This window comes from Paeniglutamicibacter sp. MACA_103, from assembly GCF_045798555.1.
Taxonomy (GTDB): domain Bacteria; phylum Actinomycetota; class Actinomycetes; order Actinomycetales; family Micrococcaceae; genus Paeniglutamicibacter.
The window spans coordinates 1-47,457 of the sequence record NZ_JBIXLN010000039.1 but is presented as its reverse complement, the minus strand read 5'-3'; the positions used below and the strand labels follow the sequence as shown (position 1 = coordinate 47,457).

Below are 47,457 nucleotides of genomic sequence, written 5' to 3'. Positions count from 1 at the left end.
CTGTCGATGCAGGAACACAAGACCGCCGATTTCCTGGCCAAGCGGCTCGGGGACCTGGGGCTCGAAGTGTTCCGCTGCGGCGGCACCGGCGTGGTGGGCGTGCTGCGCAACGGCGAGGGACCGGTCATCGGCATGCGTGCCGACACCGACGGGCTGCCCGTCCTGGAGGACACCGGGCTGGACTACGCCAGCACCGCCAAAGGATTCCTGGAGGACGGCACCGAGGTCCCGACCATGCATGCCTGCGGCCACGACACCCACATGGCCACCGCGCTGAAGACCGCCGAGCTCTACGCCGCGGCCAAGGACGCGTGGGCCGGCACCATCGTGTTCGTGCTGCAGCCGGGCGAGGAAACAGGCGCCGGCGCCCGCGCCATGGTCGAGGACGGCCTCTGGGACAAGGCGCCCAAGCCGGAAATCATGTTCGGCCAGCACGTGATGAACGGACTCACCGGAACGGTCTCGCTCATGGGCGGCGCGGCGATGACCACGGCCGACTCGTTCAAGGTCACGGTCTTCGGCCAGGGCTCCCACGGGTCCATGCCCGAGCACTCCATCGACCCCATCGTGCTGGGTGCCTCCATGGTGCTGCGCCTGCAGACCATCGTCTCGCGCCAGGTGGCCCCGCAGTCCGCCGCGGTGGTGACCATCGGGTCGTTCCATGCCGGGCTGAAGGAAAACGTCATTCCGGACCGCGCGGTGTTCACCCTCAACGTGCGCACCTTCGAGGCCGAGGTCCGGGACACCGTGCTCTCCTCGATCCGCCGCATCATTGCCGCCGAGGCCGAGGCCTCCGGCGCGCCGGAGCCGCTGATCGAGGACATCTCCGCGTTCCCGCCGCTTTTCAACGACCCGACCGAGACCGAAAAGCTCGCCGAGGAATTCCGCACGGAGTTCGGCGAAGAGCGGGTGCTCCAGGGATCGCCGGTCATGGGCAGCGAGGACTTCGGCGCACTCGCCGCGGCGATCGACGTGCCCAGCGTGTTCTGGTTCTTTGGCGGCAACTCGGCCGAAACCCTGGCCGCGGGCCACCCGCCGGCCAACCACTCGCCGTTCTTCGCCCCGGTCATCGAGCCGACGCTGAGCACCGGCGTGCAGGCAGCTGTCCGCGCCCTGTACTCCAAGGTCGGCAAGTAACACCGCACCCCTTCCGATATGAGACGACCCTGCCCGAATTTTGTTCGCAAGCTGGGTCGTTTCATGTTGGTTGAAGTTTTGCAGCGATGTCGCCGTTGCCTTGAACTGGAAAATGAGGGCTGCCGTGCCTTCATGCTTGCGCAGCGATCTCCCATTGACTCACGATGTCGGATTGAAGTTCGTACTCCCGAGGCACGCGTTTGTTGACACCTCGATGAATATCGTTGACGTAGCCCGCCAACACAAGCGCATCCTTTCCTTGCCAGTTTTTCTTAAGCGCAGCGGCCAAAACTCCATTATCACTTGGCAGATAACCTGAGGCCTTCAGCTTCTTGAGTCCATCGATAATTCGTGGAGCATCGCGGGTGTCATGAATCGTTGCCCCTCCATACGCGATCACGGTGAAGTCGTCCATTGCTTGCCAGAACACCGGGTGGGATATTTCAGGTGATTCAGATCGAAGACCGTCGCCACCCAAACATTCCGGCTCATAAGCATCTACCCATGCTCTAACATCATTTTCGGTCCACATCGTTGCAACCAAAGCAGTCTTCGAATTTTCTTTCTCGAGACCAACGAGCCAATCACGCGTTGGGCAATAGGCAATCCATGGTCCCCTGCTCACTGAGTTGGCAGAATGGTTTCGCGGCTGGGAAAAGTGGGCTCCGGACTTCCGCAAGGCAGAGAGTGTCCTGTCCTCGTCGATTTGGCTGATCCTTGGAACAAGGATGCTGACTTCCGACCACGAAGAGATTAGTGGCCTTACCCAACCCATGGCAGTCTTGAGCGCCTCCGAGGGTTCCATTCCTGCGCCAACATAGGCCCTAGGAAAAGTTCGGATTTGATTATTGAACATGTCGTATTCCATGCTGTGCTCCAGTCTGACGGCTTCTTACGTTGCAATCGAACGTTCTCACACCGGACTGATAGATTGCGTCTGATGCGAGAATTCTGTGCTTCGCGGGCCTTACACTGCTCGCCATTTTCAAAGCGTCAGCAGCTTGTTTTCTGGTTTCGGGCCTGCCTTTCATAACAAGTCCTCAAATTTGGCAAAACCTTTAAATAGGCCCACAGCTAGCAAAGTCCGATCTGGGGACCAACGAATATCCCGTCAGAGTTAGATGGTAAACAGGAACCAACATTGAAATATTGCTTGCCATTCGTTCAGCGCTACACACGAGAACGCAATCATCAAAAGTTAGATTGACAATCAACATGAACGCGTTCACGCGTCAAGTTGTCACCACTGCTACACCCGTCGGGCGTAGTCCTCCTTGAGCACTTCCAGGTGCGACCACGACACCGTGCGCTTGATCCCCGGCAACGCACGCAGCACCTCGAGGGAGTCCAGCAGCGCCGCCGGGGATTCGCCCACCAGCGTCGCCACCGCATCAAACCGGCCAACGGTCTCGGCGGCGAACTCGATGTCGCTCAAGGTTCGCAGCAGCTCGATCACCTCGTCATGGCCGCCGTCGAGATTCAGCCCGATCCCCATGGAGAGCTGCCGCCCGTGCGCACCTCGCGCCTCGACCGCACTGATCTTGATGATCCGCAGATCCAACAGCCTCTGGACGCGGGTGCGCACCGCGGTCGCCGAGAGCCCGACCTCAGCAGACATCTGCCGGTAGCTGGCCCTTCCGTCGGCCTGCAGGAGCGCGATCAGTCGGGTGTCGGTGTCGTCGATCGTCGCATCCCCCGCGTACCTGGAAATGAAGAAGCCCTTGATCAACGAGGTGTAGACCAGGGTGTCGATTCTCCCGACCCCCTCAAGGCCCCTGACATGGGCCAGCGTCCGGTGGAGTTCCTCGTGGCTTGTCACGCGGAACTCGGCGATCAGGTCGTGGTCGCCGCCGACCGCCGAGACCAGCACGGCGTCGGAGTCCCGGACCAGTTCATCGGCGATGGCGCGCACCGGCCCATGCGCCAGGATGGACACGTGGGCGATCACCCGCTGTCCCAGAAACGACGGATCCACCGCCGCAATCACGCGCACGGTACCCGATTCCAGCAACTGCGCCACCCTCGCGGCAATCGTCGCACGCGGAGCGTCGAGGTCCCGGGCGATGTCCAGGAAACTGGCGCGCCCGTCGGCCTGCAACGCACGGATGATCGCCGTATCAATGTTTCGCGCGTCTTTCATGGCTTCTTCTTCCCTCGCCTTTGTCTCGACTTCAAAGCAATAAATAAGCCAAACCGTGCGAACCATTGGTTATGGCGCGCAATCGCCGACACTCTCCGACATTAGTGAAGATTACCCCACAAATCACGCATTTTTTGTGTTTGCGGTCACGTCGGACCGTGGCTACAGTTGTGCGCATCACAGACAAGTTCTGGCTAGAGCTGGAAAAGGTGGAATCTCCCATGGAACAAAATAGGGCCGCAGTGAAAGAATTCAGTCACGCCCGCGCACGGCGGGCCGGCATGGCAGCCTTCGTCGGCACCGCCATCGAGTGGTACGACTTCTATATCTACGCAACGGCGGCCGCACTCGTGTTCGGCCCATTGTTCTTCCCCGAGGCGGACCGCATGGTCGGCGTGGCCGCGGCCTTCGCCACCTACGCCGTCGGCTTTGCCGTCCGCCCGCTGGGAGGCATCATCTTCGGGCACATCGGTGACAAGTTCGGGCGCCGCCCGTCCCTGGTCATCACGCTGCTGGTCATGGGAATTTCCACCGCCCTTGTGGGCCTGCTGCCCACCTATGCCAGCATCGGTGCCTGGGCACCGGCACTGCTGATCTTCCTGCGCGCGTTGCAGGGCCTGGCAGTCGGCGGCGAATGGGGCGGCGCGGTGCTGATGGCCGTCGAACACGCCCCCGAAAAGCACAAGACCTTCTATGGCGGCTTTGCCCAGCTGGGCAACCCGGCCGGCGCATTGATGGCCACGCTGATGTTCAGCGCCCTGACCGTCCAGGGAGAGGACTTCCTGATCAACGGCGGATGGCGGATCCCGTTCCTGCTTTCCTTCGTGCTGATCCTCGTGGGCTTCTGGGTCCGCAACCGCGTCGAGGAGTCCCCGGTCTTCGAGGCCGAGGTCGAGGGCGCCGTCCAGACCTTGCCGCTGAAGACGGCGATCCTGAAGAACTGGAAGGCCATCCTGATCGGCATCGGCCTGCTGCCGCTGTCCACCGGCGGTTACCAGCTGACCACCACCTTCGCCACCGCCTATGGCACCGACCCGTCGGTGGGCCTGGACGAGACCCTGATCCTCAACGCCCTGGCGCTGGCCGCGCTGGTGGAACTGGTTGCGACCCTCGGGGTTGCCTGGCTGGGCGACAAGTGGGGCCGCAAGCGGGTCATGTTCATCGGCCTGCTCGGCTCCATGATCCTGGTGATCCCGCAATTCCTGGTCATGTCCAGCGGACCCGAGTGGCTGCTCTTCGTCGCTTTCTGCGCCATGCGGCTGCTGATGACCGCGACCTATGCACCCATGGCCACGATCATGGCCCAACTCTTCCCGCCGCAGGCCCGCTACACGTCCATCTCGCTGTCCAACGGCGTTGCCGCCGCCTTCTGGGGCGGACTCTCGCCGCTGACTGCCACCCTGCTCTACGCGGCCACCGGCAGCATCTGGCCGGTGTTGTCCGTCTTCCTGGGCATGGGCGCGCTGAGCATCTTCTGCCTGTACCTCGCCCCGCAACACCGCGACGAAGAACCGGCCTTCGACGCCACGACGAACACCGAGTACGACCCGATTGAGGCCACCAAATGAGAAAACTGCGTTCCTTCGACGTACCCGCACGCACCTTCATCCCGCAACTGGTCACCGCATCCACCGTCCACACCATGGATCCGGACCAGCCCCACGCCACGGCGATGCTCCTGCACGACGGGTCCCTGCTGGCCGTCGGCACCGAGGCCGAATGCCGCAAAGCTGCCACCGAGCTGGGCCTGCCCGCGCCCAGCGTGCACGACCTCGGGGACGCCACGGTGGTCCCGGGCTTCATCGATGCCCACGCCCACCCGCTGATGTACGGCCAGCTCAAGACCTGGGTCGACTGCGGACCGGAAAAGGCCAAGAGCATCCCGGAGATCGTGGCGCTGCTCAAGGAACGCGCCGCGGCGACCCCCAACGGGCTGCCGGTGCGCGGCTATGGCTATGAGCAGACCAACCTCATCGAGCAGCGCCACCCCACCGCCGCGGAACTCGACGAGGTCGCCTCCGACCGCGAGGTCTACCTGATGAACGCCTCGGGCCATGGCGGGGTCGTGAACAACTACACCTTTGCACTGCACGGCGTGGACAGGGACACCGAAAACCCGGCGGGCGGCGAATTCTTCCGCGACGAAAACGGCGAGCTCACCGGGGAACTCTCGGATGCCGCCTGCAACATCCTCACCGGCCTGGAAGGCGTGAAGATCGGGCACCACGGCCCCAACTTCCACCTGGCCGACGCCCCCGAGGAGCACCTGCGCCAGCTGCAGATCGCCCAGGAAGGCTTCCTGGCCGGAGGCGTCACCACCGTGGGTGACGCCCAGGTCTCCCGCCGTGAATTCGACATGTACCTGCGCATGGCCGACGCGAACCAGCTCAAGATCCGCGTGGGCATGTACCTGCTCTCGCACCTGTTGGACGAGGCAGCTGAGATGGGCTTGCACGGGGCCTTCGGCAACGCGCAGCTGAGCTTCGCCGGCTTCAAGTTCTACGCCGACGGCACCCTGGGCGGCTGGACCGCCTACTTCCCCGACGGCTACGTGGGCGACCCCTGCCGCACCGGCCAGCTCTACCACGAGCCGGCCGCCTACACCGAGCTCATCGTCAAGGCCCACCGTCTGGGCCTGCAGACCGCAACCCACGCCCAGTCCCCCACCGCCCTGGAAATGGTCATCTCCGCGATCGAGGCGGCCCAGGGGCAACGCCCGGACACCGACGCACGCCACCGGATCGAGCACTGCGGCCTCCCAACCGCGGAGCAGATCGCCCGCATGGCGGCCGCCGGCATCCACCCGGTGAACCAGCCACAGCACTACTACAACTGGGGCGAGGGCGTCACCGACGCGATCGGCACGCCCGGCGAGCGCTTCAACCCGCTGGGCGAATTCATTGCCGCAGGCGTGCCGGTGACCATCAGCTCCGACGCCCCCGTGGCCGAGCCGTTGCCGCTGGAGGCCATCCAGGCCGCCGCGACCCGCGTGACCCGTCAGGGCCACAAGCTCGGCGGCGACGAACTGCTCATCACCGCACGCCAGGCCCTTGAGGCCCACACCATCAACGCCGCCTTCGCCATGGGGCGCGAGGACGACCTGGGATCGCTGGTTGCCGGCAAGCGCGCCGACTTCGCGGTCCTGGCGGCCGACCCGCTGGCCGTGGATGCAGGCGAGATCGCCGGAATCCGCGTGCTGGAAACCTGGGTGGGCGGCATCTGCCACTTCACCGCCGACCGCGAGATCGCCGCGGACAAGGAGCTCGAACATGTCTAACCCGGAAACCACCTCCACCATTAACCTGCCCCAGGGCGTCGTGGCCAACAACGCCGGCCTGGACGTGATGACGGTGCTGCGCAACTACGGCATCGACACCATCTTCGGGATCCCCGGCACCCACAACCTGGAGTTCTACCGGCACCTGGCCCCGCTGGGCATCCGCCCGGTCACCTCCCGCCATGAACAGGGCGCCGGCTACGGTGCCGACGGCTGGGCCCAGCAGACCGGCCTGCCGGGCGTGGTCATCACGACCTCAGGCCCCGGCCTGCTCAACGCGCTCTCCGCCGCCGGCACGGCCTACTGCGAATCCCGCCCGCTGATCATCCTCTCCCCCGGCGTGCCGGTCGGCGAGGAGTTCGCCGACATCGGGTCGCTGCACGAGACCAAGGACGCCACCGGTGCGGTGGGCGCCATCGTTCAGTGGTCACGCCGCGTGGCCTCGGGCACCGAGGCGGTGCAGGCAATCCACGATGCCTTCGAGCTGTTCAGGTATTCGCGCCCCCGCCCGATCCACATCGAGATCCCACTGAACATCCTCGAGGGTCCCTCCGACGCTCCGGCCGAAATGCTCGAAGCGGTTGCTTCCCGGGCACCGCAGCGGGCCAACGCCGAAGCGCTCGCCCGGGCCGCCGTGGCACTGCGCACCGCAACCAACCCGGTCATCCTGGCCGGCGGCGGTTCCTTGCGCGCCGGCGCCGATGTGCTGGCCCTGGCCCAGAAGCTGCAGGCGCCGGTGGTGACCACGCTGAACGGCAAGGGCGCGATCCCCGAATCGCACCCGCTCTCCCTGGGCTCGGACATCCGGCTGGATGTCGCGCAGAAGTTCTGCGAGGACGCCGACGTGCTGCTGGTGCTCGGTTCCAAGGTGGGCGAGGCCGAGCTCTGGTTCAACGCGCTCAAGCCCACCGGCACCGTGGTGCGCGTGGACATCCTGGAAACCCAGCTGAACAAGAACCTTGCAGCGGACATCCCCCTGCACGGCGACAGCGCCGCGGTCATTCCGCAGTTCCTCAAGGCCCTGGGCGACCACCGGGCATCCGCCGCACCGCAGCTTGCCGAGTTGCGCGACAGGATGCGCGAGGACGCCCGGGCTCTGTCCCCCGCCTTCGCCGCGCTGGCCGAACAGGTCGCCTCGGCGGTCCCCGCCAACACCATCATTGGCGGGGACTCCTCCCAGGCCACCTACCTGGGCACGGCAAGCTTCATCCCGCAGGATGCGCCGCACTCGCTGCTCTACACCCCCGCCTACGCAACCCTCGGCTACGGCCTGCCCGCCTCCATCGGTGCGCGGATCGGCGCACCGGATCGCCCGGTGGTCTGCGTGATCGGCGACGGCGCCCTGATGTTCGCCGTCCAGGAACTGGTCACGGCCGTGGAACAGCGCCTCGACCTGGTGGTGGTCTGCGCGGACAACGGCGGCTACGGCGAGATCAAGCAGAACGAGCTGGACCGCGGCATCACGCCCGTCGGCGTGGATCTGGTGCAGCCCGATTGGGCGGCACTTGCCACCGCGTTCGGCGGCACCGGAGTGAAGCTCTCCGACGCCGGCGAGCTGGCCCCGGCCATCCGCGCCGCGCTGGCCAACGGCGGAGTGCAGCTGATCCACGTGCCCATGGCGCTGTTCAGCTAAACGACACCAACCGAGGTGGGGTTGCGGAGAGGATCCTTCCTTCCCGCAGCCCCACCGGCATATGCGCCGCCATTCCCTTTTCCCGAAGCAGGAGCCACCCCTTGCCAGCCACGCCCCGCGTCCTGATCACCGACGCATCCGACCTGGACCACACCATTGCCCTGGACATGCTGGCGAAAGCCGGAATCGAGGCCTCGTACCTGGATTCCCGCGACCGCGAACAGATCCTGGCCGCGGCGAAAGATTGCACCGGACTCATCCTGGGCTACGCCACCCTGGATGCCTCGATGATCGCCGAGCTGCCGGAGTTGAAGGTCGTCGCCACCATGTCTGCCGGCTTCGACATGGTCGATGTACGGGCCGCGGCAGACGCCGGAATCACGGTGTGCACGGTGCCCTCCGCCGCAACCCAGGACGTGGCAACCCACGCCTTCGCCGGAATGCTCGCGCTCATCCGGCAACTGCCGCGTTCGCAGGCGCTGACCCGGTCCGGCGACTGGACCGGCACCGGGCTCCCGGTGCCGCCGCGACCGAGCAACCTGGCTCTGGGGCTGGTCGGCTTCGGGCGGATCGCCCAACATCTGGCCATGCTTGCTACCCCGGTCTTCAAGGAAGTCATCGCCTACGACCCCTTCACCCCGGAGGAGTTCTGGCCCGCTGGGGTGCGCCGTGTCGGGCTGGACGAGGTGCTGGCCGGCGCCAACGTGCTGAGCCTGCACACCCCGTTGACCGCTGAAACCGAAAACCTGATCGATTCCGCGGCCATCGAATCGATGCAGCCCGGCTCTTACCTGGTGAATGTCTCCCGCGGCGGGCTGATCGACGAGGCCGCGGTGCTCGCTGCCCTGGATTCCGGGCAACTGTCCGGGGCCATGCTGGATGTGCTGGCCGAAGAGCCGGCGCCGGCGGACCATTCGCTGGTGAACCACCCCTCCGCGATCATCACCCCGCACACCGCCTACCGGTCCGACGCCTCGCTGCGCGAGTACATCGCCCTGCCGGCACGCAACGTCATTGCCGTCTTGAAGGGCGCCGAGCCGGAAACACCACTTCCGGTTCCCGCCGCCGCACGATAAGAAGACCCGCATCCCAGTGGCCTTGCGCGATCAGCCCACTGGCGCAAGGCTTGAAGGGACAAGACACCGGCCAACGGCAGGACGGCACCATGCTGAAGCTAGAGGACCTCGATCTGGACAGGATCGCCTGGGCCATGCAGGACGACGGCTCCCTGGGTGCTGAGTTCTACCTGAACCTGGATACCGGGGATGTCGTGCTTCCCGGGTTCGAAGAGGACCTAGACATGGATGACATCGAGGAGGGCAACTACGCCTCCATCGACCATCTGGAATCGTACGAGTCCTACCGGCACATGGAGGAGTTCACCGCCGCCCTGCCCGAGGGCAAGGCGCGCGCGGAACTCGAGCAGACGCTGATCCGCAGCAAGCCGTTCCGGCATTTCAGGGAAGTGCTGGGCTACTTCCCCGAGGAACGCGAGGCCTGGTACACATTCAAGGACGAAGCCATGCGCCGGGTCATCGTGAGGTGGCTGGTCGACATCAAGGCCATCGAAGACCCCGATCCCGACGGCACCTCTCAGGACGCAGAATAGGCAGGGGCCCGGTCTCGGGCTCCTGCCTATTCGGTCGAAAGTGAATCAGGTGTTTACATGAATCCGGTGGGAACCAACAGCGCCCAGGTCAGGGCCGGGGCCGCCAGAACGATCCCGCCTGCATAGTACATCAGCTGCTTGTAGACGCGCTGGCGGTCGTTCTCACGGGCGTTCGCGACGACCAGGGCACCGGCGGTGGAGAAGGGCGAAACATCCACGACCGTTGCGGCGATGGCGATGGCGGCGACCACGCCGGAGGCGCTCAGGGTACTAACGGCCAGCAGCGGACCGGCCAACGGAATAAAGGCGGCCAGCAACGCGGTGGAGGAAGCGAAGGCCGAACCGACGCCAATCACGTAGCACAGCACCAGCGCGATCAGGATGGGTGCGCCCAGGGCCAGGGCTTTGTGGGCCAGGGTGTCGATGACGCCCACGTGCGTGAGCAGTGAGACGTAGGTGATCATGCCCGCCACCAGCAGCACGGTTGACCAGGAGATCCCGGCGACGAACTTGTGCTGCTGCTTGATGTTCAGCAGCGCCAGCAGCAAGCCGGCGGTGAGAGCGACGAAGCCGATCGGCAGCCCGAAGCCCAGGGCGCAGACGAGCATCGCGCCAATCAGCAACAGCGTGAAGATCTGCTGTCCCCGGGGACGGTTGCTGCCCGCAACATCCCCGGCGATGTGCCCCATGCCGTCGCCGTCGCGCAACTTGCCCAGGAGGGCGAAGACCACCACGGTCAGCACGGAAAGAATGAGGTTGATGACGAAGCTGGCAACAAAGAGTCCGCCGGGGGAAATCGGGAAGCCGTTTTCCAGCGCGATGTCGTGGACCAGCACACCGGCCACGGACAGCGGCGAGAATCCGCCTGCGTGGGCGCCGTTGATGATGAATGCCCCCATGAGCACCGGGTGGATCCGCGACTCGTAGGCGAAGCCGATGGCAGCAGGGGCCAGCAGGGCGACGGCCGCCGGGGAGAAGGTGCCCAGGGACGTCAGTGCGGCGGCGACCAGGAAGAACACCCACGGCAGCAACATCGTCTTGCCGCGCACCAGGCGCACGCAGTTGCGGACGATGACGTCGATGGTCCCGTTGTGCTGGGCCATGCTGAAGAAGTAGGTGACGCCGATGATGGTCAACACGATGCTGGCGGGGAAGTCCGCCAGGATTTCCTTGTCGCTCATGCCGAGCATGAAGTAGCCGACGCCGAAGGATGCGACCAGCCCCATCACTCCGATGTTGACCGGCCACTTCGTCGCGACCACAAACATCACGACAAGGATGACCAAGGGGATAATCTGCGTGGTAGTCATGGGCGGCTCCGAATCAGCGGCGGCCGCCGGGGCGAAGATGGCACGCCCCATGACGAGGGCGAGCAGACCGAGGAAGGCGATCGCGGCAACCGCAATAAGCATGACACGGCGCTTGCGGGCCGGTCGCACGGATGACGCTTCGCGAAGGTCGGTCTCTGCCGGTGGAGCCGGCTTCAATGCTGTCTTGGTCATGGTGTGTCTCCTCAGTAACTGGCGCTTGCTAGTGAGGCTTCGGCGGCGCTGCCGAGGGCCTCGGGGAGGTGGATGATGGAGCTGGCGATGGTGCGGGCGGTTCGGTCGACGCCGACCAGCAGGGAACCGTCTCGTTCCTCGCTCCACGTCGCGATCACGCCGGCTGGGGTGCGCAGCCGCAGCGTGGCCCGCGGCGTGGCACCGGTGATGTCGCCCAGCACGGTTCCGGGGGTCTGTGCCGCTAGGGTCAGCGCGATGCTTCCGGTGATGGCCAGCGCCGGGTGGGGCTTGCCCATCGAGAGCATCATGACGTTCACGTCGCTATCCGGGTCGGCTGCCGGGGCACCAACGATGGCGACCTTGGGGATGGCCCGGGCGGCCTCGGCGGGGGTGGCCGCGAGTCCCATGAGCACGGCAGCCTGCCTGCGGATCTTTTCCAAGGTGTCCAGCTGCAGTTCGACTCCGCCAACCCAGTTGTCGTACCGGGCGAGATCCAACCCCAGGTCCTCGGCGCGGACAATAACGACCGGTGCCCCCGCGTCCACCATGGATACGGTCCATTGCGTGCCGTCGGCGTCAAGCAAGTCGTTGGCCGCACCGGTGGGCAGCAGGCTGCCGGTGGTCATTCCCGCCGGATCCCGGAAGCCGAGTCCGACCTTGTACCCGGGAAACACGACGCCGGGCATGTGCGCATCCGGAACGATGGGCAGGGCCCCGCCGGGAGTGGCCACACGCTGAACGATGATCTGTCCGGTGTTCGTGTTGCGGGTGGTGATCAGGGTTGCGTCCGACTGCGGGAGCACCCAACCCTTTTCGATCGCATACAGTCCCACGACCGCGGAGCAGTTTCCGCAGTTGCTTCCCCAGTCCACAGTGGCCTCTTCGATGCCGACCTGGGCGAAGGTGAATTCCACATCGATCTCGGGGTCGGAGGAGCGGTGGAGGATCACCGCCTTGCTCGTCGTCGAGGTTGCCCCGCCGACGCCGTCAATCTGGCGTTGGTCGGGGCTGCCGAACATCCGGGGAAGCAGTTCGTCCAAAGTGGTTGCGGTCGTCTCCAGGTGATCGGTTTCGAAGACCCAGCACTTGCTGGTACCTCCGCGCATCCATTCGGCTTGTATCTTCATCGCAATTCCTACATCTCGTCGTGCCGCTCATGTGGATCGGGTCATATGAGCCGGGCGTCACAAAACAATAGGCTGGATCACAAATGAAGACCATGTGAGTCTGATGAATGGGTATGTAGCGTTGCTTAATACATTGTTATGGCGGTCCTATAGACCTGATTTTCAGACTTCGATCGGGACCAGCACCGACTCATTGTCTCTAATGCGCACCAAGATTCCAGAGAATGAACCAAAGGTACATCTGGTTGAAGCATTGCTTACTACAAATGTCAGCGACGGGGGCCACTCGGCTCGTCACGTTCCGCGATGCGCCGCAACAGCAGCCTGGACGTCGAGTGCAATTAAGGGAAAAGTCCGTCCGGCAGACGCCGGACGGACCTCTCTTTTCCCAAACGACGGCTAGCTCTGCCGATTTGTCGTTGGGAGCCTTTTGTTTAGACCGCCTTCAATGTGAGGACCGGGCAGTCTGCCTCGATGAGGATTCGCTGGGCGTGGCTGCCCATGATCAACTTTCCCACCCTGGACCGACGACGCAGTCCGAGGACGATCAGGCTGGCGTTGAGTTCCTGCTGGGTCTGCAGGACCAGGTCGGCGGCATCATGGATGGACGAGGACGGCGGCACCACCCTGACACGGGCTGCGCCCTCGCCGGGTCCGGTGAGGTCAAGCCCGCTGGTTTCGGCCCCGATTCCGGATCCGTTGCCGTCGATGTTGACGACCACCAGCTCTTCGCCCAGACGGGACGATTCTTGGTGGGCCCTCGCGACGGCGGCGTGCCCCTCGGGGGTGTTGGTGTAGCAAGCCACTATGGCCATGTTCTTCTCCTTCTCGAAAAAGGTCAGGAAACGAGCTGGCCGAGCCAGCCCTGGGGCAGATCGATGGGCAGCAGGGTTGGCAGCAACATCAGCACAATGAAGAGGATGCCGGTGTAGATCACCGTGGTCTTGACCCGCGCCCTGGCCACGATGAGCAGGAAGGCCGGGACGAAGATCATCACCGCGGCGAGGTATCCCAACAAGGCGGTCAGGACCAGGAATCCGGCCATCCACGCGAAGGTCTTGAACGCGAAGTGCGTGTCCGCCCGCGGCTTTTCCGATTCCACCGCAGTGGCCGTCGCGGTGGCGAAGTGCTGCGCAGAACCTTCGAGCGCGGACATTCCCCCGGCGGGGACTGCGACACCCCCGTCCGAGGCATCGCCGGTCGGCGATGTTCCACCGGTAGCCGCGTTCACCGGGGGAAGCGAACGTTTCTTGCTCCACACCCGGACTTCCTGGATCAGCAGGGCCACGGCCAGCAGCAGTCCGGCCCACCCGACCAATTGCGGAACCAACCGCGCCTCGGAGGAGAACTGCGAGGACAGGACGATGGAACCGATGAACACGATGAGGGCGCCGGCGCCCGCACCGAGCGACCATGAGCTGTTCTTCAGCGGCGCGTCGGCATCTGCCGCGGACTCGAAGCTCGCGTCGTCGTCATTGTTCAGGCTGCGGCGGGCGCGGAACCACTTGAAGATGTTCCAGAGGATCGGCAACACCAGGATGGCGATGAAGACCATGGTTCCAGGGCGAAGCATCCACTCGAAGCCCTCGTAGAGGCTGTCGGTCAGGAAGTAGTAGCGCTCCAGCGGAATGGCAAGGACGAAGCCGATGAGGAACGGCGCGCGGGGGAAACCCGTTGACTTCAGGACCCAGCCGGCAACGCCGAGCAGGACCATGACCCACAGGTCGCCGAGCTGGCCGCCTTCCTGGAAGGCGCCGAGGAGCATGATGGCGATGAGCCCCGCGGAGAGTACCGCGAAGGGCACCTTGGTGAGGGAGGACAGCGGACGGACGGCAAGGAAGCAGAACAACGCACCAAGCACCGAAGCGATGGCAAACGACCAGACGATCAGGTACATCAGGTCCAGGTGCTCGCTGATGATGGCCGGCCCCGGCTGGATGCCGTAGGTCAGCAGCATTCCCAGCAACATGGCCGACGGCACGCCGCCCGGGATGCCGAAGAGCAGGGTCGGGATCAGGTCGCCGGCCTCGACGGAGTTGTTGGCGCTTTCCGGGCCGACGATTCCGCGGGGATCTCCCTTGCCGAACTTGCGCTTGTCCTTGGCGGTGGCCACGGCCTGCCCGTAGGCCAGCCAGGTGCCCGCGGTGGCCCCGACACCGGGGAGGATGCCGGCCCAGATGCCGATGAGTGATCCGCGGATGACCTGGGACCAGTGGGTGAACCATTCACGGATGCCCGAACCCCAGCCGCCGGTGACCTCGATGGGTGCGTCCTCGCCGCGGCGCTGGCTGGCCCGCGATGCGATCTCGGCCAGGCCGAAGATGCCCAGGGCCACGGCGACGAGGGAGAGCCCGTCGCCGAGGAAAAGGCTGCCAAAGGTGAAGCGTTCCTCCGCCGTGGTGGGCGAGGTTCCCATCATGCCGAGCAGCAGGCCGAGCATGCCGGCAACAAGTCCCTTCACGACGTTGCCGCGGGAGAGCACGGCCGCGAGGGCAACGCCGAGAACCGTGAGCATGAAAAGCTCGGGGCTGGCAAAGGAAAGCACGAGCGGACGTGCCAGCGGGATGGCGAGCGTGAGGCCCACCGCGCCGATGACGCCGCCGGCCATGGAGGAGAGGAACGCCAGGCTCAGTGCCCGCTTCGCCTGGCCCTTCCGGGCCATGGAGTAGCCGTCGAGCATGGTGACAGAGGCCGATGCCGACCCCGGGGCACCGAGCAGGACGGCCGAGACGGTGTCCGAGGTGTGAACAACGGCCAGCGCCCCGATGAGCAGTGCGAGCGCGGAAGCCGGTTCCATGCCGAAGGTGACGGGCAGGAGGATGGCGACGGCACCGGTGCCGCCGAGTCCCGGGATGAGACCCATGACGAGTCCCGCCACGACTCCGATGAGGAGCATTAACAGCAACGAGGGGTCCGCCAGGGAGGCCAGTGCGGCCATGGCTGAATCGAGCATGATGGGTCCTTTACTCGACAGTGATGTCGTAGGTGTCGTGCAGCAGGCGCTGCACGTATTGGCGGGTGCTGTCGGTCACCGTGTAGGCCTCGGCGACACGCTGCGGAAGCTGTGCGTCCGCGCTGATCGGATAGCCGCCCAGGATCGTGTCGGCCTTGTCGTTGAATTCGGCGTCCTCGGACATCTTGTGCGCCGATTCGCGCAGCAGTTCCACGGCCTTGTCCGGGGTTCCCGCCGGAGCCCACAATCCCTTTTGGTAGGTGTAGGTCAGGCCCAGAAGCGTCTTGTAGGCCTCGAGCTTCTCCCCGGACGGTTCGGTTCCGTGGATCTCCTTGTAGGCCTCGACGACGGTCGGGACGTCGGGGAAGTTCGGGTCCCTCGCGACGTTTCCTTGGGCGTCAAGCTGCCCGAAGGACATCAGCACGGTGGCCTTGCCCTCCTCGACGATGCCCTCCACGGCCGAAGCGTAGGAGCTCGTGGTCGTGTAGTCGATGTCCACCTCGCCGCGCTGGAGGGCAAGGTTGACCGGGCCGCGGCCCTCGAACCCGAACGTTGCGGTGGTCTCGGCCTCCAGCAGGTCGAATGCCACCAGGGTGGTCAGGTCGAGTCCGGTGGCGCTGATGCCGCCAAAGACCAACGGCTTGTTGCGATCCACTAGGTCGGAAAGGCCCTCGACGCCGGCGCCGGTGCGGCCGTAGATGACGCCGCCGGTGCCGTTGACCAGGATGGGGGTGAGTTTGTCGAAGGAGTACTTCACCGCATCGCGGCCGAGCACCCAGGGAACGACGGTGCTGGCGGTGCTGACCAGCAGCTCCGTGCCGTTGTCGCGGGCCGAGGTGGCGAAGTGGTTGGAACCGGTGATCCCCTCGCCGCCCGACTCGTTCGTCGGGGCGAAGCCGGGGACGCCCGGAACGAAGTGGACCATTTCCGAGCCCATGAAGCGTGCCCAGGTGTCGGTGCCGCCTCCCTCGGCCAGCGGAATGGTGAGCTCGATCGTCTCGCCGGCAAAGTCGCCGTCCTCCGTGGTTGCAGGAGGGTTCAGCAGGCTTCCACCGAAGATGGTGGTGCCCAGGCCGAGTACGGCAAAGAGGCCGACGGCCGAGAGCACCGAGCGTCGCGCGTGCCGCGGCGGATCGGGAAGCGGGACGTGCCGAAGCAGCGGCGCCTCGACGTCGAGCTCGGGTTCTGGAGGGGTGGACATGATGTACTCCTTCGAGGTGGACGGGGAGTCCGCTGCGTCGGATCCGCGGGAGGGAATGGGCAATGAGGCCCGGGCCAGCACCCGGGCAGTTCGCGTGGAGCCGACGACGTCGCTGCCGTCGACGGTGCGGCGCCAGGTGGAAACGATGCCCGCCGGGGTGCGGATCTTCATCTCTTCCCCCGCCGGGGCGGCGAGGGCGCGGTGGACGACGCTGTCCGGGGTGCCGGCCGCAATGGTCAGCCCCACGCTGCCGGTGATGGCCAGTGCGGGATGCGGATTGCCCATCGAGAGCATCATGATCTGCACGGCGGCGTCCTCGGACGGGTCGGCCGAAGCGTCGAGCGGACCGGCGATGGCAAGCTTCGGGACGGCACGTGCGGCAGCTTCGGGCGTTGGGGCCAATCCCATGGCCACGGCGCCGGCCCGGCGGATCGCGTCGAGACGCTCCAGCTCGGGAAGAACCTCCAACTGCCAGCCGTCAAACGGGATCCCGGCAAGACCGGCGGTGGCCGGGGAGACGATGACCAGCGGGGCGCCGGCGTCCAGCAGCGTGGCTTCGACCGTCTGGCCATCTACCACCAGGACGTCAATCGGGTTCCCGGTCGGCAAGAGCGATCCGGTGGTGCGCCCGGCCGGGTCGACGAATCCGAGTCCCACCGCGGTGCCCGGGAACGGAACACCCGGGATGTGCGTGTCGAGTTGGGGATCCCAGCGGCCACCCGGGGTGGCAACGCGCTGCAGGATCATCTGGCCGGTGTTGGTGTTGCGGGTCCGCACGAGCGTCTCGCCGGGTTGGGCCTGGACCCATCCCTTGTCCAGGGCGTAGGGAGCCACGACGGCCGAGCAGTTGCCGCAGTTGCTTCCCCAATCGACCTTGCCTTCGTCGATGCCGATCTGGGCGAACGTGTAGTCGACGTCCACGTCGGGATCGGTCGAGCGCGAAAGGATGACGGCCTTGCTGGTCGTCGAGGTGCCGCCGCCCACGCCGTCGATCTGCCGGGGGTCCGGGCTGCCGTAGATGCGGAGCAGTGTTTCATCGAGTGTGTAGCCGGGGACATCGAGTAGCTGGCGTTCAAAGACCCAGCATTTGCTGGTCCCTCCCCGCATCCACACCGCGGGCACCATATGGGTCGTGGTTTTCATCTGCCGTCCAAGTCGATACGAGTGAGGTGCCGGTGTGACTGCCGGCACATGTTTCTCTACCCATGGTGAGATGCGCGTGCTTGAATTACCATTTACAAAAAGTCGAGCAGCATGTATAAATGCTTCATTCGGTGCAAGGATTTGGCCAGAGCCGTCGCCGCCGACCTTCTTTGATCTCTTGGTGGCACCCTCGGTGTGGCCGCACGTCACCAGCGTCAAGAGAAAACAGCACAACTACAGATGAATGAAGCACTGCTACAGGGAGATGACGATGCTGGATGTAAAGAGACTCCAGGTTTTGCTAAGAGTCGTTGAAACGGGGTCGGTGAGCGCCGCCGCCGACGAGCTTTTCTACACGCCCTCGGCCGTTTCCCAGCAGCTGCGGAAGCTCGAGGAAGAAGTCGGCCAGCCGTTGTTGCGGCGCCGGTCGCGCGGAATGGTCCCCACGGACGCAGGCCACGTGCTCGCCGGCCACGCCCGCACGATCCTGCATCAGATGGATGCGGCGATGGCCGATCTGGCCCAACTGGCCAGCGTGGGCGGCGGCAGCCTCAACCTCGGGACCTTCCCCACGCTCGGGGGCTCGTTCCTGCCTTTGGTCATCAGCCGGTTCCGCAGCCAGTACCCGGCGATCAACTTGCACGTGACCAGCAGCCGCCTGGACGGCCTGCTCGAGCTGTTGGCGCGCGGGGAATTGGGGCTCAGTCTCCTGTGGGAGTACGAATGGAACCCCCTGGATCCCAAGAAATTCGACCTGCTTCCGGTGTTCGAGGAGCCGACCGTTCTCTTGGTCGGAGCGGAGCACGCGCTGGCGCAACGGGGCGAGGTGTCGATGGCTGATCTTGGCGCGGAGCAGTGGATCGTGCGGGCACACAACCATCCGGTGGGTGAGGTCCTGCAGCGCTCAGCCAACGCCGCGGGGTTCTCCCCGCGCATCTCGTTCCAGGCCAACGACTACCAGGAGGCCCAGGCCATGGTCAGCGTCGGACTGGGCATCGCCCTGGCGCCGCTAAGTGCCGTCGTGATCCAGCACCCCGGCGTCAAGGTCCTGCGCCTGGGCGACAGTGCGCCGTCCCGGCGGGTCCTGCTGGCGCAGCGGCACGACCGTGTGCGCGCCCCGGCCGAGGTGGCATTCCAGTCCTTGCTCCTTCGTGTTGCCGAGGAATGGGAGCGTGACTTCGTTTTGCCGGCGGACACGGAGCGTGGGCAAGCGCAGCAATAGGTGTACTGCCCCTCCAACGCCATGCAGTAGGGTCCCGCAATGTGTCTCGTGGCCGTTGGGCGCCCTGAATCGCCAATTCTACTTGCGGTCGGCACCGCCCCTGGGGTTGTGGAAGCGTTCCCGGTGCGAGGCTGGATTCCATTTGCCCTCGAGCGGCGGACGGTCAGTCGGTGCGGTCTTGGCGAAAGGCCACGAGGCGTGACTGTACCTCCCAATACGGCGTCGCGGCCGGCGGCGCTAACACCAGCACCGGGCACAGCCGTACCATGACAAGGCACGCGGCCACACCCTGCAAACGCGACTGTAGTACTAGATGACCATCAGGTCCCGACCTGCAACGATCTTCCCGTCAAAGCCCTTCCGCGCGTCGGCAAGCCAGGTCTCCTCGAGCACCGCCGGACTCCCCGGCACGAAGTGTGAAAGGACCAGCTGGCCAACGCCGGCCTGCTCGGCGATGTTTCCAACGTCTGTGGAGGAAGTGTGGGAGTTGATCAGGTGCTCGCGCAGTCTGGCCCCGTTTGAACGCCTGAGCAAGGGATCGATGCTAGGGACGTGCATGACCTCGTGCACCAGCACGTCCGCGCCCTTGGCCAGCTCGATGAGGCTGTCGCACGGCGTGGTGTCCCCGGAGATGACGTAGGACCGGTCCTCGGTGTCGATCCGGTAGGCCAACGCCGGGATCGGAGGGTGGTTCACCCAGGCCGCGGAGATCCTCACCCGGTCGTCCTCATAGACCGTGCCGGGATCGACCACGTCGGTTGCGGTGACCAGGTCGGCGAAGTCGGGACGTCCCTCATCAACCTTCCGGGTCTCCACGTCGGTGCTGGAATACTCGAGAAATGCCGCCCAGATTCCCGTCCAGGGGGCCGGGCCGAACGTGGACACCTCACGGGCCAGGTTCGCACACCAGGAAAGGTGCAGAAGTGTGCCGGCATCGGCGTTGTGGTCGGAATGGTGGTGGGTGATTCCCATGGCCCGGATCGAGTCAAAGGGCAGTCGCGCAAAGGCCATCTGCCGTGCGATCCCGTTGCCGGCGTCGATGATGTAGGTGGCATCTCCCACAACGATGGCATTGGCCGCGGCGCTGCGCTCGGTCTTGGGAGTGGGGCCACCGCCGGTACCCAAGAGAACCAGTGAGCTTGTCATGATGTGTGTCTTTCCTCGTGTCGTCTTCGCTCAGCGCACATGGCGCAGGAATTCCTTGGTGCGTTCGTGTTGCGGGGCTTCGAAGATCTGCCCGGGTGTGCCCGATTCGATGATGGTCCCGGCATCCATGACGGTCACCGAGTCGGCGACCTCGCGGGCAAAGGACATCTCGTGGGTCACCACGATCATCGTCATGCCGCCGGCGGCCAGGTCCTTCATGACCCGCAGGACTTCGCCGACCAGTTCGGGGTCCAACGCCGAGGTGGGTTCGTCGAAGAGCATCATCTTCGGCTCCATGGCCAGGGCACGGGCAATGGCCACGCGCTGCTGTTGCCCTCCCGAGAGCGAGGAGGGGTAGGCCTTGGCCTTGTCGGCCAGGCCGACCTTATCCAGCAAATCCAGGGCCCGGGCGGTGGCCTTGGCCTTTCCTCCCTTTTTCAGCAGGGTTGGTGCCAGGGTGATGTTTTGCAAGACAGTGTAGTGCGGGAAGAGATTGAAGTGCTGGAAGACCATGCCGATATCCTGGCGCTGTCTGTCCACCGTGGCCCGCGGCCGCTGGTGCATTTTCCCGCCGCGTTCCTCATAAGCCAAGGTCGTCCCGTTCATGGTGATGCGGCCGGCGTCGATGGATTCAAGGTGGTTGATGCAGCGCAGCAGGGTCGATTTTCCGGACCCCGAGGGGCCCAGCAAGCAGGCCACGGTGCCCTCGGGCACCTCCAGGCTCACGCCCTTGAGCACATGGTGGTTGGCGTAGAACTTGTGGACCGCGGAGATGTCCAGCAAGGCGGTTGGTGCCATGGTTAGATCGATACCCTTCTCTGGCCGCGCTCGAGGCGGTGTTCGAGGATGGACTGCCCGATGGTCGCGATCCCGGTGACCAGCAGGTACCAGGCAGAGGCGATCACCAGCAGTTCGAGTGTGCGCAGGTTGGTGGCCGCAATGTTCTGGGCCTCGGTCAGCAGGTCACCGCCGGCGATCACCGAGACCAGCGAGGTCATCTTGATCATGGTCACGAACTGGCTGCCGGCCGGAGGTAGGATCACGCGCATGGCTTGGGGCAGAATGACCTTGGCCATCGAGTGCCCGGGGCCCAGGCCCAGTGCCGTGGCGGCTTCGCGCTGTCCCTGGTCGACCGAGCGCAGGCCCGAACGTATCACTTCGCCCATGTAGGCGGCCTCGTTGATGGCCAGTGCAAGGATCGATGCGACAAAGGGTGTGACCAAATCGTTCATGTCCCACCCGGCCCAGACCTCGTCGGGGTTGAACGGATTGACGATGTCCACCCGCGACCAGAAGAGTGCCAGGTTGCCCATGAACAGGATCAGCACGAGCAACGGGATGCTGCGGATCAAGGCAACGTAGCCGAATCCAATGGCCCGCAGCACGGGGTTGTGGGACAGGCGCATCACGGCCACCAGATAGCCGCCCACGGTACCGAGCACCATGGAAATGACCGCCAGCACGATGGTGCTCTTCACGCCGGCGAGGATCGATTCCGCCGTGAGGTACCTGAGGATCGTTGCGTGATCCAGGGCCGGGTTGAGCCAGAGGTTGAGTGCACCCCAGATGATCACGACCGCCGCCAAGACCCCGAAAACGATCCGCCAGGGGTGGCGCTTGGCAGCCACCGGGTCCTTGACCCCGGCCAAGGCGGCCTGGCGATGGGAAAGCAACGAGTTTGTCATTTGGCTTCCTTTGCTGGTGCGTCCAGGGCGAGGTCTTCGGTGTGCCATTTCGTGAGGATGCCGGCGATGGTGCCGTCCGCCCGCATCAAGTCCAGTGCCGACTGGATCGAGTCGTGGACCTCGCGGTTGCCCTTGGCGGTGATGATCCCGATGGGCTGGAGCTGGTAGGTTGCCTCCCCGCCCATCTCGAAGATGGAGCGGGTGGCCTTTTGCTCGGAGATGTAGCGCATCACTGGGGTGTTGCCTAGGAAGGCCGCGTCGCGGCCCGCCTGGACCGAAAGCCTGGCATCGCCCGGGGCACCGTACTGGTTGATCGCCACGGGCTTCTTGCCCTCGGCCACGCAGGCCCGGCTCGTTTCCTCGGCCAGTTCAAGCTGGACTCCTCCCCGGACAATGGCCACGGGAAGTCCACAGAGGTCCGCCGCCGATTTGATGTCATGCGAGTTCCCGCGGCGCACCAGCGGGGAGGTGGCCTGATTCATGTAGTTGGCGAAGTCAACGGCGGCCCTGCGCTGCTCGGTGTCGCCGATCAGGTCCATGCCCCCGTCCACCTGGCCGGACTGCACGGCGGGAATCAGCCCGGCAAAAGGGAACTGTTTCCAGGCGACCGTGACCCCGAGCCGCTTTCCGACCTCATCGGCAATGTCCTTGTTGATGCCTTCGATCTTGTTGCCGCCATCCTGCTGGAAGATCAACGGAGGGGAAGCAAGCTGGGATCCGATCACCAGCACGCCTTTGTCCCGCACCGACTCCGGAAGCTCGACGATCTGGGTATGCGACTCACCCTGTTCCGCGCCCGCCTCGTTGGCGGAGACGCCGGGGCGCAAGACCACACAGCTGCTCAGAGCCAGGGTCGCCGCCAGGGACAGCGTGGCAACGGCGGTGACCGGGAACATTTTGCGGCGCATCTCTTCACCTTTCGGTTTCGTTGTGCGAAAATAGTATTCGCTACACGAAACAGTATTGATGTGACGCACATCTCGCGTCAAGGATGTGTCCGCATCCTTCGCGACAATTAAGCCATTTGAAGGACCACAACATGGATGCAGGGTCCCCACGCAACGAATACGTCCAGGCGTTCGAACGCGGATTGGCGGTGATTTCCGCCTTTGACGGCTCCCCACTGACCCTCTCCGAGGTCGCCGAGCGGGTGGGAATGTCCCCCGCTGCTGCCCGGCGCTACCTCAGCACGCTGACCGAACTGGGATACTTCACCCACCACGGTGGCCGTTTCTCGGCCCAGGCCAAGTTGCTTGAGCTGTCGAATCCCTACCTTGCCGCCAACGACCCCACCCTGCGGGCGCAGTCCGTCCTGGAGGAGCTGACCGGCCGCATCAACGAGACCACCACGCTCACGCTGCTCAAGGGCAGCGAGGTCCTCAACGTCCTTGACATCCAAACGACTCACGAGCTGGCCATCCAAGTCGACCGCGGGAAGCTGCTGCCTGCCTATTGCACGGCCATGGGTCGGGCCATGCTTTCCTTGTTGCCGGGCGCCGGCGCCGCCAAACTGCTAGGCGCTACCCAGCAGGAACCTCGCACGAAGCACACGCTGACAGACCCCGACCAGATCCTGAAGCAGGTCCGGCTGGCCCGCACGCGCGGGTACGCGTTCGTGGAGGAAGAGCACACCGCGGGCATCCGGACCATGTCCATGGCCTTCCAACTTCCCCGCGGACAGCTGGCCGCGTTCAGCGCCCCAACCCCGACGGCGCGCGAGTCCCGGAAGGAATACATCGCTCGCGTCGAAGGACCGCTGCGCGACGCCGTGCAAGCCATGACCGGCAAGCCCGGGCACTAAATCAGGCCCAAGCAATTCCAGAAAACGCCTGTTTTGGGGCTCCACAGGAGGCCGCAGGCAGGTTCCTCACGCCGCGACGAGTCCCCGCATGAGACCTGGCACGATCGATGGTCGGACGCAAGGCCCGGCGCACCTTCAAGGACGAAGCCATGCCTACTGAAATCATGCGGTGGCAGGCCAGGATCAAGGCCATCAAGGACCCCGATCCGATGTCACCCCAGAAGCCGGTCGCGAGTAGGAACTAGCCCAGGGGCGGGAAACCGGGTCCTGGAACCAGGGACTCCACGGCTGCGGCAACCCGGAATGCCATGGCCTCGTCAAAGGGGTGGGCGACGACCTGCACTCCGGTGGGCACCGAGTCGGTGGACATCCCGCTGGGAACCGACACGACAGGGCAGCGGTTGGCGACGTTGAACGGGCTGGTCAGGTGCGCCTCCCAGTAGTGGCCCAGGTGCCGGGTGGCGGTGTCGATCCCGTCGAGGTAGTCCCCGTCGGCGGCCAGCGAGGCCACCGCCGAGGTCGGGCACAACAGCGCGTCCAGCCCGTCCGTCGCCGCGGCGAGCTCGGCCTGGAGCGCATGGTCCATGGCGAGGGATTCCACCAGGGAGTACCGTTTTGCCGCCGCGGCCGCGTCCTTGATGAACCGGGCCGTGTAGGCCGCCAGCTCGGACTCGGTGCCGGCGGTCTCCGCCGCCATGGCCGGGCCCAGGATGTGCCCGAAGTGGGCGAAGGTCGTTTCGGTGATCCGCGCGGTGGTCCAGGGAAGGTCAACCGGGACGATCACCGCTCCCGCGGCTTCCAGCGCCCGGGCGACCTTCAGCGTGTTTTCCCTGATTTCGGGTGCCACCGGGTAGTCGCCCAGCGTGAGGGACAGTCCGATGCGCAGCCCGGTCACGTCCCCGCCTCCAAGCGGGTTGCTGCCGTTTTCGCCCCAGGAGCCGTGATCTGAGTGGTGGCGTCCGGACAGGACGGAGGCCAGCAGCGCGGTGTCTGCAACGGTGCGTCCCATCGGCCCGTCGCCGCGGTACCAGTCCGCGGCCAGCGCCCCGGCCCCCGGAATCCGGCCGTAAGGCGCCTTGTAGCCCACCGTTCCGGTGAACCCGGCCGGGATGCGGGTGGACCCGGCTATGTCCGAGGCCGTGGCCAGCGTGGTGAACCCGGCGGCCAGGGCCGCCCCGGATCCGCCGGAGGATCCGCCGGGCGAGGCCTGCATGTTCCACGGGTTCCGGGTGATGCCCCACATGGGCGAGTGTGTGGTGGTCGCACAGCTGAATTCGGGGCTCGTGGTGCGGGCGTGGATGATGCCGCCCGCGGTCTTCAGCCGCTCCACCACGGGGTGGTCGGCGGTGGCGATGCGGCCGCGGTGGGCCGCCAGTCCCTGTTCGAGCTTCAGCCCGGCGATGCCATGCTTTTCCTTCGTGGCCACGCTCAGCCCGAGCAGCGCCGGGACGTCGCCACCCTCCCGCGCCAGGCGCACATACTCGTCCGCAGCTGCATGGGCCCGCGCGCGGGCGGTGTCGAAGAGGGTCTCGGTGAAGGCATTGATGCCGGTCTCCCGGTCCCCGTTGTGCGACTCGATCCGTTGGATCTGGGCTTCGAGGACCTCCACCGGCGAGATCTCCAGGGAGCGGAACAAGGCCAGCGCCTCGGTGGCCGGCAGCAGCGCCAGCGAATCCACGGCGGTGGTCGCGCCCGGGGTCACGCGGCACCGGCCTTCGAGAGTTCCTGTTCGGTGGAGTCGCTGGCCTTCAGCGCCCCGTTGACCATTTCCCAGGCCACCGCTTCCAGCGCCTTGACCCCGGCCACCATGTCGGCATCCGTGGTGAACTCACGTTCGCAGTGGCTGACGCCGTCCACCGAGGGGATGAACATCATCACGGTCGGAACGATGCGGTTCATGGCCACCGAGTCGTGTCCGGCCATGGTGCGGATCCGGCGCACCGAAAGGCCCAGGTTCGCGGCGACCTTCTCGGTCAACTCCAGTCCGTCCTCCGGGTAGTACTGGATCCCGCGGACATCGAAGTCGTTGACGTTGATGCGGATGTCGTGGTCCTTGGCGATCTGCGCGATGTCGGCGAGCAGGGAGGCCCGTGCCTCGGCCACGATTTCCGGGCTGGCCGAGCGCAGGTCGGCGACCAGGTGCACCCGGCGGGCCACCACGATCGGCGAGTTCGGTTCCAGGGTCAGCTGGCCGACCGAGGACACCAGCGCTTCCTCGGCGAACTTTTGCGTAACGTCGTGGACCAGCAGCACCACCTTGGAGGCGGCCACCAGTGCGTCGTGGCGGTCGGCCATCGCGGTGGCGCCGGTGTGCGACTGTTCGCCGAGCACCTCGATGTCCAGCTTCTGGGTGTACCAGGAGTAGTCCACGGCGCCCAGGGTGATGCCCTCGCGCTCCAGGATCCTGCCCTGCTCGATGTGGATCTCCGCATAGCCGGCCAGCTCCGGGCGTTCGTCGGTGCCCAGGTAGCCGATGGCTTCCAGGGCCTGCGCTACGGTGGTGCCGGAGAGGTCCTTCACGGCGAGCATTTTTTCCTGGTCCATCAGCCCGGCGAAGACCGAGGAGCCCATGATGGAGGGGGCGAAGCGCCCGCCCTCCTCGTTGAACCAGTTCACCACCGCCAGGTTGAACACCGGGGCGGTGCCCGTCGCGGCCAGGGAATCGGCCACGCGTTCGGCGGCATGCAGCCCGGCCAGTACACCGTAGGCTCCGTCGAAGCGTCCTCCCAGCGGCTGGGAATCCAGGTGCGAACCCAGCAGGATGTAGGGCGCACCGGGGACCATCTCGACAAGGGCGAACATGTTCCCTATCCCGTCGACGCGCACCTCCCAGTTCCGTTTCTTGGCGAAGGCGGCAAACCAGTCGCGGGTGGCCTTGTCCGCATCGGTGGCGGCCTGGCGCTCGACGCCGTTGTTGTCGGTCGCCCCGATTCCGGCGACGTGGTGGAAATCGGTCAGGAATGTTGCATCGCTCATGGGGGTGCTCCTTGCGGTGGTTCGCTGGTTCAGTTGAAGGTCAAGGGTGGGTCAGCCGACGCGGTGGTGCGTCTCCGGGACCTTGGTGAGGGTCAGCAGCAGGAACACGATGACGGCGGCACCGGCCATGTAGTAGCCCGGCGCCGCGCTCAGCCCGGACTGGGAAACCAGGAAGGTCCCGACGAAGGGGGCGGATCCACCGAAGATCGCGTAGCCGACGTTGTAGCTGATGGCCGCCGAGGTGAAGCGGGTGCGGGTGGTGAAGATTTCGACGAAGAACGTGTAGCAGCCTCCGCCGTAGATGCACATCGGGACCACGAACAGCAGCTGTCCGGCGATGGCCAGCGGCAGCGAGCCGGAAGTGACCAGCATGAAGCACGGGATGGACAGCAGCGCAAGCGCCGCGGAGCCGGCGATCAGCATCGGCTTGCGGCCCACGCGGTCCCCGATGATGCCGCCGACGGGCAACAGGAGCGCGTAGAAGAGCATGGCCGTGGCGTTGGCCAGCAGTGATTGGTCTCGGCTGAGGTTGCCGGTGACCTGGACGTAGGAGACGAAGTAGCCCGAGAGGAAGTAGAAGCCCATGGCGGTCAGCCCCATCACGAAGATGACCTGCAGCATGCGGACTTTGTTCTCCGCGAAGGCCTCGCGCAGGGGGCTGTATTCCTTGGTCTTTTCCTTGGCCAGCACGGCCTTGAAGGCCTCCGATTCCTCGGTCTTGGAGCGGATCCACAGTCCGAAGAAGGCCATGGGCAGGGCCAGGAGGAACGGGATGCGCCAGCCCCAGGACATGAACGACTCGGAGGACATGGAACTGGAGAGCACCAGGATCAGCGTGCCGCCGAAGACCGAGGGAAGAGCGGTGGCAGCCAGGGTGATGTTCAGCCAGAAGCCGCGCTTGTTGATCGGGGCGTGTTCGAAGACGAAGGCCGGGGCCCCGACCGATTCGCCGCCGGCGGAGAAGCCCTGCACCATGCGGCAGAGCACGAGCAGTATCGGGGCAGCGGCACCGATGGCCGCATGGGTGGGCAACAGGCCGATCAGCGCAGTGGCCCCGCCGATGGACAGCAGCGTGATGAACAGGACCTTGCGGCGCCCGATCTTGTCCCCCAGCGCCCCGAAGAACAACCCGCCCAGCGGGCGGACCAGGAAGGCGACGCCGAAGGTCGCGAAGGTGGCCAGGAGCCCGGCCAGCGCACTGGTGCCCGGGAAGAAGAGCTGGGAGAGAACCACCGCGGAGAGCCCATAGAGGGTGAAGTCGTAGAATTCGATGAACTGGCCGATGCTGCCGCCGGCGAGCACGCGCTTTTGCATGCCGTTGGCGGCCTTGCGCTCCTGTTGAAGCACTGCCTGTGGTTCCTGGGATTGGATCTCGGTCTTCATCGACGCTCCTGAATGTGCGGTCCGTGAGGCCTCGTGGCCGAACGGCGGCTATTGATGTCTACCCTTGGAACCATTCTGGTGATTGCCGTCACATAGGTCTAACGGATAATTTCGGTTAGCCCCATCGACCAAATCGATTGGAAGGCCTTCACGCGGAGGGTCCCACCCCGGCTTTCGAGCCGTACAGACCGATGCAAATCTGTTCGAACGCCAGCGACTTGCGTGTCGGCTTGGCCCCAATGGGACGGACCAGCGACATCTCTATCGGTGGCAGGTCCTCGATGATGTCCAGGGGCACCACGGAACCGCCGGCATAGGTCAGTTCGTTGCTCAGCCGCTGGTTCAACAGCGAATACCCGTGTCCGCGGGCAACAAAGGAGCGCACCGTCTCGTAGCCGGAGACCACGTGCCGGATGGAGGGACGGACCCCGAGCTGGCTGAACATGTCCAGGTAGTACTCCCTGGTGTGTTTCGCATCCAGCAGGATCAACGGCTCGTCGGCGAAGTCCCGCAGGCTGACCGGGGTTTGCGGGGTGGCGGCCCGCGGGTGGCCGGCCGGCACCAGCACATGCGGCGGGATCCGTTCCAGGACCAGACGGTCGAATTCTGCCCCGACGCCTTGGTCGTACATCAGCGCCAGCTCGCAGACCCCGTCAAGCAATGCCTGGCGCAGCGACTCCTGGTCCCCCTCGTGGAAACTGACCTTCACGTGGGGGTGCGCCGCCTCGAATTCCTGCAGGATCACCGGGGCCTTGAACGGCGCCAACGGCGAGTACATGCCCACCACCAATTCCCCGGCGAGCGCCTCGCCTTCGTCGCGGACAGCTTGGTAGAGCAGCTCGGCCTCCTCGAGGAAGGCCTGGGATCCCAGCAGCAGGCGTTTGCCGGACGGGGTCAGCCGCAGTCCCTTGCTGGAAAGCCGGGTGAACAGGGACGCCCCGAATTCCTCCTCGAGCCGGGCGATGGCCGAGGAGAGCGTGGACTGGGTGACGTTCAGTTCGGCCGCCGCCGCTGTCATGTTCTCCAGCCGGGCCACCGCTCCGAAGTAGCGCAGCTGTACCAGCGTGAAGGATTTGCTCATGAGTGCATTATGGTGGAGTTTCGCACTTTTGAGTAAGCCGCCCCGGTTTGATCGAGATTCGCAGATTTCCGTGCGGATATACTCCAGATGCCGCCTGGCGGTGTCCCAGCCACACAATGACCGGACCTCAATCTGGCACCCCTTCAACGTTTTTCAATGTTTTGGTTTACTTCACGATTCGGGTCAAAAATTCATAGCCAATGGAATAGACGACATTCATTCGAAGACGATGCTTGACCATTTTGCCATCCCGTATCGATTCAAGAAGTTCTGCTTCTCTGAGTTTCCGGAGATGGCGCGATACCTGCGGAGCTCCGATGCTCAGTCGTCTGGATAGATCACTGGTGGTGCAATATTCGTTAACGAGGTGCCGGCACAGCTCCAAACGGGCGCTATCGGCCAGGACTGCCATTTGATTTTGGATTTCGTGGATGCTTCTGTTGACGGCTCCCATGTCAGAGATCGGGAATTGCACAATGATGGGGATATCGTAGCCCGCGTACTCGTCGTCGTACTTCACAACCACGTGAGGCTTCGTCAGGACACTTGGGACAAGGACGAATTTGCGGCCACTGCCATTGACGAAGGCATTCTGCAGTTTGTCATAAGCTACCTGAGACGTCTGTGGGAAGAAATGTGCGCCTGGAGTCAAAGAGGCCAGCACCGTCGAAGCGGATCCCCCGGACAGCCTTCGTTGGACTTCAACTTCGCTGGCTTTAAGCCGAGCAGAACCCGATTCCCATCGTGCACCAAAGCACGTGTCATGGAAAGTTCGCAGAAACGCAATCAGGACCTGACGGAAGAGCTCGGGATCGCGAGCCAATCGAGCCCCTAGTTCTTCGCGCTCTTCACTCCGTGTCCGGCAGATCTCTAGAAAATCGGCACGGTCGCTGCTGTCGTTCATGATATCCAAGGTACGGTCGGATCGACCACCGATGATCGCTTGAACGCTCATTTGCACAAATGCTTCGAGAGGCAAAGCTGCGACGGTTGCCAGCTCCGAATCGAAGCTTTGGTAGGCGCTGGTGTTCAGTGGCATTAATGCGCGGAATCTGAATCGCGCCCACAGCGGTGAGAACGATCGCATGGTCCGTCTCAACTGAGCGGACATTTCGGCATCAATCGCTTTGAGTTCTCTTGACAGTTCAAGATGATGGCCAGGCTCTGCAATGCAGTGGAGCATGGCCATCATCTCGGCCATCTCTGAGACCCTGACAGTAACATTCGTCGGTTCGACGTCGGTCAGGTCAAAGATGATCGGCATGAGAAGAGCCTAGCCGACCTCGGGTAGTGATGAGGAGCGTCCCAAAACCGAGGAAACAACCGCGTTTAGAAGTGCAGTTTTTCCGCAGATAGGCGCAGCTCCTCCGCATCGACACGGTGCAAAAATCCCTGCAACATCAGCCGATCAATAACTCGAGCAAGGACACGACGATAACTATCAGGATCGCCATAGATCTCTTGCAACTGCTGTACACCAAACGGTGTCTCATTGCCGTGGTACCACGAAGGGCGACCCATGGGCGTCGCAGCTACCAAGGTCGACGTCGGCGCATCGGTGTAAGTGCTTCTTACACCTCCACGAGCGTTGCCCCACTGGTCACGCAAGATGGTATCGGTGTTTCCCTCGGTTTCAAGTAATTGTGAGGGTGGAGGCACACGCCTTCCTTCCGCCCAATCTGCAAGCAGTCCCAGTAGTGCTGCGTAAATATGGGAATTCGGGAAGGTCGACCAGTGTGCTCCGGGAGGCAGTGGGCAATCCTTGAGTCGAAGCATATCCTTCTGACTCATATGGCGCGTTTCCCGGTGTGCCATCCCCGCGATCTCGTAAAGGCGGAATGTTTCGGAATCGTCTCGGCGGTGGCTTAACCCACGGACTTGCCCAGATACCCCGCAATCCCAGCGAACAGACTGAAATTCTGCTTCACCCAATACTTCAATCACCGGAACGTCTATATCCGGTAGCGCTTCACCGCCTGAGGCTCCGGGCAGGTATCCGTCAAAGAGGGGCCCTCCATCCGCCCGACGCATGGCATCGTGGTGCTGCTCGATAAAGCGACGAACGACCCCGCCGGTCTGGGATATTCCGGCGAAGAGTAAGGTCTTGACTTCCGAATTCCTGATTCCCGGCAGCCCTCCACGAAGTGCGTGCGCGACCTGTGCAATGATTTCAAACGATTGGGGTGTCGCCTTCCACCATCGTTCCTTGAACGCATCGTATTGGTCAGCAAGAAGCTCGGGGCTTGGGTTCTCTGTGAAGGGAATCGATCCTGCGAAGTCGCTTGCCAACTCCCCCGCCGTAAACTCCATGTCTCGATACCGTTGGGGATTGCCGCCCTGGATCAGGTCCAGCGCCGAAGGAGCCTGCGAGTCTATTTCTATCCACATATACCCATCACGCATCAGTGCACGGTTGTAGGCGCGCCAGACCGAGGTCCCCCCCCAGATATGGCTTACCTCCGTGAGCGTTCGACCATTGAATTTATCCATGTCTTCAGGCCGTCGAACCAAAATGCGTGTTAGAAATGGTGCCTCGGCTGCGTTACCCGAAACAAAATATTCTTCCTGGATGTATCCATATGCGGGCATTCGTTCTGTTCCGTAGGGTTCGAGCACAACGGCTCGATTTCCCTCGATTTCCGGGATCGGACCCGAAATTTGGGCGCACGGGACTAGGGTCTGTGAGGTGGTCATGTTCTATATCTCCTGTTTTGAAGCCAAATGCCAGCGAGTGAGCGCGCTAGAGACTGGGCGAAGAGTCCAGCAATGTACGCGTGTATGCGCTTTTCGGGTTAGCGAAAACATCTTCCGCTGACCCGTTTTCCATAATTTTCCCGTTGTAAAGCACCGCTACCTGGTCACTCATGAATTCCACGACGGCCATATCGTGGCTCACGAAGATCATCGAGAGGTTCCGCGATTCTTGGATGTCCTTGAGCAGATTCAAGACGCGTGCCTGAACCGAAACATCCAGCGCGGAAACCGGCTCGTCAGCAACGATAAGTTCCGGTTCAAGTGCCAAACCGCGTGCTATGGATATACGTTGCCGCTGGCCACCCGAGAACTCATGCGCGTAGCGTCCCAACCAGCCCTCGGCCAGCTGCACTTCATCTGCAAGGGCTCGAGCCCGTATGCGGCGTTCCTCGGCAGAATATAGATTCTGTACGCGCATCGGTTCTTCAATGAGCTCCTGCAAACTCATCCGCGGATTCAGCGAATTTGATGAATCCTGAAAGATCATCTGCATCTTGCGGCGGTACAAACGCAGATCTTCTTTGCCCAAGGCAAAAATGTCTTGGCCCAGAACACGGACGGACCCAGAGGTCGGCTTGATGAGACCAATCGAGATCCGACCCAGGGTGGACTTTCCGGATCCGGATTCCCCGACCAGCCCCACGACTTGATTTCGTTTGACCGAAAGCGAGGCGTTGTCTACGGCGACGTGTTTGGAACGCTTGAACATGCCGCCAAGCTTGAACTCTTTGCTTACGTTGGTAAGCTCCAAGACGAGGTCGTTTTGGGTCTCGAGCTGATCCGTTTTCATAGCGTCACCTTTGAATAGATGGACTTATCGATCACCGGAAGTCGATGTGGTTGCCGGCCCAGCCGAGGCGCCGCTTCCAAAAGGCCGAGGGTGTAACCAGATCTCGGATTGGCAATGACTTCTTCGGTAGCGCCCTGCTCCATTTCGTAGCCATCCAGCATGACAACTACGTCGTCGGTATATTGCGAAACCAAACCAAGGTCGTGACTGATCAGGATCAATGCCAGATCGAGATCATCACGCAATTTGAGCAACAGTTCCAGGATCTGTTTTTGTATAGTGGCGTCCAGGGCGGTTGTCGGTTCATCCGCAAGCAGCAGGGCCGGGTTGCAAGAAATACTCATGGCGATCATGACGCGTTGTCGCATACCCCCGGAGAGCTGGTGAACATAGGATCCCAGTACACCTCGCCTTGGCGGAATCCCCACGAGATCCAGCAGCTCACTGGCGCGATTATGTGCCTGTTTTTTGCTTAGGCCCAAGTGCATACGCATGGGACGAATCATTTGCTCGCCAATAGTCATCGTCGGGTGCAGCGCACTCATTGGCTCTTGGAAAATGAAGCCGATCTCGGAACCGCTTAGTTTGCGCCGTTCTGCATGAGTCGCGGTGAGCAGATTTTTGCCCTTGTACAGGATTTTTCCCGAAGCAACCGCTACATCCGGCAATATCCCCATGATCGCAGTGGCAGTCATGGATTTTCCGGATCCGGATTCGCCGACAACGCCCAGTGTCTTCCCCGCTTCAAGCGAGAAGCTCAGCGAATGCACGACTCTGCTGGGACCTTCTGGCTTGAGGATGTCGACGTTCAGGTCGCAAACTTCAAGTAACACTTTTTCGCCTACGCTCATGGCGCTAGTCCTTGCTGTCTAAACGGATACGCGGATCGATCAGTGCGCAGACCACATCCACTAAGAGGTTCACCAACACAAAAATGATGGCAATGAGAAAAATGCATCCTTCAATGAGCGGGTAGTCACGGCGATCTACGGCTGTGAGCAGGAGCTTGCCCAATCCCGGAAGCGAGAAGACGTTTTCGGTAACTACTGCACCTCCGAGCAATGAAGCCATGGAAAGCCCAACCACCGTAACGACCGGTACCAGCGCCGCGCGGAACACATACTTCCCAGTAATGGTCTTCTCGCCAATGCCCTGGGCACGTGCGGTATTGACGAAAGGCTGGAACTTCGCATCCAAGACGCCATTGCGTGAATACCTGAAAAGTGTGGCCGCTTCCAGGACACCCAGCGCCAGGGCCGGCATCGCCATGAAGGAGAGAAACTGAACGAAGTTTTCCGTTGGAGCCACGTAGCCGGCGACGGGGAACCAACGTAAGATCACACCGAACACCAAGACCATCAAGATGGCCAGCCAGAACGTCGGCATGGCGATGCCGACCGCCGAACCAACAACCATGGCCTTATCCGCAGTTTTTGATGTGGTTGATGCCGCAATCGCTCCCAGAAGCGGGCCAAGCAAGACGGCAACAATCAATGCCAGAACGGCAAGTTGGGCGGTCACTGTGGCTGCAGCAAGGACTAGCTCGCTCACCGGGGTCCGGAGAAATATCGAGTCCCCGAAATCAAAGCGCACCATACGTCCGAGCCAGACAATGAATTGAAGGATGATGGGCTCGTTGAGTCCCATCTCTTCTCGAAGCTTTTCAATATCAGTAGCAGTGGCTTCTTCGCCAAGGATGACCGCGGCGGGGTCTCCGGGAGTCAGCCGCAGCAATACGAAGAGCAGAACCATGGGCACGGCGATGGTTGGCAGCAACGCCAATAGGCGCTTGAGAATGTAATTGAGCATTAGTGCTGTCCTTCCTTTGACGTGACCTTGGCAAGTGTCTTGAGTTTTGCGAGGCCCGCGATGCGGCGTGCTCGAGGATCCATGGAGTCTCGCAGCCCATCACCTAGGAGAATGAGGCCCAGTACCGTAATCAGAATGGCCGCACCGGGGAATACGCCAATCCACCAGGCAACAGCGATGTATTTTTGCGCGGCCGAGAGGCTGGCACCCCAGCTCGGTACTTCGGGTGGGATTCCGATGCCTAAGAAGCTCAGCGCGGCAATGGAGAGCACGGTTGCAGCGAAGCCCATTGTTGCTTGAACGATCAGGACGGAGACGGCTTCGGGGGCAACGTATTTGGAAAGAATCCATGAGTCTTTGGCACCCATGGCCCTGGCGGATTCGACCATGGCAGTTGATTTCACACTGAGTGATGCCGAACGAACCACGCGCGCAATCGGCGGAATCAAGACCACTGTTAGTCCGAAAACGACTGGTCCAACACCCCTGCCAAGAACGCCGACCAAGCTCATGACCAAAATGATATTTGGGAATGACATCATGCCATCGATGATGCGCATGACCACCGCATCAATTTTGGGGAAGTAACCGCAAATAATTCCGATCAGGTAACCGATGACGACCGCCAAGACCGTGCAAAGCGCGGAGATTCCGAGGGCAGTTTGGGCACCAAAGAGCAGCATGGTCCACATGTCACGGCCCTGGTCATCAGTACCAAGCGGAAATGCCGCCTGGGGTGCTTTCAACCGGTTTATCGGGTCAACAAAATTTGGGTCGCCACCAAGAACTGGCGCTAACAGGGCTAGGCAGGCCACCAGCAAAATAATGGCTGCACCCGTCATAGCGGAAGGGTCCCTTAGCAGGGTCTTTAATGTTGGTTTCATGTTTCTCTTCTTATCTGCGAACGATCAACAACGAGATTTCCTGCGCAGGCTGTGGGTGGTCCCGTCATCATGAATCACACGGAGACGGAACCACCCGCTCACACCCTCGTGTGTGCTTAGTTGCCGATCCATACGTTGTAGAAGCCGCGCACAGTTCCTTGCGTTGGTTCAAATCCACCGATACTGGCTCCGATTACGCTCAACCGCGGTTCGTGCCCGAGCTTAACAAATGGCAACTCGTCCCAGATCAGCTGCTGCATTTCATTCCAGGCAGGCAAACGGGCTTCGATGTTTTTGCCCGCAGTGACATCAGCCATCAACGACTTCTTTTCATCCGTGGCCCACCATCCCGGGAAATCGTCGTTGAGGAACACTACTGTCAGCGGGTCCGAATAGGCGGTACCGCCGGCAAGGAAGATATCCCACTTGGAGGGATCAGTACGGGCGGAGCCAAAGGTGGCCGCATCCATGGCCTGCAGGTCCACTACAAAACCAATGCCTTCCAGTTGCTGCTTGAGCAGGGGGCCGTAGCCATCGGAGTCGGGGCGGTAGAGCACACGGACCGGAGTGCCGTCGTATCCTGCCTCTTGAAGCAAGGCCTTACCGGCATCAACACTCCTGTTCTTGTAAATGTCTGCACCGGCATCCGAATACCATGGCGAGCCCTTAGGGAACAGGCTGGAATCATCAGCAAAGTACTCGGTCCCGCCAAGTTGCTGGGTGGCAATCGCTACTGGATCTACGGAGTTCAAAACCGCTTGTCGCATTTTCAGATCAGCCATAAGACCGGATTTGTTGTTCAGCTGCAGTAGCGAGAATCCAGCGCCCTCACTCACCACCGGTTCCAGTGATGGGTCCGCCTCATAGACAGAAAGCTGATCCATGCTCATGAACTGTGGAACGATGTGCGCCTGACCGGTACGAACCTGGTTCAGGGCATTGGCGTCGTTAAAGGGGATGAACTTAATCGTGTCAGCATAGGCTGTCTTGGCCCCGGTAGCACCATCTGCTTTTTCGCTGCGTGCGGCGTAGTCGTCAAAACGCGAGATCACGGCTTGCTGGTCGGTGGCGAAGCTGTCCAGCTTGTAGGGACCGGTGCAATCCAGTGAGGTCAGGTCCCCTGAACCGGCCGCTTCCAATGAAGCGGCTGACATGATGTAGGCACCGGTGTCCGGTGTTGCCAGCAGCGCTGGGATAGCACCCGTCGGTTGATTCGTGGAGATGGAAACGGTGAGCGGGTCAACGGCGGAAATTTTCTTGGTCAATGAGCTGAACAGCTCACCGGCATCCCCGCTGCCATAACGCTCCAGCGAGGCGACCACATCTGCTGCCGTCAGTTCGCCGCCACTATGGAATTTGACGCCTTCACGAATCTTGATGGTGTAAACACCGGTCTGTTCGTCATACTCGTAGCTTTCGGCAAGCCCGTTGTCCACCGTGGTGTTCGCGGCGTTGGCGAAGAGGCCCTCACACGTTGAGGCTGCAACCATCCAGTTCGACCGCGAGGTCGTAACGTATGGGTCGATCATCGCTGGGAGTGATGCAACGACAAGCTCACCACCGGTAACCGGTTCGCTGGATCCTGCAGCAGCGTCCGAGCTTGGTGCACCGCCGCAGGCAGAGAGTGCCATTGCGGCACAGAGCAGAGTGCCGATCTTCACAGCACTACGTTTCGAAATCATGGCGCAGCCTTTCAATAAATTCCAGGTGGGGAGCCCGCGAGTGGGGTTCAATTAGCGTAGGGGGTTTCGAATGTGAGGCCCATTTCAGTTACCGCGGTCGCGGTAACTGAATAGTATGCAGGTCCTGGGGTCGGTTTCACTCCAAAATTCGTGATCCTCCGGGACATCAAAAATACATGTCGGCACCTGACAATGGTCTAGCACCGTGGCCCTTCCTGTCGGTCAGTCACTTCATTCGGGCTTTCTCCGCGGCCATACCGCCCACGATCAGGAACACCGTTGAGGCCGATAGCCGTGGCACCCTCGGAGAACGCCAGATCCGCGTCGAAGATGAGTTGTGGTACCGGGTGAACAAGACCCGGCAGGCGGTCTGATGATCGTGCGGTACCCTTCAAGTCGCTGATCCCGATGACCAATTTTTTCACCATCGACGTCACTGCCAGCGCGGTGGACGTCGTCTTTCGTCATGCTGCACGCTGGGCGATCGGATCGTCCGGCCGTGGTGGTGATCCCAGACCGGCCCGAGCTTCCTCTATGCCCTGGTCGCGCTACGCCGGGCGATGTGGTCACAGCAAGTATCAGTGGCTTCCCGCTCCAAACCGAAACCACGCAAATACCCCGGGGCCTCATCGACACGCTAGCCTACGCTGCATGACCGATCCCGAAAGCGCGAAAGCCCATTCGTGGTCCCGCAATGTCCCGCGAACCGGCCGAGCGGTGGATTTTGGCGTTGTTAGGCGCGCCCGACGGCAGACCCACCTGCGTCACCGTGGGGCAACCGGAAAATGATGTAGGGCCGTGCGGGGATTTAGCCGGCGGAGTCCAGCTGGAAAGCTTCCAGGCGTGACTGCATCTCCCAATATGGCGTCGCGGCGGGCGCCTGCTTGCCGTCGCGCAGCGCATTGACGGCGTTCACGGCGGCGTCCACCGCTGCGCGATACGGCAGCGATCCGGAACTCACGCGCCGCACCCCCAGCTCCCCCAGTTCGGCAACGCCCAGCGTGGGATGTGCCAGCACGTTGACCGGCAGCCGGGTTCCGGCGGTGATGCCGCGAATGTCGTCATCGGCCCCCAGCCCGGGGACAAAGATCCCGTCGGCGCCGGCGTCTGCATAAGCCCGGGCCCTCTCCAGCACGGCATCCACCGTGGCCTGCTCGGAGAGCCAGAAGTTGTCCACCCGGGCGTTGATGAATACCCCGGGGCTGCGCTGCTTGATGGCGGCGATCTTGGCACCGGCCGTCTCGGGATCCACGAGGTGTCCGTCGCGGCTGTCCTCGAGATTGACCCCGGCAACGCCCAGGGCTGCCAGTTCGGCGACGAACTCGGCGACCTCGGTGGGGTCCTCGGAGTAGCCGTCCTCGATGTCGGTCGTCACGTGGAGGGGCAGGCGGACAAGTTGCGCCGCGAGCGCGAGCGTTGCGCCCTTGCTTGACCCCTGGCCGTCGGGAATGCCGGCACTGGCGGCAATCCCGAAGCTGGTAGTGCCGATGGCAGGGAAGCCCGCGTCGGCAAAGGCCAGTGCCGAGCCGACGTCCCACGCATTGGGCAGCAGCAGCGGCGAATCGCCGTGGTGGAGTTCATGAAACGTGGCCATGGTTTTTCCGTCCCGGGTCAAGCGAAATGCAGGATTCCCCCCAGCCTACAAGCAGGGCCCGGCCCCGCACCCGCGCCGGCCCGGGCGGCTCAGCCTGCGGGAACCAGTCCCGCCTCGGCCGGGCTGGAAATCGGGAAGTGGCATTCGGCCATGTGGAGGCGCTCGGCCGGCCCGATGGTGGGAAACCCCAGAGAGATCGTGCCATCGACTGCCCGGCCGGAGGCCTCGGGCCTGCGCGAGGCGCAAATGTCCTCGGCCTTCCAGCAGCGGGTGCGGAACCGGCAGCCGCTGGGCGGATCCAGCGGCGAGGGCAGCTCGCCGGCCAACACGATCCGCTTCGCCGGGCGCATGGCCGGGTCGAGCTTGGGCGAGGCCGACATCAGCGCCGCGGTGTACGGGTGCAGCGGACGGTCAAAGACGTCCTCGGTGACTCCGGATTCGATGATCCGTCCCAGGTACATCACCGCGACCCGGTCGGTCACGTGGCGGACCACGGACAGGTCGTGGGAGATGAAGATGTAGCTGACCCCCAGCTGCTGCTGCAGCTCGTTGAGCAGGTTCAGCACCTGCGCCTGCACCGAGAGGTCCAGCGCGGAAACCGGCTCGTCAAGGATGATCAAATCCGGGTCAAGGGCCAGGGCACGGGCGATTCCGATGCGCTGTCGCTGGCCGCCGGAGAACTCCTGCGGCGTCTTGTATGCGTCGGTGCTGCGCAGCCCCACCAGATCCAGCAGCTCGTTCAGCCGCTTGGATCGGGCCGCGGAACCCCGGTACAGGTCCCGGTGCGTGGCGAAGGGCTCGGAGATGATCTGCCCAGCGCTCATGCGCGCATTCAGCGAGGCAAAGGGATCCTGGAAGACCATCTGCACGCGCCGGCGCCAGGCCAGCAGCTCCTTGCCCTTGAGCGCGAACGGGTCCTGCCCGTCGAAGCGCACGGTGCCGGAGTCCGGCTGCTCCAGCATCATCAGGGTGCGGGCCAGCGTGGACTTGCCGCAGCCCGATTCGCCCACCAGTCCCAGGGTCTCCCCCTTGCCCACCGACAGGCTGATCCCGTCCAGGGCCTTGAGTTTCCGCGATCCGCCGCCGGCGGAAACGGTGAAGGACTTGGACAGGTCCTGGACCTCGAGGACGTTTTGCCGTGGCGTCGGGGTGTCGTTGGTGCTCATTGGTTGTCCTCAGGCAGTTTCGAAGCGGCGGGCGCGGCGACCGGAGCTGTGCTATCGCGCAGGGATTCGGAGAAGTGGCAGGCGGAGAACTGGTTTTCACCGCTCTGGCGCAATTCGGGGCGCTTGTCCCGGCAGATCTGCGCCGCCATCGGGCAGCGGTCCTGGTAGACGCAGCCTGCGGGGATGTTCTTGAGTTCCGGCGGGCTGCCGGGGATCGAGGACAGGTCGTCTCCGCGCTGCGCGTGGGTGGGCACGGATTCGAGCAGGCCCTTGGTGTAGGGGTGGGTGGGGGTGGAAAACACCGTGGCCACCGGCCCGCTTTCGACCACGTTGCCGGCGTACATGATGCACACGTCGTCGGCCTCCTCGGCCACCACCGCGAGGTCGTGGGTGATCAGCACGACCGCCATGTCCTCCTCCTCGCGCAGCCGGCGCAGCAGCGCCATGATCTGCGCCTGCACCGTGACATCCAGTGCTGTGGTGGGCTCGTCGGCGATCAGCAGCTTCGGGCCCAGCGCCACGGCCATGGCGATGAGGATGCGCTGGCGCATGCCGCCGGAGAACTGGTGGGGGTAGGCGGAGACCCGCACCTCGGGCTCCGGGATGCCGACCCGGCGCATCAGCTCGATGGCCTGGGCGCGGGCCTGCTTCTTGTTCATGCCGCGGTGGATCCGGAAGGCCTCGCCGAGCTGCGCGCCCACGGTGTAGACCGGGTTCAGCGCGGTCAGCGCGTCCTGGAAGACGATGCCCAGGCCCGGACCGGCGACCTCGCGGCGCTGGCGCGGACTCATCGAGTTCAGGTCCCTGCCCTCAAGCTCCACGGTTCCCCCGGCGACGGAGGCGACCGGGTCCAGCAGGCCGGCGATGGCCTTGGCGGTCATCGACTTGCCGCAGCCGGATTCGCCCAGCAGCGCCAGGGTCTGGCCCTGGTAGGCAGTGAAGCTGACGTTGCCGACAACGCGCACGGTGCCCTTCGGGGTGCGGATGTCGACGTCGAGTCCGGTGACCGCCAGCACGGCCTCGGCGGTGGCCGTCTCGCGGGTTTGGGGTTCAAGTACTTCCATCATCACTTTGCCTCCGTGGATGCGGGCTTCAGGGCCTTCTTGGCCGGCTTGTCGAGCGTCAGGCGCCAACGCTGGGCCGGATCGGTGGCGATGCGCAGCCAGGCGGCGAGCAGGTTCGCGGCGATGGCGGTGATCACGATGGCCGCACCGGGCAGGATCGACAGCCACCAGGCGGTCTGCAGGTATTGGCGGCCCTGGGCCACCATCAGCCCCCAGCTCACGTCGGGGGGCTGGATGCCGATGCCCAGGAAGGACAGCGAGGATTCGGCGAGCATGACGTAGCAGAATTCCAGCGTTGCCAGGGTCAGCAGCGTCGGGGTGACCACCGGGATCACGTGCATGGCGATGATCGAGTTGGGCTTGGTGCCGAAGGTCCGGGCAGCATCCACGAAGGTGCGCGACTGCAGTTCGGCGGATTCGGCCCGGGCGGTGCGCATGTAGATCGGGATGCGGGTCACGGCCAGGATCAGCACGATGTTGGCGACCGATGGGCTGAAGACGTAGAGGACCACGACGGCCAGCAGCAGCGAGGGGAAGGACATGATGATGTCGGCGATGCGCATCGAGATGTTCTCGCGCCGCCCGCGGTGGTACCCGGCCCAGACTCCCCAGAGGGAGCCGACGAGCAGGGCCACCAGGACCGCGGGGACCGCGACCATCAGCGTCGTGCGCGTGGCGACGATCAGGCGGGCGAGCACCGAGCGGCCCAGCGAGTCCGAGCCCAGCACGTAGGCCCACCCGTTGGCCGGGTCGAAGGGCGCCTTGTTCATGAACATCAGGTTTTGCTTGGTGGCAAGTTCGCCCATGAGCACGGGGCCGAAGATGGCCACGAGGATCACGAGGGCCAGGACCAGTGCCCCGACGGAGGCGAACTTGTCGCGCAATAGCATCCGGAACATGCTCGGTCCCCCGAGGCGTGCCTTGGTGGGCCGGGGCCCGCGTTCGCGCTGGATTGGCGCATTCAGTGTCTGTGTCATGGTCTTTCCTAGACGTTCGCGCCGGCGGCGGCAGGGACGTGGGGATCACTGGGGGTGGTGGAGTCGTTGGCGGGTGCGATGGCCCGCGCCTTGCGCCGGGCCCGGGCCCCCGCGGTGGGACGGACCCGCGGGTCCAGCAGCGCGTAGCCCACGTCGATCACGATGTTCAACACGAAGATCGCCAGGGCCGTGAGCAGCACGCAGGCCTGAAGGACCGCGAAGTCGCGTTGCAGGATCGAGTCGATCATCAGCTTGCCGATGCCCGGCCAGCCGAAGATCGTCTCGACCACCACGGCGCCGTTGATCAGCCCGACCGTGAGGTCCCCTGCCACGGTCAGGGCCGGAGCCGCCGCGTTGCGCAGCGCATGCCCGGTGACCACGCGGTACTCGGTGGCCCCCTTGGAGCGGGCCAGCTTGATATAGGGCTCGGAGAGGGAGGTGACCATGGCCCCGCGGATGACCTGGACCAGCGCCCCGAAGGGCCGCATCACCAGCGTCGCCACGGGCAGCACCCAGGCCGCGGCGCCCATGACGCCGGAGGTGGGCAGCCAGCCCAGGTAGATGGCGAAGACCCAGATGCCCACGATGGCCAGCCAGAAATCGGGGATCGAGGCTGCCGCCATGGAGACGAAAGACGCGAAGCGGTCCAGCACCCCGTTGGGCTTCAGTGCCGCCGCGGAGCCCACGATGATCGCCAGGACAATGGCGATCACCATGGTCATCGCGGCAAGTTGCAGCGTGGCCGGGAAGGCGCGCAGCGCCATGGCCGCGGCATCCTCCCCGGTACGCAGCGAGGTTCCGAAATCCAATCGCAAGAGACCACCGAAGTAGTCGGCCATCTGGAGAAGGACGGGCTGGTCCAGGCCGTTCTTGGCAATGAAGTCCGCCCGCATGGCGTCGGTGGCGTTCAGTGGCAGGTAGAGGCTTGCCGGGTTGCCGGTCATCCGGGCCAGGGCGAAGACACCCACCACCACGACCACCAGCGGCAGTGCGGAGGAGATAATCCTTTTACGCAAATAGGTGAGCATTATCCAGGTTGCTTTCAGTCGAATTCTTTATTGCCAATGCCTTGCGAAGGCCGGAGGTCGGGTTACTTGCCCTTGGTGACTTCAGCCAGGCGCAGTTCGTCGCCCGAGGAGGAGTTCGGCGTGTAGTCCACCGTGCCTGCCACACCGAGCATGCCGGTCTGGTGGGCGATGTGGGCGAACTGCACCACGTTGTCGTTCTGGTAGGCGAAGACCTTCTCGAAGGCGCCCTGGCGGTCATCGCCGGTGGCGGCGTCGGCCTTCTTGATCAGCTTGTCGAGCTCTGCGGTGCCGAAGGCCGACTGCGCGCCCTTGGTCATCATGTACTGGTCGACGGTGAAGGCGGCGTCGCCGGCCTGGTTGCCGTGCTGGGTCATCAGCATGATCGCGCCCTCATCATCCGTTGGGAACGGGCGGACCTGGTAGGTCAGGTGCTGGCTGGTCTCGAGCATCTTCAGCTTCACGTTCAGTCCGGCCTGGGTCAGCTGTTCCTGGATGACCTGGCCCAATTCCTCGATCTTGGGGAACTGAGCGGAGCGCACGACCAGGCTGATCTGGGCCGAGGTGTCAACGCCTGCGGCCTTGGCTTCCTCGACCAGTGCCTTGGCCTTTTCCGGGTCGTAGGGCCAGACCGGCAGCGAGTCGCTGTGCCCCACGACGCCCTCGGGCACCAGCTGGGCCGCGGCCTTGTCGCGTCCGCCGTAGAGCGAGGCCACGATGGCTTCCTTGTCGATGGCGTAGTTCACGGCCTGGCGGACCTTGATGTCGGTGAAGGGAGCCTTGTCGGCGTGCATGCGCAGCGCGACGGTCTCGTTGTTGGGGTAGGAAACGCCCAGGTCCCCGATGTTGTCTTCCGGGCTCAGGCCGGTGGCGATGTCTGCCTCGCCGGAGGTGATCATGGCGGCGCGGACGCTGCCCTCGCTCCTCCACTGGTAGTTGGCCTTTTCGAAGGCGGGAGCCTCACCCCAGTAGTCGGCAAAGGCCGAGGCGCTGATGCTCTGGCCGGCTTCCCACTTCTCGAGCTTGTAGGGTCCGGTGCCGATCGGTTCGCGCACCTTCTCGGTGGCCGAGGTTTCGGAGGGTACGACCTCCAGGAAGGAGAGGCGCAGCGGCAGGATGGGATCGGCCTTGGGCGCGGTGACCTCAAGGGTCGTGGCGTCGATGACCTTGAGCTTCAGGTCGTCGTCGCCGAAGACGTAGCCCTCGACGTTGCAGCCGAGCTTGCCGTTGACGGCGCGGTCAATGGTCGCCGCGGCGTCCTCGGCGGTGAACTCGGAGCCGTCGTGGAACTTCACGCCCTCGCGCAGCTTCAGGGTCCACTTGGTGTCGTCCGTGCTGGTCCATTCGGTGGCCAGCTTGGGCTCGAGTTCACCGGTGGTGGGGTTGCGTTCGATCAGCGGTTCGGTGATGGTCGACCGGACAACGACGCCGGTGCTGGTGAGGTTCGATTCGCAGGCCTCCAGCGTCGGCGGTTCCTGCTGCAGGACCACGCGCAGGGTGTCACCGGCGGCAGGTGCTCCGGCTGCGGAGGAACCGGTGGCCCCCGAGGAGTTGGCCACGGAGCAGCCGGACAGTGCCGTGACGCCCAGAAGGGCGCCGGCGGCCACGGCCAGGGAGAGTCGACGGGTGCGTGTCACGGGGGTCGTTGCCTTGCTGGAAAAAAACATCGGTGTTTCCTCTGCGGTGAGCGAATTGGACGAGTGTGAACGACCAATGCGAGGGGATCTGCCGGTCGTGTCCCCATAGCTTTGACGGCGGAAGCAAAGCGCGTCAAGGCCCTGCTTCCGCATGAACACGCGGTTTTGGGATGGCTTGGACCAAACCCGCGGGGACGGCGAATGTGACTCCCGCTACATCTGGCGGCTGAGCGGCCGTCAATGCCTCAACGGTATTGATCCATGCATTCTCCGTGTTGGACGCGCATGCATGGGCGTTCCTAAGATGCAGGTATGTCAACAGATACCAGCGCCTCCACGCGGAGCGACCACAGCCCCATCTCCGGAAACGCCATCGTGCGCGTTGGCCCGGTCAACCCCACGGTCGCGAAGGCACTGCTCGACGACTACGCTTCCTTGGTCCTCCCCGAGGCCGGTGAGTCGCGCGAGGAGTTTCTGAACGAGCACGGCGAGTCGATTCGCGTCGCGGTGTGCTCCGGAAAGATCGGCGTCGACACCGACCTCATGAAGCGCCTGCCGAACCTCGAGGCCATCGTGAACTTCGGGGTTGGTTACGACGCCTCCGACGTCGCCCAGGCCACCGAGCGCGGCATCCCGATCAGCAACACCCCGGACGTCCTCACCGATTGCGTTGCCGACACCGCGCTGGGCCTCTACCTCGACACCCTGCGTTCACTGAGCGCCGCCGAGCGCTTCGTGCGCGCCGGCACCTGGGCCACGGGCGTGAACTTCCCGCTGGCCACCCGCGCCAGCGGCAAGCGCGTGGGCATCCTGGGCCTGGGCCGCATCGGAGCGGCGATCGCCAAGCGACTCGCAGCCTTCGGCTGCGAAATCCACTATCACAACCGCTCGGAAATCGCGGCCAGCCCCTTCACGTACCACCCGTCGGCTGCCTCCCTCGCCGAAGCCACCGACGTGCTGGTCGTCGCGGCGGCCGGCGGGCCCGCCTCCGCTGGGCTGGTCGATGCAACGGTGCTGGAGGCGATCGGCCCGAAGGGCTTCCTGATCAACATTGCCCGCGGCAGCGTCGTTGACGAACAGGCCTTGGTTTCGGCCCTGCAGAACGGCGGCATCGCGGGCGCCGGGCTGGACGTGTTCGCCAGCGAGCCGCACGTTCCCGAGGAGCTCTTCGCCCTCGAGAACGTCGTCCTGCTGCCACACCTGGGCAGCGGCACGCACGAGACGCGCGCAGACATGGCGACCCTGACGTTGGACAACCTTCGCAGCTTCGTGGAATCGGGAGAGCTCGTCACCCCCGTCTCCTAGGCACGCCCAAATGGATGTGGCCCGCTCGGTTCTCCGAGCGGGCCACAAGCGTGTTCCCTCCGCGGGCCTGGATGCACCTCTAGATGAATTCAGTCTGGAAAACTTCCCCCAAACTACTTGTGTAATAAGTTATCAACTTATACGATAAGTAGTGTTCGCCGACACAGTCCGGCCATTCCCTTCCCAGGAGCACAGACCCGCCATGAGCTACACCCCCGACGCCATTCGCCACGTCAAGCTTTCCACCGCCCGGTTGCCCCTGGCCACCCCGATCTCCGACGCCAAGGTCTTCACCGGGCGCCAGAAGCCCATGACCGAGGTCATCTTCCTCTTCGCCGAGATCAAGACAGAGCAGGGCCATGAAGGCCTGGGGTTCTCCTACTCGAAGCGCGCCGGCGGACCGGCCCAGTTCGCCCACGCCAAGGAAGTCGCCGAGACCATGATCGGCGAGGACCCCAACGACATCGCCAAGCTCTACACCAAGCTCTTGTGGGCCGGCGCCTCGGTGGGACGATCCGGTGTCGCCACCCAGGCACTCGCCGCCCTCGACATCGCCCTGTACGACCTGAAGTCCAAGCGCGCGGGCCTGCCGCTGGCCAAGTTCCTCGGCTCGCACCGCGACTCGGTGCGCACCTACAACACCTCCGGCGGCTTCCTCAATGCCTCCATCGCCGAGGTCAAGGACCGCGCCAGCCAGTCCATCGAGGAAGGGATCGGCGGCATCAAGATCAAGGTCGGCCTGCCCGATTCCGCCGAGGACCTGCGCCGCGTCGCCGCGGTGCGCGAACATATCGGCCCGGATGTGCCGATGATGGTGGACGCCAACCAGCAGTGGGACCGCGCCACCGCGCTGCGCATGGGCCGCAAGCTCGAGGAGTTCGACCTGGTCTGGATCGAGGAGCCGCTCGATGCCTACGACGCCGAGGGCCATGCGGCACTTGCCGCCGCCCTGGACACCCCGATCGCCACCGGCGAGATGCTGGCCTCCGTGGCCGAGCACGAGCGCCTGATTGCCACACGCGCCTGCGACATCATCCAGCCCGACGCCCCGCGCATCGGCGGCATCACCCAGTTCCTGCGCCTGGCCACGCTCGCGGACCAGGCGGGCCTGGATTTGGCACCGCACTTCGCCATGGAAATCCACCTACACCTCGCCGCCGCCTACCCGCGCGAACCCTGGGTGGAACACTTCGACTGGCTCGACCCGCTGTTCAACGAACGCCTCGAAACCAAGGACGGCCGCATGATCGTCCCGAACCGCCCGGGACTCGGCTTCACCTTCAGCGACCAGGCCCGCGCCTGGACGACCGACACCGTCGAGTTCGGCCGCGCCTAAGCTCCCGGCCGCGGCGCGCGTGAAACGATTCTTTCCATGAAACCCAATCTGACGACCGGACTGGTTGAACATCTGCGCGAGCAGATCAGCTCCGGACTCATCGCCCCGGGCGAGAAGCTCCCGAGCGAGAACGCCTTGATCGCCGAGCACGGAGTCTCCCGCACTGTGGTGCGCGAGGCGCTGACCCGGCTACAGGCCGAAGGATTGGTCCACACGCGCCGCGGTGCCGGCAGTTTTGCCCTCACTCCCCCGGCTTCGGAAACCGGTGCGCAGGCGAGGGTCCCGCGGACCCTCGCCGAACGCCGGCAGTTGCTCGAATTCCGGATGGGTCTTGAATCCGAGGCGGCAGCCGCCGCCGCGCTCACGGCGAACCCCGGCACCCTGCCCGCCCTCGACGCGGCCCTTGAGGCGTTCAGGA

General features: G+C 63.9%; 39 protein-coding genes. 11 read left to right on the top strand and 28 right to left on the bottom strand.

Annotation, left to right across the window (positions count from 1 at the left end):
- Positions 1-1,137: amidohydrolase (locus tag ACIPVK_RS16860; RefSeq protein ID WP_407613137.1), on the top strand; the 1,137-nt coding region annotated here is incomplete at its 5' end.
- A 130-nt stretch (positions 1,138-1,267) separates the two neighbouring features.
- Here ACIPVK_RS16860 and ACIPVK_RS16855 read toward each other — a convergent pair.
- Both ACIPVK_RS16855 and ACIPVK_RS16850 read right to left on the bottom strand, forming a co-directional pair.
- On the bottom strand, positions 1,268-2,005 hold the full coding sequence (locus ACIPVK_RS16855; protein WP_407613136.1) for a hypothetical protein: 738 nt from the start codon (positions 2,003-2,005) through the stop codon (positions 1,268-1,270).
- Between the two features lie 381 nt (positions 2,006-2,386).
- The gene (locus tag ACIPVK_RS16850) at positions 2,387-3,277 is read right to left on the bottom strand and encodes an Lrp/AsnC family transcriptional regulator (RefSeq protein WP_407613135.1); all 891 of its coding nucleotides are present in this window, start codon (positions 3,275-3,277) and stop codon (positions 2,387-2,389) included.
- 281 nt (positions 3,278-3,558) lie between these two features.
- Here ACIPVK_RS16850 and ACIPVK_RS16845 point away from each other — a divergent pair, with 281 nt between their 5' ends.
- The 5 genes from ACIPVK_RS16845 to ACIPVK_RS16825 all read left to right on the top strand — a co-directional run bounded on the left by ACIPVK_RS16845 (position 3,559) and on the right by ACIPVK_RS16825 (position 9,796).
- A complete protein-coding gene (locus ACIPVK_RS16845) occupies positions 3,559-4,845 on the top strand; it encodes an MFS transporter (RefSeq protein ID WP_407613134.1) in 1,287 nt (428 codons plus the stop codon).
- Positions 4,842-6,554: an amidohydrolase gene (locus ACIPVK_RS16840; protein ID WP_407613133.1), complete on the top strand. Its 1,713-nt coding sequence runs from the start codon at positions 4,842-4,844 to the stop codon at positions 6,552-6,554. The genes ACIPVK_RS16845 and ACIPVK_RS16840 overlap by 4 nt, the downstream gene beginning before the upstream one ends.
- The gene (locus ACIPVK_RS16835) at positions 6,547-8,187 is read left to right on the top strand and encodes a thiamine pyrophosphate-binding protein (RefSeq protein ID WP_407613132.1); all 1,641 of its coding nucleotides are present in this window, start codon (positions 6,547-6,549) and stop codon (positions 8,185-8,187) included. The genes ACIPVK_RS16840 and ACIPVK_RS16835 overlap by 8 nt, the downstream gene beginning before the upstream one ends.
- Before the next feature lie 101 nt (positions 8,188-8,288).
- Entirely contained in the window at positions 8,289-9,263 is a 975-nt protein-coding gene (locus ACIPVK_RS16830) for a C-terminal binding protein (protein WP_407613131.1), read from the top strand.
- An 89-nt stretch (positions 9,264-9,352) separates the two neighbouring features.
- Complete coding sequence (locus ACIPVK_RS16825; protein WP_407613130.1) at positions 9,353-9,796, top strand: UPF0158 family protein; 444 nt, start codon at positions 9,353-9,355, stop codon at positions 9,794-9,796.
- A 53-nt stretch (positions 9,797-9,849) separates the two neighbouring features.
- Here ACIPVK_RS16825 and ACIPVK_RS16820 read toward each other — a convergent pair whose 3' ends face one another.
- The 5 genes from ACIPVK_RS16820 to ACIPVK_RS16800 all read right to left on the bottom strand — a co-directional run bounded on the left by ACIPVK_RS16820 (position 9,850) and on the right by ACIPVK_RS16800 (position 17,722).
- Positions 9,850-11,298, bottom strand: coding sequence for an SLC13 family permease (locus ACIPVK_RS16820; protein ID WP_407613129.1), 1,449 nt, complete (start codon positions 11,296-11,298; stop codon positions 9,850-9,852).
- 11 nt (positions 11,299-11,309) lie between these two features.
- Complete coding sequence (locus ACIPVK_RS16815) at positions 11,310-12,425, bottom strand: PrpF domain-containing protein (RefSeq protein ID WP_407613128.1); 1,116 nt, start codon at positions 12,423-12,425, stop codon at positions 11,310-11,312.
- Between the two features lie 434 nt (positions 12,426-12,859).
- Positions 12,860-13,240, bottom strand: a complete 381-nt coding sequence (locus ACIPVK_RS16810) for a universal stress protein (protein ID WP_407613127.1) — start codon at positions 13,238-13,240, stop codon at positions 12,860-12,862.
- Positions 13,241-13,263: 23 nt separating this feature from the next.
- Positions 13,264-15,378: a tripartite tricarboxylate transporter permease gene (locus ACIPVK_RS16805; RefSeq protein ID WP_407613126.1), complete on the bottom strand. Its 2,115-nt coding sequence runs from the start codon at positions 15,376-15,378 to the stop codon at positions 13,264-13,266.
- 10 nt (positions 15,379-15,388) lie between these two features.
- A complete protein-coding gene (locus ACIPVK_RS16800) occupies positions 15,389-17,722 on the bottom strand; it encodes a PrpF domain-containing protein (protein WP_407613125.1) in 2,334 nt (777 codons plus the stop codon).
- A gap of 271 nt (positions 17,723-17,993) precedes the next feature.
- Here ACIPVK_RS16800 and ACIPVK_RS16795 point away from each other — a divergent pair, with 271 nt between their 5' ends.
- On the top strand, positions 17,994-18,944 hold the full coding sequence (locus tag ACIPVK_RS16795; RefSeq protein WP_407613124.1) for a LysR family transcriptional regulator: 951 nt from the start codon (positions 17,994-17,996) through the stop codon (positions 18,942-18,944).
- Between the two features lie 309 nt (positions 18,945-19,253).
- Here ACIPVK_RS16795 and ACIPVK_RS16790 read toward each other — a convergent pair whose 3' ends face one another.
- Genes ACIPVK_RS16790 through ACIPVK_RS16775 form a run of 4 tightly spaced genes read right to left on the bottom strand, consistent with a single transcriptional unit; the run spans position 19,254 to position 22,683 of the window.
- Positions 19,254-20,090: an MBL fold metallo-hydrolase gene (locus tag ACIPVK_RS16790; RefSeq protein ID WP_407613123.1), complete on the bottom strand. Its 837-nt coding sequence runs from the start codon at positions 20,088-20,090 to the stop codon at positions 19,254-19,256.
- 30 nt (positions 20,091-20,120) lie between these two features.
- The gene (locus ACIPVK_RS16785) at positions 20,121-20,888 is read right to left on the bottom strand and encodes an amino acid ABC transporter ATP-binding protein (RefSeq protein ID WP_407613122.1); all 768 of its coding nucleotides are present in this window, start codon (positions 20,886-20,888) and stop codon (positions 20,121-20,123) included.
- Between the two features lie 2 nt (positions 20,889-20,890).
- Positions 20,891-21,775, bottom strand: coding sequence for an amino acid ABC transporter permease (locus ACIPVK_RS16780; RefSeq protein WP_407613121.1), 885 nt, complete (start codon positions 21,773-21,775; stop codon positions 20,891-20,893).
- On the bottom strand, positions 21,772-22,683 hold the full coding sequence (locus ACIPVK_RS16775; protein ID WP_407613120.1) for an ABC transporter substrate-binding protein: 912 nt from the start codon (positions 22,681-22,683) through the stop codon (positions 21,772-21,774). Before ACIPVK_RS16775 ends, ACIPVK_RS16780 begins: the two co-directional genes overlap by 4 nt.
- Positions 22,684-22,814: 131 nt before the next feature.
- On the opposite strand from ACIPVK_RS16775, the gene ACIPVK_RS16770 reads away from it, so the two are divergent.
- The gene (locus tag ACIPVK_RS16770; RefSeq protein WP_407613119.1) at positions 22,815-23,576 is read left to right on the top strand and encodes an IclR family transcriptional regulator C-terminal domain-containing protein; all 762 of its coding nucleotides are present in this window, start codon (positions 22,815-22,817) and stop codon (positions 23,574-23,576) included.
- A gap of 241 nt (positions 23,577-23,817) precedes the next feature.
- On the opposite strand, the gene ACIPVK_RS16765 is transcribed toward ACIPVK_RS16770, so the two are convergent.
- The 17 genes from ACIPVK_RS16765 to ACIPVK_RS16685 all read right to left on the bottom strand — a co-directional run bounded on the left by ACIPVK_RS16765 (position 23,818) and on the right by ACIPVK_RS16685 (position 44,428).
- The gene (locus ACIPVK_RS16765; RefSeq protein WP_407613118.1) at positions 23,818-25,278 is read right to left on the bottom strand and encodes an amidase; all 1,461 of its coding nucleotides are present in this window, start codon (positions 25,276-25,278) and stop codon (positions 23,818-23,820) included.
- Positions 25,275-26,552, bottom strand: a complete 1,278-nt coding sequence (locus ACIPVK_RS16760; protein ID WP_407613117.1) for a M20 family metallo-hydrolase — start codon at positions 26,550-26,552, stop codon at positions 25,275-25,277. Before ACIPVK_RS16760 ends, ACIPVK_RS16765 begins: the two co-directional genes overlap by 4 nt.
- 51 nt (positions 26,553-26,603) lie before the next feature.
- A complete protein-coding gene (locus tag ACIPVK_RS16755) occupies positions 26,604-27,935 on the bottom strand; it encodes an MFS transporter (RefSeq protein WP_407613116.1) in 1,332 nt (443 codons plus the stop codon).
- A gap of 148 nt (positions 27,936-28,083) precedes the next feature.
- Complete coding sequence (locus tag ACIPVK_RS16750) at positions 28,084-29,016, bottom strand: LysR family transcriptional regulator (RefSeq protein WP_407613115.1); 933 nt, start codon at positions 29,014-29,016, stop codon at positions 28,084-28,086.
- A gap of 166 nt (positions 29,017-29,182) precedes the next feature.
- A complete protein-coding gene (locus ACIPVK_RS16745) occupies positions 29,183-30,280 on the bottom strand; it encodes a DUF5937 family protein (RefSeq protein WP_407613114.1) in 1,098 nt (365 codons plus the stop codon).
- 65 nt (positions 30,281-30,345) lie between these two features.
- Positions 30,346-31,710 (bottom strand): alpha/beta hydrolase domain-containing protein, encoded by a 1,365-nt coding sequence (locus ACIPVK_RS16740; RefSeq protein WP_407613113.1) that lies wholly within the window; start codon positions 31,708-31,710, stop codon positions 30,346-30,348.
- A gap of 46 nt (positions 31,711-31,756) precedes the next feature.
- The gene (locus tag ACIPVK_RS16735) at positions 31,757-32,560 is read right to left on the bottom strand and encodes an ATP-binding cassette domain-containing protein (protein ID WP_407613112.1); all 804 of its coding nucleotides are present in this window, start codon (positions 32,558-32,560) and stop codon (positions 31,757-31,759) included.
- Positions 32,557-33,411, bottom strand: a complete 855-nt coding sequence (locus ACIPVK_RS16730) for an ABC transporter ATP-binding protein (RefSeq protein WP_407613111.1) — start codon at positions 33,409-33,411, stop codon at positions 32,557-32,559. Before ACIPVK_RS16730 ends, ACIPVK_RS16735 begins: the two co-directional genes overlap by 4 nt.
- Before the next feature lie 4 nt (positions 33,412-33,415).
- Positions 33,416-34,369, bottom strand: coding sequence for an ABC transporter permease (locus ACIPVK_RS16725; protein WP_407613110.1), 954 nt, complete (start codon positions 34,367-34,369; stop codon positions 33,416-33,418).
- The gene (locus ACIPVK_RS16720; RefSeq protein WP_407613109.1) at positions 34,369-35,253 is read right to left on the bottom strand and encodes an ABC transporter permease; all 885 of its coding nucleotides are present in this window, start codon (positions 35,251-35,253) and stop codon (positions 34,369-34,371) included. Before ACIPVK_RS16720 ends, ACIPVK_RS16725 begins: the two co-directional genes overlap by 1 nt.
- 116 nt (positions 35,254-35,369) lie before the next feature.
- Positions 35,370-36,935, bottom strand: coding sequence for an ABC transporter substrate-binding protein (locus tag ACIPVK_RS16715; RefSeq protein ID WP_407613108.1), 1,566 nt, complete (start codon positions 36,933-36,935; stop codon positions 35,370-35,372).
- A gap of 808 nt (positions 36,936-37,743) precedes the next feature.
- Positions 37,744-38,529 (bottom strand): isocitrate lyase/phosphoenolpyruvate mutase family protein, encoded by a 786-nt coding sequence (locus ACIPVK_RS16710; protein WP_407613107.1) that lies wholly within the window; start codon positions 38,527-38,529, stop codon positions 37,744-37,746.
- An 89-nt stretch (positions 38,530-38,618) separates the two neighbouring features.
- Positions 38,619-39,695 (bottom strand): ABC transporter ATP-binding protein, encoded by a 1,077-nt coding sequence (locus ACIPVK_RS16705; RefSeq protein ID WP_407613106.1) that lies wholly within the window; start codon positions 39,693-39,695, stop codon positions 38,619-38,621.
- Positions 39,692-40,762: an ABC transporter ATP-binding protein gene (locus ACIPVK_RS16700; RefSeq protein WP_407613105.1), complete on the bottom strand. Its 1,071-nt coding sequence runs from the start codon at positions 40,760-40,762 to the stop codon at positions 39,692-39,694. The genes ACIPVK_RS16705 and ACIPVK_RS16700 overlap by 4 nt, the downstream gene beginning before the upstream one ends.
- On the bottom strand, positions 40,762-41,736 hold the full coding sequence (locus ACIPVK_RS16695) for an ABC transporter permease (protein ID WP_407613104.1): 975 nt from the start codon (positions 41,734-41,736) through the stop codon (positions 40,762-40,764). Before ACIPVK_RS16695 ends, ACIPVK_RS16700 begins: the two co-directional genes overlap by 1 nt.
- Before the next feature lie 8 nt (positions 41,737-41,744).
- Positions 41,745-42,764: an ABC transporter permease gene (locus ACIPVK_RS16690; RefSeq protein ID WP_407613103.1), complete on the bottom strand. Its 1,020-nt coding sequence runs from the start codon at positions 42,762-42,764 to the stop codon at positions 41,745-41,747.
- Positions 42,765-42,826: 62 nt separating this feature from the next.
- Positions 42,827-44,428: an ABC transporter substrate-binding protein gene (locus tag ACIPVK_RS16685; RefSeq protein WP_407613102.1), complete on the bottom strand. Its 1,602-nt coding sequence runs from the start codon at positions 44,426-44,428 to the stop codon at positions 42,827-42,829.
- A gap of 282 nt (positions 44,429-44,710) precedes the next feature.
- Between ACIPVK_RS16685 and ACIPVK_RS16680 the strand changes: the two genes are divergently transcribed.
- The 3 genes from ACIPVK_RS16680 to ACIPVK_RS16670 form a co-directional block, all read left to right on the top strand.
- Entirely contained in the window at positions 44,711-45,703 is a 993-nt protein-coding gene (locus tag ACIPVK_RS16680; protein ID WP_407613101.1) for a 2-hydroxyacid dehydrogenase, read from the top strand.
- A 202-nt stretch (positions 45,704-45,905) separates the two neighbouring features.
- Positions 45,906-47,039, top strand: a complete 1,134-nt coding sequence (locus ACIPVK_RS16675) for an L-talarate/galactarate dehydratase (protein WP_407613100.1) — start codon at positions 45,906-45,908, stop codon at positions 47,037-47,039.
- Between the two features lie 36 nt (positions 47,040-47,075).
- On the top strand, positions 47,076-47,457 hold a 382-nt coding region (locus ACIPVK_RS16670), incomplete at its 3' end, for a FadR/GntR family transcriptional regulator (RefSeq protein ID WP_407613099.1).

Bases quoted from the DNA above. Each gene is read 5' to 3' on its own strand.
- ACIPVK_RS16800 (WP_407613125.1), bottom strand. From the start codon at position 17,722: ATGAAAACCACGACCCATATGGTGCCCGCGGTGTGGATGCGGGGAGGG.
- ACIPVK_RS16710 (WP_407613107.1), bottom strand. From the start codon at position 38,529: ATGGCCACGTTTCATGAACTCCACCACGGCGATTCGCCGCTGCTGCTG.
- ACIPVK_RS16820 (WP_407613129.1), bottom strand. From the start codon at position 11,298: ATGACCAAGACAGCATTGAAGCCGGCTCCACCGGCAGAGACCGACCTT.
- ACIPVK_RS16750 (WP_407613115.1), bottom strand. From the start codon at position 29,016: ATGAGCAAATCCTTCACGCTGGTACAGCTGCGCTACTTCGGAGCGGTG.
- ACIPVK_RS16850 (WP_407613135.1), bottom strand. From the start codon at position 3,277: ATGAAAGACGCGCGAAACATTGATACGGCGATCATCCGTGCGTTGCAG.
- ACIPVK_RS16760 (WP_407613117.1), bottom strand. From the start codon at position 26,552: ATGAGCGATGCAACATTCCTGACCGATTTCCACCACGTCGCCGGAATC.
- ACIPVK_RS16725 (WP_407613110.1), bottom strand. From the start codon at position 34,369: ATGCTCAATTACATTCTCAAGCGCCTATTGGCGTTGCTGCCAACCATC.
- ACIPVK_RS16785 (WP_407613122.1), bottom strand. From the start codon at position 20,888: ATGGCACCAACCGCCTTGCTGGACATCTCCGCGGTCCACAAGTTCTAC.
- ACIPVK_RS16695 (WP_407613104.1), bottom strand. From the start codon at position 41,736: ATGACACAGACACTGAATGCGCCAATCCAGCGCGAACGCGGGCCCCGG.
- ACIPVK_RS16735 (WP_407613112.1), bottom strand. From the start codon at position 32,560: ATGAAAACGGATCAGCTCGAGACCCAAAACGACCTCGTCTTGGAGCTT.
- ACIPVK_RS16705 (WP_407613106.1), bottom strand. From the start codon at position 39,695: ATGAGCACCAACGACACCCCGACGCCACGGCAAAACGTCCTCGAGGTC.
- ACIPVK_RS16775 (WP_407613120.1), bottom strand. From the start codon at position 22,683: ATGCGCCGCAAAATGTTCCCGGTCACCGCCGTTGCCACGCTGTCCCTG.
- ACIPVK_RS16845 (WP_407613134.1), top strand. From the start codon at position 3,559: ATGGCAGCCTTCGTCGGCACCGCCATCGAGTGGTACGACTTCTATATC.
- ACIPVK_RS16795 (WP_407613124.1), top strand. From the start codon at position 17,994: ATGCTGGATGTAAAGAGACTCCAGGTTTTGCTAAGAGTCGTTGAAACG.
- ACIPVK_RS16675 (WP_407613100.1), top strand. From the start codon at position 45,906: ATGAGCTACACCCCCGACGCCATTCGCCACGTCAAGCTTTCCACCGCC.
- ACIPVK_RS16805 (WP_407613126.1), bottom strand. From the start codon at position 15,378: ATGCTCGATTCAGCCATGGCCGCACTGGCCTCCCTGGCGGACCCCTCG.
- ACIPVK_RS16690 (WP_407613103.1), bottom strand. From the start codon at position 42,764: ATGCTCACCTATTTGCGTAAAAGGATTATCTCCTCCGCACTGCCGCTG.
- ACIPVK_RS16720 (WP_407613109.1), bottom strand. From the start codon at position 35,253: ATGAAACCAACATTAAAGACCCTGCTAAGGGACCCTTCCGCTATGACG.
- ACIPVK_RS16790 (WP_407613123.1), bottom strand. From the start codon at position 20,090: ATGACAAGCTCACTGGTTCTCTTGGGTACCGGCGGTGGCCCCACTCCC.
- ACIPVK_RS16730 (WP_407613111.1), bottom strand. From the start codon at position 33,411: ATGAGCGTAGGCGAAAAAGTGTTACTTGAAGTTTGCGACCTGAACGTC.
- ACIPVK_RS16780 (WP_407613121.1), bottom strand. From the start codon at position 21,775: ATGACAAACTCGTTGCTTTCCCATCGCCAGGCCGCCTTGGCCGGGGTC.
- ACIPVK_RS16825 (WP_407613130.1), top strand. From the start codon at position 9,353: ATGCTGAAGCTAGAGGACCTCGATCTGGACAGGATCGCCTGGGCCATG.
- ACIPVK_RS16700 (WP_407613105.1), bottom strand. From the start codon at position 40,762: ATGATGGAAGTACTTGAACCCCAAACCCGCGAGACGGCCACCGCCGAG.
- ACIPVK_RS16685 (WP_407613102.1), bottom strand. From the start codon at position 44,428: ATGTTTTTTTCCAGCAAGGCAACGACCCCCGTGACACGCACCCGTCGA.
- ACIPVK_RS16740 (WP_407613113.1), bottom strand. From the start codon at position 31,710: ATGACCACCTCACAGACCCTAGTCCCGTGCGCCCAAATTTCGGGTCCG.
- ACIPVK_RS16745 (WP_407613114.1), bottom strand. From the start codon at position 30,280: ATGCCGATCATCTTTGACCTGACCGACGTCGAACCGACGAATGTTACT.
- ACIPVK_RS16810 (WP_407613127.1), bottom strand. From the start codon at position 13,240: ATGGCCATAGTGGCTTGCTACACCAACACCCCCGAGGGGCACGCCGCC.
- ACIPVK_RS16835 (WP_407613132.1), top strand. From the start codon at position 6,547: ATGTCTAACCCGGAAACCACCTCCACCATTAACCTGCCCCAGGGCGTC.
- ACIPVK_RS16755 (WP_407613116.1), bottom strand. From the start codon at position 27,935: ATGAAGACCGAGATCCAATCCCAGGAACCACAGGCAGTGCTTCAACAG.
- ACIPVK_RS16770 (WP_407613119.1), top strand. From the start codon at position 22,815: ATGGATGCAGGGTCCCCACGCAACGAATACGTCCAGGCGTTCGAACGC.
- ACIPVK_RS16840 (WP_407613133.1), top strand. From the start codon at position 4,842: ATGAGAAAACTGCGTTCCTTCGACGTACCCGCACGCACCTTCATCCCG.
- ACIPVK_RS16855 (WP_407613136.1), bottom strand. From the start codon at position 2,005: ATGGAATACGACATGTTCAATAATCAAATCCGAACTTTTCCTAGGGCC.
- ACIPVK_RS16815 (WP_407613128.1), bottom strand. From the start codon at position 12,425: ATGAAGATACAAGCCGAATGGATGCGCGGAGGTACCAGCAAGTGCTGG.
- ACIPVK_RS16680 (WP_407613101.1), top strand. From the start codon at position 44,711: ATGTCAACAGATACCAGCGCCTCCACGCGGAGCGACCACAGCCCCATC.
- ACIPVK_RS16715 (WP_407613108.1), bottom strand. From the start codon at position 36,935: ATGATTTCGAAACGTAGTGCTGTGAAGATCGGCACTCTGCTCTGTGCC.